The organism is Micromonospora sp. CMU55-4 (assembly GCF_011602315.1).
Lineage (GTDB): Bacteria > Actinomycetota > Actinomycetes > Mycobacteriales > Micromonosporaceae > Micromonospora > Micromonospora chalcea.
The window spans coordinates 227,788-283,415 of record NZ_JAAOLH010000006.1; the positions used below are offsets into that span (position 1 = coordinate 227,788).

57 protein-coding genes (2 of these 57 only partly in view) are annotated in these 55,628 nt (G+C 72.4%); 18 read left to right on the forward strand and 39 right to left on the reverse strand.

From position 1 onward, the window contains the following. The 9 genes in view from HA073_RS13570 to HA073_RS13610 are tightly spaced (at most 60 nt apart) and all read right to left on the reverse strand, a layout consistent with a single transcriptional unit that may run on beyond the window. On the reverse strand, positions 1-391 hold the 5' portion of the coding sequence (locus HA073_RS13570; RefSeq protein ID WP_104113746.1) for an NADPH:quinone oxidoreductase family protein. 584 nt of this gene lie to the left of the window's left edge; the window shows 391 of its 975 coding nt (coding positions 1-391); it begins with the start codon at positions 389-391; the stop codon falls past the left edge of the window. A 12-nt stretch (positions 392-403) separates the two neighbouring features. After that, positions 404-1,192 carry an enoyl-CoA hydratase family protein gene (locus HA073_RS13575; protein WP_166456542.1) on the reverse strand — a complete coding sequence of 263 codons (789 nt, stop codon included), beginning with the start codon at positions 1,190-1,192 and terminating at the stop codon, positions 404-406. After that, complete coding sequence (locus tag HA073_RS13580) at positions 1,189-1,698, reverse strand: MaoC/PaaZ C-terminal domain-containing protein (protein ID WP_043324816.1); 510 nt, start codon at positions 1,696-1,698, stop codon at positions 1,189-1,191. Before HA073_RS13580 ends, HA073_RS13575 begins: the two co-directional genes overlap by 4 nt. Continuing rightward, positions 1,695-2,168 carry a MaoC family dehydratase N-terminal domain-containing protein gene (locus HA073_RS13585; RefSeq protein WP_069090084.1) on the reverse strand — a complete coding sequence of 158 codons (474 nt, stop codon included), beginning with the start codon at positions 2,166-2,168 and terminating at the stop codon, positions 1,695-1,697. The genes HA073_RS13580 and HA073_RS13585 overlap by 4 nt, the downstream gene beginning before the upstream one ends. 60 nt (positions 2,169-2,228) lie before the next feature. Beyond that, a complete protein-coding gene (locus tag HA073_RS13590) occupies positions 2,229-3,026 on the reverse strand; it encodes an SDR family oxidoreductase (protein ID WP_069090083.1) in 798 nt (265 codons plus the stop codon). Further along, entirely contained in the window at positions 3,019-3,894 is an 876-nt protein-coding gene (locus HA073_RS13595; protein ID WP_064446330.1) for an SDR family NAD(P)-dependent oxidoreductase, read from the reverse strand. The genes HA073_RS13590 and HA073_RS13595 overlap by 8 nt, the downstream gene beginning before the upstream one ends. A 2-nt stretch (positions 3,895-3,896) precedes the next feature. After that, the gene (locus HA073_RS13600; RefSeq protein WP_205797289.1) at positions 3,897-4,994 is read right to left on the reverse strand and encodes a nitronate monooxygenase; all 1,098 of its coding nucleotides are present in this window, start codon (positions 4,992-4,994) and stop codon (positions 3,897-3,899) included. Positions 4,995-5,008: 14 nt separating this feature from the next. Next, a complete protein-coding gene (locus tag HA073_RS13605) occupies positions 5,009-5,836 on the reverse strand; it encodes a CoA-transferase subunit beta (protein ID WP_205797172.1) in 828 nt (275 codons plus the stop codon). After that, positions 5,833-6,693: a CoA transferase subunit A gene (locus HA073_RS13610; protein ID WP_166456544.1), complete on the reverse strand. Its 861-nt coding sequence runs from the start codon at positions 6,691-6,693 to the stop codon at positions 5,833-5,835. Before HA073_RS13610 ends, HA073_RS13605 begins: the two co-directional genes overlap by 4 nt. Positions 6,694-6,865: 172 nt before the next feature. On the opposite strand from HA073_RS13610, the gene HA073_RS13615 reads away from it, so the two are divergent. Next, positions 6,866-7,627 (forward strand): enoyl-CoA hydratase/isomerase family protein, encoded by a 762-nt coding sequence (locus tag HA073_RS13615; RefSeq protein WP_166456545.1) that lies wholly within the window; start codon positions 6,866-6,868, stop codon positions 7,625-7,627. Positions 7,628-7,631: 4 nt separating this feature from the next. On the opposite strand, the gene HA073_RS13620 is transcribed toward HA073_RS13615, so the two are convergent. Both HA073_RS13620 and HA073_RS13625 read right to left on the reverse strand, forming a co-directional pair. Beyond that, on the reverse strand, positions 7,632-8,447 hold the full coding sequence (locus HA073_RS13620) for a sugar phosphate isomerase/epimerase (protein ID WP_166456546.1): 816 nt from the start codon (positions 8,445-8,447) through the stop codon (positions 7,632-7,634). Between the two features lie 100 nt (positions 8,448-8,547). Next, on the reverse strand, positions 8,548-9,480 hold the full coding sequence (locus HA073_RS13625) for an SDR family NAD(P)-dependent oxidoreductase (protein ID WP_166456547.1): 933 nt from the start codon (positions 9,478-9,480) through the stop codon (positions 8,548-8,550). 192 nt (positions 9,481-9,672) lie between these two features. Here HA073_RS13625 and HA073_RS13630 point away from each other — a divergent pair, with 192 nt between their 5' ends. Together HA073_RS13630 and HA073_RS13635 are read left to right on the forward strand one after the other, a co-directional pair. Then, complete coding sequence (locus HA073_RS13630; protein ID WP_043324821.1) at positions 9,673-10,260, forward strand: TetR/AcrR family transcriptional regulator; 588 nt, start codon at positions 9,673-9,675, stop codon at positions 10,258-10,260. Between the two features lie 54 nt (positions 10,261-10,314). Beyond that, complete coding sequence (locus tag HA073_RS13635; protein ID WP_166456548.1) at positions 10,315-11,391, forward strand: phosphotransferase family protein; 1,077 nt, start codon at positions 10,315-10,317, stop codon at positions 11,389-11,391. Between the two features lie 86 nt (positions 11,392-11,477). On the opposite strand, the gene HA073_RS13640 is transcribed toward HA073_RS13635, so the two are convergent. Then, positions 11,478-12,698, reverse strand: coding sequence for an acetyl-CoA C-acetyltransferase (locus HA073_RS13640; protein ID WP_166456549.1), 1,221 nt, complete (start codon positions 12,696-12,698; stop codon positions 11,478-11,480). A 131-nt stretch (positions 12,699-12,829) separates the two neighbouring features. Then, positions 12,830-14,434: a FadD3 family acyl-CoA ligase gene (locus tag HA073_RS13645; RefSeq protein WP_223201424.1), complete on the reverse strand. Its 1,605-nt coding sequence runs from the start codon at positions 14,432-14,434 to the stop codon at positions 12,830-12,832. Positions 14,435-14,573: 139 nt separating this feature from the next. Here HA073_RS13645 and HA073_RS13650 point away from each other — a divergent pair, with 139 nt between their 5' ends. Further along, positions 14,574-15,725 carry an acetyl-CoA C-acetyltransferase gene (locus tag HA073_RS13650; protein WP_064446337.1) on the forward strand — a complete coding sequence of 384 codons (1,152 nt, stop codon included), beginning with the start codon at positions 14,574-14,576 and terminating at the stop codon, positions 15,723-15,725. Next, the gene (locus HA073_RS13655; protein ID WP_166456550.1) at positions 15,725-16,531 is read left to right on the forward strand and encodes an SDR family oxidoreductase; all 807 of its coding nucleotides are present in this window, start codon (positions 15,725-15,727) and stop codon (positions 16,529-16,531) included. Before HA073_RS13650 ends, HA073_RS13655 begins: the two co-directional genes overlap by 1 nt. Before the next feature lie 85 nt (positions 16,532-16,616). On the opposite strand, the gene HA073_RS13660 is transcribed toward HA073_RS13655, so the two are convergent. The 3 genes from HA073_RS13660 to HA073_RS13670 are packed head-to-tail and all read right to left on the reverse strand — an operon-like array spanning position 16,617 to position 19,747. Continuing rightward, positions 16,617-17,717 carry an acyl-CoA dehydrogenase family protein gene (locus HA073_RS13660; protein ID WP_166456551.1) on the reverse strand — a complete coding sequence of 367 codons (1,101 nt, stop codon included), beginning with the start codon at positions 17,715-17,717 and terminating at the stop codon, positions 16,617-16,619. A 10-nt stretch (positions 17,718-17,727) separates the two neighbouring features. Next, the gene (locus HA073_RS13665) at positions 17,728-18,888 is read right to left on the reverse strand and encodes an acyl-CoA dehydrogenase family protein (RefSeq protein ID WP_069090076.1); all 1,161 of its coding nucleotides are present in this window, start codon (positions 18,886-18,888) and stop codon (positions 17,728-17,730) included. Between the two features lies 1 nt (position 18,889). Then, positions 18,890-19,747, reverse strand: coding sequence for an SDR family oxidoreductase (locus tag HA073_RS13670; protein ID WP_375336233.1), 858 nt, complete (start codon positions 19,745-19,747; stop codon positions 18,890-18,892). A gap of 121 nt (positions 19,748-19,868) precedes the next feature. Between HA073_RS13670 and HA073_RS13675 the strand changes: the two genes are divergently transcribed. The 4 genes from HA073_RS13675 to HA073_RS13690 are packed head-to-tail and all read left to right on the forward strand — an operon-like array spanning position 19,869 to position 23,310. Next, entirely contained in the window at positions 19,869-21,101 is a 1,233-nt protein-coding gene (locus tag HA073_RS13675; protein WP_082930941.1) for an MFS transporter, read from the forward strand. A gap of 35 nt (positions 21,102-21,136) precedes the next feature. Beyond that, the gene (locus tag HA073_RS13680; protein WP_205797176.1) at positions 21,137-21,955 is read left to right on the forward strand and encodes an SDR family NAD(P)-dependent oxidoreductase; all 819 of its coding nucleotides are present in this window, start codon (positions 21,137-21,139) and stop codon (positions 21,953-21,955) included. Further along, positions 21,948-22,550 carry a nuclear transport factor 2 family protein gene (locus HA073_RS13685; protein WP_166456554.1) on the forward strand — a complete coding sequence of 201 codons (603 nt, stop codon included), beginning with the start codon at positions 21,948-21,950 and terminating at the stop codon, positions 22,548-22,550. Before HA073_RS13680 ends, HA073_RS13685 begins: the two co-directional genes overlap by 8 nt. Continuing rightward, positions 22,543-23,310 carry an SDR family oxidoreductase gene (locus HA073_RS13690; protein WP_166456555.1) on the forward strand — a complete coding sequence of 256 codons (768 nt, stop codon included), beginning with the start codon at positions 22,543-22,545 and terminating at the stop codon, positions 23,308-23,310. Before HA073_RS13685 ends, HA073_RS13690 begins: the two co-directional genes overlap by 8 nt. Before the next feature lie 10 nt (positions 23,311-23,320). Here HA073_RS13690 and HA073_RS13695 read toward each other — a convergent pair whose 3' ends face one another. Both HA073_RS13695 and HA073_RS13700 read right to left on the reverse strand, forming a co-directional pair. Next, positions 23,321-24,130 (reverse strand): SDR family oxidoreductase, encoded by an 810-nt coding sequence (locus tag HA073_RS13695; RefSeq protein WP_140946076.1) that lies wholly within the window; start codon positions 24,128-24,130, stop codon positions 23,321-23,323. Continuing rightward, positions 24,127-24,867 carry a hypothetical protein gene (locus HA073_RS13700; protein ID WP_051611041.1) on the reverse strand — a complete coding sequence of 247 codons (741 nt, stop codon included), beginning with the start codon at positions 24,865-24,867 and terminating at the stop codon, positions 24,127-24,129. Before HA073_RS13700 ends, HA073_RS13695 begins: the two co-directional genes overlap by 4 nt. Positions 24,868-25,078: 211 nt before the next feature. Here HA073_RS13700 and HA073_RS13705 point away from each other — a divergent pair, with 211 nt between their 5' ends. Both HA073_RS13705 and HA073_RS13710 read left to right on the forward strand, forming a co-directional pair. Beyond that, the gene (locus HA073_RS13705; protein WP_166456556.1) at positions 25,079-26,332 is read left to right on the forward strand and encodes a MaoC family dehydratase N-terminal domain-containing protein; all 1,254 of its coding nucleotides are present in this window, start codon (positions 25,079-25,081) and stop codon (positions 26,330-26,332) included. A 10-nt stretch (positions 26,333-26,342) separates the two neighbouring features. Further along, positions 26,343-27,296: a zinc-binding dehydrogenase gene (locus HA073_RS13710; protein WP_166456557.1), complete on the forward strand. Its 954-nt coding sequence runs from the start codon at positions 26,343-26,345 to the stop codon at positions 27,294-27,296. A 5-nt stretch (positions 27,297-27,301) separates the two neighbouring features. On the opposite strand, the gene HA073_RS13715 is transcribed toward HA073_RS13710, so the two are convergent. From HA073_RS13715 to HA073_RS13790, 16 genes are all read right to left on the reverse strand, one after another. Then, on the reverse strand, positions 27,302-27,826 hold the full coding sequence (locus tag HA073_RS13715) for a nitroreductase/quinone reductase family protein (protein ID WP_051611044.1): 525 nt from the start codon (positions 27,824-27,826) through the stop codon (positions 27,302-27,304). After that, positions 27,823-29,292, reverse strand: coding sequence for an MmgE/PrpD family protein (locus tag HA073_RS13720; RefSeq protein ID WP_166456558.1), 1,470 nt, complete (start codon positions 29,290-29,292; stop codon positions 27,823-27,825). The genes HA073_RS13715 and HA073_RS13720 overlap by 4 nt, the downstream gene beginning before the upstream one ends. Positions 29,293-29,295: 3 nt before the next feature. Further along, on the reverse strand, positions 29,296-30,129 hold the full coding sequence (locus tag HA073_RS13725) for an ABC transporter ATP-binding protein (protein WP_166456559.1): 834 nt from the start codon (positions 30,127-30,129) through the stop codon (positions 29,296-29,298). Beyond that, on the reverse strand, positions 30,129-31,187 hold the full coding sequence (locus HA073_RS13730) for an ABC transporter ATP-binding protein (protein ID WP_064446347.1): 1,059 nt from the start codon (positions 31,185-31,187) through the stop codon (positions 30,129-30,131). Before HA073_RS13730 ends, HA073_RS13725 begins: the two co-directional genes overlap by 1 nt. Positions 31,188-31,213: 26 nt before the next feature. Then, a complete protein-coding gene (locus HA073_RS13735; RefSeq protein ID WP_043324834.1) occupies positions 31,214-32,152 on the reverse strand; it encodes an ABC transporter permease in 939 nt (312 codons plus the stop codon). After that, positions 32,149-33,090, reverse strand: a complete 942-nt coding sequence (locus tag HA073_RS13740) for an ABC transporter permease (protein WP_043324835.1) — start codon at positions 33,088-33,090, stop codon at positions 32,149-32,151. Before HA073_RS13740 ends, HA073_RS13735 begins: the two co-directional genes overlap by 4 nt. A 138-nt stretch (positions 33,091-33,228) precedes the next feature. Continuing rightward, complete coding sequence (locus HA073_RS13745; RefSeq protein WP_166456560.1) at positions 33,229-34,806, reverse strand: ABC transporter substrate-binding protein; 1,578 nt, start codon at positions 34,804-34,806, stop codon at positions 33,229-33,231. 128 nt (positions 34,807-34,934) lie between these two features. Then, positions 34,935-36,116, reverse strand: coding sequence for a lipid-transfer protein (locus HA073_RS13750; RefSeq protein ID WP_043324837.1), 1,182 nt, complete (start codon positions 36,114-36,116; stop codon positions 34,935-34,937). Between the two features lies 1 nt (position 36,117). Further along, on the reverse strand, positions 36,118-36,540 hold the full coding sequence (locus HA073_RS13755) for a MaoC/PaaZ C-terminal domain-containing protein (RefSeq protein WP_223201125.1): 423 nt from the start codon (positions 36,538-36,540) through the stop codon (positions 36,118-36,120). Beyond that, positions 36,537-37,664, reverse strand: a complete 1,128-nt coding sequence (locus tag HA073_RS13760; protein ID WP_166456561.1) for an acyl-CoA dehydrogenase family protein — start codon at positions 37,662-37,664, stop codon at positions 36,537-36,539. Before HA073_RS13760 ends, HA073_RS13755 begins: the two co-directional genes overlap by 4 nt. After that, complete coding sequence (locus HA073_RS13765) at positions 37,664-38,689, reverse strand: bifunctional MaoC family dehydratase N-terminal/OB-fold nucleic acid binding domain-containing protein (protein WP_069090069.1); 1,026 nt, start codon at positions 38,687-38,689, stop codon at positions 37,664-37,666. The genes HA073_RS13760 and HA073_RS13765 overlap by 1 nt, the downstream gene beginning before the upstream one ends. Then, positions 38,686-39,870 carry an acyl-CoA dehydrogenase family protein gene (locus tag HA073_RS13770; RefSeq protein ID WP_166456562.1) on the reverse strand — a complete coding sequence of 395 codons (1,185 nt, stop codon included), beginning with the start codon at positions 39,868-39,870 and terminating at the stop codon, positions 38,686-38,688. The genes HA073_RS13765 and HA073_RS13770 overlap by 4 nt, the downstream gene beginning before the upstream one ends. A gap of 58 nt (positions 39,871-39,928) precedes the next feature. Next, positions 39,929-41,626 carry an AMP-binding protein gene (locus HA073_RS13775; protein ID WP_069090067.1) on the reverse strand — a complete coding sequence of 566 codons (1,698 nt, stop codon included), beginning with the start codon at positions 41,624-41,626 and terminating at the stop codon, positions 39,929-39,931. Positions 41,627-41,715: 89 nt separating this feature from the next. Beyond that, positions 41,716-42,864 (reverse strand): CaiB/BaiF CoA-transferase family protein, encoded by a 1,149-nt coding sequence (locus HA073_RS13780; protein ID WP_051611054.1) that lies wholly within the window; start codon positions 42,862-42,864, stop codon positions 41,716-41,718. Continuing rightward, a complete protein-coding gene (locus HA073_RS13785) occupies positions 42,861-44,495 on the reverse strand; it encodes an AMP-binding protein (protein WP_043324841.1) in 1,635 nt (544 codons plus the stop codon). Before HA073_RS13785 ends, HA073_RS13780 begins: the two co-directional genes overlap by 4 nt. Positions 44,496-44,557: 62 nt before the next feature. Then, entirely contained in the window at positions 44,558-46,129 is a 1,572-nt protein-coding gene (locus HA073_RS13790; RefSeq protein WP_166456563.1) for an ABC transporter substrate-binding protein, read from the reverse strand. Between the two features lie 395 nt (positions 46,130-46,524). On the opposite strand from HA073_RS13790, the gene HA073_RS30905 reads away from it, so the two are divergent. From HA073_RS30905 to HA073_RS13820, 6 genes are read left to right on the forward strand one after another with little or no spacing between them, the layout of a single operon-like run. Continuing rightward, positions 46,525-47,172, forward strand: a complete 648-nt coding sequence (locus HA073_RS30905; protein WP_051611058.1) for a PaaI family thioesterase — start codon at positions 46,525-46,527, stop codon at positions 47,170-47,172. After that, positions 47,169-48,044, forward strand: coding sequence for an SDR family NAD(P)-dependent oxidoreductase (locus tag HA073_RS13800; RefSeq protein ID WP_104113345.1), 876 nt, complete (start codon positions 47,169-47,171; stop codon positions 48,042-48,044). Before HA073_RS30905 ends, HA073_RS13800 begins: the two co-directional genes overlap by 4 nt. Beyond that, positions 48,041-49,177, forward strand: coding sequence for a TIGR03617 family F420-dependent LLM class oxidoreductase (locus HA073_RS13805; protein WP_199496108.1), 1,137 nt, complete (start codon positions 48,041-48,043; stop codon positions 49,175-49,177). Before HA073_RS13800 ends, HA073_RS13805 begins: the two co-directional genes overlap by 4 nt. Then, complete coding sequence (locus HA073_RS13810) at positions 49,174-50,064, forward strand: TIGR03619 family F420-dependent LLM class oxidoreductase (protein WP_166456564.1); 891 nt, start codon at positions 49,174-49,176, stop codon at positions 50,062-50,064. Before HA073_RS13805 ends, HA073_RS13810 begins: the two co-directional genes overlap by 4 nt. A 50-nt stretch (positions 50,065-50,114) precedes the next feature. Beyond that, complete coding sequence (locus tag HA073_RS13815; RefSeq protein WP_082930946.1) at positions 50,115-50,633, forward strand: nuclear transport factor 2 family protein; 519 nt, start codon at positions 50,115-50,117, stop codon at positions 50,631-50,633. Between the two features lie 4 nt (positions 50,634-50,637). Continuing rightward, positions 50,638-51,507: a TIGR03619 family F420-dependent LLM class oxidoreductase gene (locus HA073_RS13820; RefSeq protein WP_166456565.1), complete on the forward strand. Its 870-nt coding sequence runs from the start codon at positions 50,638-50,640 to the stop codon at positions 51,505-51,507. Between the two features lie 48 nt (positions 51,508-51,555). On the opposite strand, the gene HA073_RS13825 is transcribed toward HA073_RS13820, so the two are convergent. The 5 genes from HA073_RS13825 to HA073_RS13845 form a co-directional block, all read right to left on the reverse strand. Further along, on the reverse strand, positions 51,556-52,386 hold the full coding sequence (locus HA073_RS13825) for an SDR family NAD(P)-dependent oxidoreductase (protein ID WP_166456566.1): 831 nt from the start codon (positions 52,384-52,386) through the stop codon (positions 51,556-51,558). Further along, entirely contained in the window at positions 52,383-52,859 is a 477-nt protein-coding gene (locus HA073_RS13830) for a nuclear transport factor 2 family protein (protein ID WP_158560012.1), read from the reverse strand. Before HA073_RS13830 ends, HA073_RS13825 begins: the two co-directional genes overlap by 4 nt. Continuing rightward, on the reverse strand, positions 52,856-53,779 hold the full coding sequence (locus HA073_RS13835; protein ID WP_166456567.1) for an NAD(P)-dependent oxidoreductase: 924 nt from the start codon (positions 53,777-53,779) through the stop codon (positions 52,856-52,858). Before HA073_RS13835 ends, HA073_RS13830 begins: the two co-directional genes overlap by 4 nt. Positions 53,780-53,929: 150 nt before the next feature. Continuing rightward, complete coding sequence (locus tag HA073_RS13840; RefSeq protein WP_166456568.1) at positions 53,930-54,112, reverse strand: hypothetical protein; 183 nt, start codon at positions 54,110-54,112, stop codon at positions 53,930-53,932. A gap of 323 nt (positions 54,113-54,435) precedes the next feature. Further along, positions 54,436-55,152: a DUF998 domain-containing protein gene (locus tag HA073_RS13845; protein WP_166456569.1), complete on the reverse strand. Its 717-nt coding sequence runs from the start codon at positions 55,150-55,152 to the stop codon at positions 54,436-54,438. A 117-nt stretch (positions 55,153-55,269) separates the two neighbouring features. On the opposite strand from HA073_RS13845, the gene HA073_RS13850 reads away from it, so the two are divergent. Beyond that, positions 55,270-55,628, forward strand: the 5' portion of a protein-coding gene (locus tag HA073_RS13850; RefSeq protein WP_082930948.1) for a TetR/AcrR family transcriptional regulator. 244 nt of this gene lie beyond the right edge of the window; only the first 359 of its 603 coding nucleotides appear in the window; its start codon is at positions 55,270-55,272; its stop codon lies off the right edge, out of view.

Sequence of the window (55,628 nt, forward strand, 5' to 3'; positions counted from 1 at the left end):
GGTCGACGAGGCCGTGGTAGGACGTGCCGTAGACCACGGGGATCGTGCTCGCCTCGACGAGGTCGACGCCGTCGGGCAACGGGTGGACCATGCGCGCGTCGACGAGCACCTGGGTGGCGTAGCCGCCGATGCCGCAGAAGCCGACGACGCGGGTGCCGACGGGTGGGCCGGTCACCCCGTCGCCGAGCGCCGCGACCGTGCCGGCGACCTCGCAGCCGGGCACGAACGGCAGCTCCGGCTTGGTCTGGTAGGTGCCGGCGACGATGAGGCCGTCGGGGAAGTTCACCCCCGCGCCGGCGACGTCGACGAGCACCTGCCCCGGTCCGGGCTGCGGCTGCGGCCCGTCGGTGACCGTGAGCACCTCGGGACCGCCGAGCTCGCGCACCACCATCGACCGCACGGCTCAGCCCTCGCTGCCCGGGCGCGCCGCCTTGTCGGTGCCGGCGAACTCGTCGCGGATCCGGTCGGCGACCCCGGTGAGGTTGAGCTCGAAGGTGAAGCCCTGCTCGAAGCGGTAGCTGCGGTTGACGTCCCACAGGTCGATGCCGTTGAGCGAGGCCTTGGCGGCGCGGATCACCGTGGGGTCCTTCTCGGCGATGCTGGTCGCGACGGCGAGCGCCGTCGCGCGCAACCGCTCCCGGGGTACGACGCTGTGCACCGAGCCGTACGCGTGCAGCTCCTGGGCGGTGGCGGTGGCCGAGGTGTAGACCATGGCGCGCATCCGGTGCTGGGGCACCATCCGGGACAGGTGGGTGGCCGCGCCGAGGGCGCCGCGGTCCACCTCGGGCAGGCCGAAGGTGGCGTCGTCGGAGGCGACGATGACGTCGGAGTTGCCGACCAGGCCGATGCCGCCACCGAGGCAGAAGCCGTGGACGGCGGTGACGACCGGGACGGGGCACTCGTAGACGGCCTTGAACGCGGCGTAGCAGCCGCGGTTGGCGCCGAGCAGCGCGGTGAAGCCGTCGGTGTGCTGCATCTCCTTGATGTCGACGCCGGCGTTGAAGCCGCGGCCCTCGGCGCGCAGCAGCACGACCCGCACCGACTCGTCGGCGCCGACGGCGTCGAGGGCGGCGGCGAGCGCGAACCAGCCGGCCACCGGCAGCGCGTTGACCGGCGGGTTGTCCACGACGATCTCGGCGATCCCGTCGGCGTGCACGGTCGTCGTCACCGACGGGTGGCTCGTGGGGTTCATCCCTGCTCCTCGGTGGTCTCGGGCCGCTCGCCGGCCTCGACGGCGACGTCGAGGGGCAGCACGAATGTCGCCCACGCGGTGACGGCCTTGTCGCCGCTCTGCCGCCGGCAGGTCAGCTCGACGTCGACGCGGCCCTCACGGCCGTCCTCGCTTTCGAGCACGTAGGTGCGCAGCGGAACGCCGTCGAGGGTGAGGACGTCGCCGGGCCACACCTGGGCCAGGAACCGGATGCGGAAGTCCCGCACGTTGGGGCCGCCGAGCCAGTCGGTGGCGTAGGTGCCGAGCAGGCTGGCCTGCCACATGCCCACCGAGAAAGGGCTCGGGAACCCGGCCGCCTTGGCGAAGACCTCGTCGTGGTGGATCGGGTTCATGTCGCCCGAGGCACCCTGGTAGCGGACGAAGTCGGTGCGGGTCACCGGGCCGTACGTGCGCGCCGGAGGGGTCGCCGGGACGGGCAGGGCGACCTCGGTCGTACGGGGACCGGCGGTGGCCGTCGTGTCGCTCATGCGGACGCTCCGTCCTGTGCCGCGTCCCCGGTGGCCGGCGGGCGGGCCGTCTCGACACCGGTGAGCTTGGCGCGGGCGACGAGACGCCCGGTCTCGTCGTGGAAGTCGGTGTACATCACGGCGAACGTCATCTCCCCGCCGCGACGCCCCACCTTGGTGTAGATCTCGCCGATGCGCGACTGGCAGGTGAGCCGGGTGCCGGCGCGGGGCGGCTCGCCGAAGAAGGTGTACTGCTGCTCGGCGTGCAGGCCGCGCTGCTGGTCGAGCTCGACCGCGGACCACGGGTTGGAGTCCTCGCCCTGCCAGAAGAACGTCGTGGTGAGGAACGTCGGCTGTACGACCGGGTTCTCCTCCCGCAGGTAGTCCGCGTCAGCCGCTCCGGTGGCCAGCGCGAACTCGCGGATCTTGCCGCGTTCGACGTCGAGCCGGAAGGGGGCGCCGGTGACGCCCTGCGCGTCGGGGTTGGCCACGACGTGCTCCTTTCGTTGGTCCGCTGCGAGCCGGCACGGTCGCCGGCGCGCAGCGGGTGGTCACGGGTGCTGGCTCGAGACGGACACGACCTCGCCGGTCATGTACGACGAGTAGTCACTGGCAAGGAAGACGATCACGTTGGCGATCTCCCACGGCGTCGCGGCCCGGCCGAACGCCTCCTGGGCCGAGAGCTGGGCGAGCAGCTCGTCGCTGGTCACCTTGGCCAGATGGGCGTGCATCGCGATGCTCGGGGACACCGCGTTGACCCGGATGCCGTGCTCGGCGACGTCGAGGGCCGCGCAGCGGGTCAGCGCCATGACTCCGGCCTTGGCCGCGGCGTAGTGCGCCTGCCCCTTCTGGGCGCGCCAGCCGATGACGGAGGCGTTGTTGACGATGACCCCCTTGCCGGCCGGGATCATGTGCCGCAGCACCGACCGGGTCGCCTTGAACGTCGAGGTCAGGGTCACCGACAGGACGGAGTCCCACTGTTCGTCGGTCATGTCCTGCACCGCCGCGGTGCCGCCGAGGCCGGCGTTGTTGACGAGCACGTCGATGCCGCCGAACTCGGCGGCGACGGTGTCCATGAGGTGGTCGAGCTGGGCCTGGTCGGTGACGTCGCAGGGCACCGCGAGCGGCCGGGTCCCGGTGAGGCGCTCGATCTCGTCGGCCGACGCGGCGAGGCGGCGCTCGTGACGGTCGCTGACGGCGACACGCGCGCCTTCCTCCGCGGCGCGGCGCGCCGTGGCGAAGCCGATGCCGGTGCCGGCCGCGGCGGTGACGAGCACCGAACGCCCGGAGAGCAGCCCGTGGGCCGGGCCGGCCCAGTCGGCGACGTCGGTGTGACCGGTGTCAGACACGGGCGGCCATCTCCTTCGCGATCTCCTCGACGGTCCAGCGGGCGCCCTTGTCGATCGTCCAGTCGTAGCTCCACGGCGCGCAGCGGCGGATCTCGCCGCCCTTGGCGTAGTACACCTCGCCGGTCACCGGCACGTCGGCGGTGAGCAGCCAGGCGACGAGCGGGGAGACGTTGCCCGGGTGGTAGACGTCGAACACGGCGGGGTCGGCCGGGGCGGCGACCATCTCGCCGATGCCGGGCAGGTCCTGGGTCATCCGGGTACGCGCGACCGGGACGATCGCGTTGACGCGTACGCCGTAGCGGCTGATCTCCTGGGCGAGGATGACGGTGAGGGCGGCGATGCCGGCCTTGCCCGCGCCGTAGTTCGTCTGCCCGACGGCGCCGATGATGCCCGAGGTCGACGAGACGTTGACGATCGAGGCGACCGGCTGGTTGCCGGCCTTGGACTCGGTGCGCCAGTGGTCGGCGAACACCCGGCACGGCGCGAACGTCGCGCGGAGCTGGCCACGGATGACCGCGTCCCAGTCGTCCTCGCTCATGTTGACGAACATCCGGTCCCGCAGGATGCCGGCGTTGTTGACGAGGCCGTCGACGCGTCCGTAGGTGTCGCGGGCGAGCGCGAGCAGCTCGCGGGCGCCCTCGGTGGTGGCGACGTCCGCGGTGCTGGCCACGGCCCGCCCGCCGGCGTTCGTGATCTCGGCGGCGACGGCCTCGACGACAGAGGGGTCGCTGCCGGTGCCGTCGGCGGCGGCGCCGGTGTCGGCGACGACGACCGAGGCGCCTTCGGCGGCGGCGAGCAGGGCGTGCTCACGGCCGAGGCCGCGGCCGGCACCGGTGACGACGACGACGCGTCCCTGCAGTGCTCCCATGACTACTCCTCCTTGTGCCCGGCCGGGGTCGACGCGACCGGCGCGGGCACGCCGAGCCGGTCGAGGGTCCGGGTGGCCTCGTCGATGATGCGGTCGATGAGCTCGGCGACGCTCGGTACGTCGTCGATCAGTCCGACGACCTGGCCGGTGGCCATGACGCCGAGGTCGGTCCTGCCCTCCAGCAGGGCCGACCGGTAGAGCATCGGAGCGTTTGCCGCCATGACGACCTGGCTCCACGTCAGGTCGTGGGCCTTGCGCATGGCCAGGCCCTCGCGGACCATGTCGCCCCACGGCGTGCCGGACAGCTTCTGGAAGGCGAAGGCGTTGCGTACGGCCCGAAGCACCCGGCCGGCGGCGGAGGTGCGCTCCAGCTCGTCGATCGTGCCGGCGCGCAGCACGCGCTGCGGCACACCGTCGACCTGCAGGGTCAGCACGGTGTCGTTGACCGTCTTGGACAGGTAGACGTCCTTCACCGACGGCTGCACCGGCGAGTCGCTGGTGAGCAGGAAGCGGGTGCCCATGGCGACACCCTCGGCGCCGTAGGCGAGCGCGGCGACGAGGCCGCGGCCGTCGAAGAAGCCGCCGGCCCCGATGACCGGGATGTCGACGGCGTCGACGACCTGGGGCAGCAGCAGGCTGGTGGGCACCCCGCCGGTGTGGCCGCCGCCCTCACCACCCTGCACGATGACGGCGTCGGCGCCCCACGCGGCGACCTTCTCGGCGTGGCGGCGCGCGCCGATCGACGGGACGACGACGAGGCCGGCGTCCTTGCACCTGGCGATGAGTTCCTGCTTGGGGGCCAGCGCGAAGGACGCGACCTTGACGCCGGCCGAGATGAGCAGGTCGATGCGCTTGACGACGTCCGGCTGGTCGGCACGGATGTTGACGCCGAACGGCGCGTCCGTGCCGGCCTGGATCTGCTCGACGGCCTCCACGAGCTCGTCGTAGGAGAGCAGGCCGGCCGCGAGGATGCCCAGTCCGCCGGCGTTGGCCGTCGCGGTGGTCAGGCGTACGTCGGAGACGTAGCCCATGCCGGTCTGGACGATCGGGTACCGCACCCCGAACAGGTCGGTCGCCCGGGTACGCAGCGTCGGGTGCATCCCGCGGCCCTGACTCATGCCGGGATCTCGCGGTCGCGCAGCGAGCGGGGGTCGATGACCTCGCGGATGAGGCGCAGCTCCTCGGCGCTCGGCTCGCGGGTGGCCGGGACCTCGCCCTCGACGTGCACGGCACAGCCGGTGGCGGCGTGGAACTCGTCGAGCGTGACGCCGGGGTGCAGGCTGAGCAGCCGCATCGTGCCGTCGGGGCCACCGAAGTCGAGGACCGCGAGGTTGGTGACGACGCGCCGCAGCTCGTGGTGCGCGATCGCGGCCGGGCCGGCGGCCCGGGCGCTGTCGGTGCCGACGCCGGAGATCATGTCGACGGTCCGGACGAAGCTGCGCGTGGAGTGGTTGGGCACCCAGTAGCTGGTCGGGTGGTAGATGCTGTTGCCGGGGGCGCCGCGTACGCCGAGCAGCTGGACCTTGGGCCGGGTGTAGTCGCCGATGGCCGAGATGTTGGTGTTGCCGTGCCCGTCGATCTGGACCGGGATCATCATGACGTGCCGCTTGCCGTGCCAGACGAGGTCGAAGATGGTGCGGAACGGGCTCCAGCCCTCGATGACGACGCCCTCGGTGGCGTGCGGGTCCGCGCCGATCTCCCAGGAGCCGGAGACGAAGTGGGCCTCACCGTCGGTGAGCAGCAGGTCGGGGGCGACGGTGAGCCGGGCGAGGCGGACGCCGATGGCCGGGATCGTGCCGAAGGCGCTGGCGATGGACTCACCGTCGCCGGCGAACGTGTCCGCCACGGCGACCGCGCAGTACTCGGCGCGGGTCACCGGCGCGTCGGCGGTGGTGGCGCTGCCCGTGGGCTGGTCCACGGACTCGGTGGCGGCGCTGCTCATGCGACCTCCTCGGCTCGGGCGGCGACGGCCGCCTGGTAGTCATCTTCGGTACCGGACAGGTACCGCTGCTCGAACTTGGCCCAGGCCTGCGGGTCGCCGGCGGCCTTGACGTACTCGCGCTGGAAGGCCTCGTCGCGCTCGTAGTCGGGGGCGCAGGAGGTGAAGTGCGCGCCGTTCGGGGTCTCGACGACACCGGCGACGAGCTGGCGATTGATCTTGATGGTCGCCGAGTGCCCGGCGGCGCTCAGCTCAGCCGTGGGCACGATCCGCTCGCAGGACATGAAGGCCTGGTCGGCGGCGAGGCAGTAGAGGTCGTCGAAGTACGGGTCGGGCCCGAGGAACTGGCCGTTGCCCTGGGCGTCGGCGCGGTTCATGTGCACGAGGGCCGCGTCGAGGCGCAGCGGCGGCATCGCCACGAGCTGCTCGGTGCCGTACGGGTCCTGGACGAGCTTGAGGTCGGGGTTGTGCTTCAGGACGTCCGACCCGAGCCCGGCGCGGGTCGGCAGGAAGGGCAGGCGGATGCCGGCGGCGTACAGCCCCCACTGGAGCATGCCCTCGTCGTACTCGGCGATCTCGACGGCGCCGTTCTGCCGCGCGGCGCGGAAGTGCGGGTCGAGGGCGATGCTGTCGAGGGAGACGAAACCGAAGACGACCTTCTTGACTCTGCCCGCGGCGCACAGCAGCCCGACGTCCGGCCCGCCGTAGCTGACCACGGTCAGGTCCCTGAGGTCGGAACGCAGGATCTCGCGCACGAGGGCCATGGGCTTGCGCCGCGAGCCCCAGCCCCCGATGCCGATGGTCATCCCGGATTCGAGCCGCGACACGACGTCGCGGGCTGTCAGAGTCTTGTCGGCCATGTGTCCCTCATCGTTGCGTCTGTCGGAGCACTGCCCGAGCGGTGGTGAGCAGCGCGAAGGGCGAGTCGCGTGCCGGGCATCCACGGCCGGGTCGCCATGTAGCAAGCGCTTGGTTGGTACCCTAACAGTCCCAGGGGAAGGGTCAAGACCCTGTGGCGAAGGAGGACGGCAGATGGACACCGTGGTGCGCGAGCGTGTCGACGCGGTGGGAGTCATCAGGATCAATCGGCCGCAGGTACGCAACGCCCTCGATCCCGACACCCTCCTGGCGATGACCGACGCCCTGCTCGGATACGACGCGGACCCGGGCGTACGCGCGGTCGTGCTGACCGGCACCGGCGAGTTGTCCTTCAGCGCGGGGATGGACCTGCGCGCCGCGGCCGAGGGACGCCTGGTCGACGTGGCCCGCAGCCCGCTGACGCTGCTGCGCGGTGGCTACCGCAAGCCGGTCATCGCCGCGGTCAACGGGCCCGCCGTCGGTGGCGGCTTCGAACTCGCCCTCGCCTGCGACCTCGTCGTCGCGGCCGAGCACGCCTACTTCGCGCTGCCCGAGGTGGGGCGCGGCATCGCCGCCACCGAGGGCGGCACCGACCTGCCGCGTCGCGTACCGGTCGCCGTAGCCCTGGAACTCGGGCTGACCGCCGAACCGCTTCCCGCGGCCCGGGCCCACGAGCTGGGCCTGGTCAACGCCGTGGTCCCCGCCGACGAGGTCCTGCCGCGCGCGCTGCAGCTGGGCGCCCGGATCGCGACCCACTCCCCCGCGGCGGTGCGGGCGACCAAGCGGCTCATGCACCTGAGCCTGGACCCCCGCGTGGGCGACCTCGCGGCGGCCAACCGGCTCGCGACACTCGAACTGCTCGCCGGGCCGGACGCCGCCGAGGGTGCGGCCGCGTTCGTCGCCAAGCGGGCGCCGCGATGGGCGGACGCGCCCTGAGCGCTCAGGGACGCGCCGCCGCGATCTGCTCGCGCGTCCACGCGACCGAACGGGTCACCGCCGGCTCGGCGCCCTCGGCCTCGATGGCCGGGCCGATCAACTCGACGTCGATAATGCCGGTGTAGCCGGCCCGCAGCACGTTCGCCAGCAGACCGGCCATCGGCAGGTCGCCGTCCCCGGGCACCCACCGGTTCGGGAAGGTCGAGGTGCCGACCCGGAAGTCGGACACCTGCAGCAACTCGACCTGACCGACCCGGTCGCGGATGAGCTCCGTCAGGCCCCGCTCCTGCCAGCAGCAGTAGAGGTCGAGGCAGATGCCGATGCCGCAGAGGTCGGCCAGGGCGAGGGCGTCGCGCGCGGTGTGGGTGAAGCTGAGGTCGCACTTGACCGGCAGGGTGTTCTCCACACCGAGACGCACCCCGTGTTCGCGGGCGGTGGCCACGACCGGAGCGATCCGCTCCGCGAACCGGTCGGCCGCCTCCTCCCACGTCAGGTGCGCCGAAGGGCCCGAGGTGAGGTAGACCAGGTCGGCCCCGAGCCGACCGGCGTCGACGACGCCGTCCCGCAACGCCGCGACCTGCTGCGCCCAGCCCGGCTCGTCGTCCGGATGGGCGGTGAAGCTGTGCACGAGGTAACCGAGCCGTACGTCGTGCCGGGCGAGCAGGTCGCCGAGCGCCGTCACGCCGAAGGAGACGGCCTTGCTGCGCTGGAGTCCGACGAGGTCGGTACCGGTACGCCGGTACATCGCGATCTCCTCGGGCAGGGCCCAGGACATCGCGGCCATGCCGCTGACGCAGACCGGGTTGGTCGTGGCGGACATCGGGCTCCTGTCGGCTCGGCGGTCGTCCGGAGGGTCGGACGTCGGGTCGGTCTCGGACGTCGGATCGGTCTCGGACGTCGGGTCAGCCTCGGACGTCGGGTCAGTCGAGGTATTCGATGCGCGCCCGGCGCACCCCGAGGGGCGCCAGGTGCGGTCGCAGCCGCGCCGTGACGGCCTCGGCGATGCGCTCCGGGGTCCACGCCGTGTGCCGCAGCACGGGCTCGGCGAGCGCCGGGTGGGTCGTCAGCATGAGTTCGGGACCGTAGGAGCGCAGCACCTGGCCGGTCAGTTCGGCGCTGAGGTCGGAGAGCAGGTAGAGCAGCAGCGGCACGTTGGCCTCGGGCGCGATGCCCGCGTTCTGCCCGCTCGGTACGCCGCGGAACCGCTCGAGCACCTCGGCCATCCGGGTCTGGGCGTTCGGGGAGATCGCGTTGACGCGGATCCCGACGTCGGCGAGTTCGGCCGCCCAGGCGTAGGTGAGCGTGGCGATCGCGGCCTTCGTCGCCCCGTACACGGCCGTCTCGGCACGGCCCATCTGCTCGCCCGAGGTGACGTTGACCAGGACCCCGTGCCCCTGGGCGCGCATCGCCGCGATGGCGGCGTCGCCCCAGGCGACGGCGCCGAGCACGTTGACCTCGAGCATCCGGCGCACAGTGGCCTCGGACTCGGTGCCGGCGCGGGCCATGGCGAAGACGCCGGCGTTGTTGACGAGGCCGTCGAGCCTGCCGTGCTCGGCGAGGCAGTCACGCACGACGTCGTGCGCGCTCGCCCAGTCCGCGACGTCGGCGACCCGGATCGAGCCCCGGCCGTCCGCCGCGGCGATCTGCCCGCTGAGCCGTTCGAGTCCGTCCGCGTCGACGTCGACCGCGACCACGTGGCCTCCGGCCGCGGCGATGCCGCGCGCGTACGCCGCCCCCAGCCCGCCGGCGGCACCGGTGACGAGGACGACACGGCCGGCGAGCAGGCCGGCTGCCCGGTCGGACCGGGCGGCGGACGGATGCCCGGACGGGACGGCGGGACTCGGGTCGGGCATCGGGCAGCCCCTCTCGGCTGATCGGGATCCGCAGCGGGCTCCGGGCACCGAACGAGCGCTTGGTTGGCCGCTACCCTAGGCATTGCCAGCACCCCGGTCAAGGGAGGCTGGCTTTATCATGCTGAAGGCATCGAAGTGATATAAAGCAAGCGCTTGACCAACACATTTGCTCGAGGAACCGGGAGCACCCATATGTCGACGACCCAGGACCGACGCTCGGTCATCCTCGACAACGCCGCCCACCTTTTCGCAGCCAAAGGAATCGATGCCACGACCGTCCGCGAGATCGCCGATTCGGTCGGGATCCTCTCCGGCAGCCTGTACCACCACTTCAAGTCCAAGGACGAGATGGTCAACGCGATCATCTCGGACTACCTGACCGACCTGACCTACCGCTACGGCGAAGTCCTGGCCTCCGAGGAGAAGCCGGCGACCCAGTTGCGCAAGCTCGTCACCAGTTCGCTGGCCAACATCGAGGCCCACCCGCACGCGACCGAGATCTACCAGAACTCGAGCGGCTACCTGCCCAAGATCGAGGGCTACGAGCACATCCGCGAGGCGGCCGCCACGATCCAGCGGGCCTGGATCCAGGTGCTCGAGGCCGGTATCGCCACGGGCGACTTCCGCAACGACATCCCGGTACGCGTGCTGCACGGCATGCTGCGCGACGCGCTGTGGCTCTCGGTCCGCTGGTTCAAGCCGACCCCGTCGTACTCCATGGCGAACTTCGCCGACGACTTCGTCTCGGTGTTCCTCGACGGCATTCTCGCCCGCGACTGAGCGCGGACAAACCAAGCGCTTGCTAGGGTGGTGCCCGGAAGAGGAGGCGCCCCCATGACGGCAGCAGGTCACGCCCGGACAGGTCCGGCCCCGATCGAGCCCACCCGGCACGCCGGGCTCCCGGTGGGCGTCGACGCCTGGCTCGGCCGCGCGGTGCCCGAGCTGCAGGGCAACCTCCGGCACGAGGTCATCGCCGGAGGGCGCTCCAACCTGACCTACCGGACCACCGACGCGGCCGGACACGTCGTCGTGCTGCGCCGTCCACCGCTCGGAAACCAGCCGGCCACCGCGCACGACGTCCTGCGCGAGGCGCGGATCCTGCGCGGTCTGCACGGCCACCTCCCGGTGCCGCGGGTGCTCGCCGTCGAGGAGACGGGCGAGGTGGCCGGCGCCCCTCTCGTCGTACTCGAGCACCTCGACGGCGTGATCCTGCGCAGCCCCGCCGACGTCGAGCGGCTCACCACCGAGGCCGACCGCGCGCTCATCGGCCCCACGCTCGTCGACGCTCTCGTGGCCCTGCACCGACTCGCCCCGGAGGTCATCGGACTGGGCGGCCTGGCCCGCCGCCGTGACTACCTCACCCGGCAACTCGGACGCTGGCACGAGAACTGGCAGCGGAGCAGGATCCGCGACCTGCCCGACCTGCAGACCGCGCACGAGCACCTGGTGGCCGCGGCGCCCGAGCAGGCCCGCTCGGGGATCGTGCACGGCGACTTCCGCCTCGACAACTGCATGCTCGACTCGCGATGGCGGGTCCAGGGCGTACTCGACTGGGAGCTCACCACCGTCGGCGACCCGCTGGCCGACGTCGGCCAACTGCTCGTCTACTGGGCGCAGGCCGGCGACACGGCCCGCGCGCTGCACGACCCGGCCACGGTCCGGCCCGGCTTCTCGACCCGGGACGAACTGCTCTCCCGGTACTGCCTCGCCACCGGCACCGACCCGGGGCGGATCGACTACTTCGTCGCCTACAACTGGTGGAAGACCGCGTGCATCCTCGAGGGCGTGTACACCAGGGTCACGCAGGGCGCGATGAGCGGCGGCGACCGCACCGCGGCCTCGTTCGCCGAGCAGGCGGCCGCCGTCGCCGGCCGGGCGGCGGCCCTCGCCGCGGCGCTGCCCCGGCACTGATCCGCGCCCGGCCGTACCCACTCGGCGTGGTGGCATGAGCCGGCTGTCGACGTCCCCGGTTCGACCGGGGACGTCGACACACCCGCCTAGGAGAGCCGCTCGATGACCATCGCCATGCCCTGGCCACCGGCCGTGCACATGGTCTCGAGGCCGAACTGGCCGTCCCGCGCCCGCAGCCCGTTGATGAGCGTCGTCGTCATCCGCGCTCCGGTCTGACCGAACGGGTGGCCCAGGGCGATCGCGCCGCCGTGCACGTTGACCTGCTCGGGGTTGGCCTTGAGGTCCGAGATGGAGGGGACGACCTGAGCGGCGAACGCCTCGTTGAGCTCGACGAGATCGATGTCGGCCATCGAGAGCCCGGCCAGCGCGAGGGCCCGCCTCGACGCCTCGACCGGGCCGAGACCCATGATCTCCGGCGAGATCGCCGAGACACCGGTGGACAGGATCCGGGCCAGCGGCGTGACGCCGAGTTCGGCGGCCTTGCGGCTGGACATGATGATGAGGGCGGCCGCGCCGTCGTTGAGCGGGCAGCAGTTGCCCGCGGTCACCGTACCGTCGGGCCGGAAGGCCGGTTTGAGGCCGGACAGCGACTCGGCCGTCACTCCGGCGCGAGGGCTGTCGTCGGTGGCCACGACGGTGCCGTCGGCGAGGGTCACCGGCGTGATGTCGGTGGCGAAGAAGCCCGACTCGATCGCGGCCTGGGCCCGCTGCTGGCTCGTGGCGGCCCACTCGTCCTGCTCGGCGCGGCTCACACCGCGGTGGCTCGCGACGTTCTCCGCGGTCTCGCCCATCGCGATGTAGACGTCGGGCAGTTCATTCGCGTCGCGTGGGTCGGTCCACGGGCCGGCGCCACCCCGTCCGCGGGTGGCGGTGCGCTCCCCCGCCGCGGCGAAGATCGGGTTCTTCGTGTCCGGCATGCCGTCGGACTTGCCGGCGGCGAAGCGCGAGACGGCCTCGACCCCGGCGGAGACGAGCACGTCGGCCTCACCGGAGCGGATGGCGTGCAGCGCCATCCGGGTCGTCTGCAGGCTCGACGCGCAGTACCGCTGCACCGTCGTCCCGGGAACCCGGTCGAGCCCGAGTTCGACAGCGACGACGCGCGCGAGGCCCCAGCCCTGCTCGCCGGCCGGCTGCGCGCAGCCGAGCATGAGGTCGTCGATCTGGGCCGGGTCGAGCGCCGGCACCTGGGCCAGGGCCGCCTGGACCATCTGGGTGGCCAGGTCGTCGGCCCGCATCGAGGCCAACGACCCCTTGAAGGCACGGCCGATCGGCGAGCGCGCCGCGGCGACGATGACTGCGTCCTGCATTGGTGTCCTCCGGTTCTCGGGCTGGCGCCCGTGACGGCGGTGCCGTCGGTGTCAGGTCTGGTCGGGGCGTCGGGCCTGCCGGCGAGCAGGGCACCGGGGCCGGTGCGCCCGCACGAAGCGCAACGCCGGGCTCACCCGGTGAGCTTGAACTTCTGGATCTTTCCGCTCGCGGTTCGTGGCAGCGCCGCAACGACGGTGAAGCTGCGCGGGCGCTTGAAGTTGGCCAGCCGCTCCCGGCACCACGCCTCGAGCTCGTCGGCGAGCGCCGACTCGTCACCGGTCCAGGCGGGAACGGTCTGCACGAAGGCGCTGCCGACTTCGCCCATCCGCGCGTCGGGGACCCCGACGACCGCGACGTCGAAGACGGCGGGATGTTCGGACAGCACCCGCTCGACCTCGGCGGGGTAGACGTTGAAGCCCCCGACCATGTAGACGTCCTTGATCCGGTCGGTGATGCGCAGGTAGCCGTCCTCGTCGACCCAGCCGACGTCACCGGTGTGCAGCCAGCCGTCCTCGTCGATGGCCTGCGCCGTGGCGTCCGGGTCCTCGAAGTAGCCCGCCATCACGTTGTAGCCGCGCACGAGGATCTCGCCCGACTCGCCGGCCGGCAGCGGCTGTCCGTCGAGACCGGCGATCCGCAACTCGGTGCCCGGGATCGCCCGCCCGCAGCTGGTCGAGATCCGTTCGAGGCCGGCGTCGGGCGGGCAAACGGTAGCGGTGCCGCACGTCTCGGTCAGGCCGTAGGCGGTGATGACGTCGCGGAAGCCGAGTTCCTCGCGCATCCGGCGCAGCAGCGGCACTGGCACGATCGTGGCGCCGGTGACGGCCAGGCGTACCGAGCTGAGGTCGTACCTGCCGAGGTCGGGGTGTTCGAGCAGGGACGTGTAGACGGTGGGCGCGCCGGGGAAGACCGTGACCCGTTCCTGCTCGATGAGACGCAGCACGGTCTCGACGGCGAACACGGCGACCGGGATGATCGTGGCGCGTGTGAGGAGGCAGGCCAGGATGCCGGCCCGCCAGCCGAAGCTGTGGAAGAACGGGTTGACCATGAGATAGCGGTCGCCTCGCCGCAGCCCGACGAGTCGGGCCCACTCCCGGTCGACGCGAAGGTTCGAGGCGTGCGAGACCATCGCGCCCTTGGGGTAGCCGGTGGTGCCGGAGGTGAACAGGATGTCGGACACGTCCTCCGGGGCGAGGGCGGCGATCCGTTCGTCCACGACTCCGGGGTCGACCTGGTCGGCCAGCGCGGTGAAGCCCGCCAGGGACCACACGCCGTGATCGGTCTGCTCGCGGCCGGTGGCGGACAGGTCGACGACGGTACGCACCGAGGGCAACAGTGGCACGGGGCGGCCGACCGCCGGTGACGGCCCGTCGCCGCGCAGCGCGGCCAGGTAGTGGGTGTCCAGGAAGGCGTCGTCCAGGACGACCATCGTGGCCCGGACCTTGGCGATGACGGACCGTGCCTCCGCACCACGGAAGCGGGTGTTGACGGGGCACAGCACGCCGCCCGCGGCCAGCACGCCGAGGGCGCTGACGACCCAGTCGGCGCTGTTCGGGGCCCAGACGACGACGCGGTCCCCCGGCTCGAGACCGTGCGCGACAGCGGCCCGCGCGAACCGGTTGACGGCCGCGTCGAGCTCGGCGAAGGTCATCCGCACGTCCCCGTCGACGAGGGCCTCCAGCTCGGCGGCGTCCTGCGCGGCCTGCCGCAGCAGGGCGGGGATCGTGGTCAACACGTCACTCACGCACATCTCCTCACGCGGAGCCGGTCACTTGTCGGAAACGAAGCACAGACTACCAACCAAGCGCTTGCTAGACTAGCGGCAGCGACGCCGGCGGCACCGACCGGTGAGGCATCTGAAGGAAGGGAACCCGGTGGCAGAGGCATACATCGTGGACGCCGTCCGCACCCCCGTCACGCGACGCGGTGGCGCGCTCGCCAAGATCCACTCCGCCGACCTGGGAGCCGCCGCGCTCACCAGCCTCATGAGTTCCTCGGGGATCGACCCCGGCGCCGTCGAGGACGTCGTGTTCGGCTGTGTCGACACCATCGGCCCACAGGCCGGTGACATCGCCCGCACCGCATGGCTCGCCGCCGGCCTCCCGCAGCACGTACCCGGCGTCACAGTGGACCGGCAGTGCGGCTCGAGCCAGCAGGCGGTGCACTTCGCGGCCCAGGCCGTCATGGCCGGAGTCAACGACGTCGTCGTCGCCGGGGGCGTGCAGAACATGAGCGCCATCCCCATCTCGGCCGCGATGCTCACCGGTCAGCAGTACGGCTTCGACGACCCCTTCTCCGGGTCGATCGGCTGGCGCGAGCGCTACGGCGACGAGCAGATCTCGCAGTTCCGCTCGGCCGAGATGATCGCCGAGAAGTGGGGCGTCAGCCGGGAGGACATGGAGCGCTTCGCCCTGCGTAGCCACGAGCGGGCCCTGCGGGCCATCGCCGAGGGCCGCTTCGGCCGCGAGATCCGCGCCGTCGGCGACGTCGACACCGACACCTGTCCGCGCGCCGACACGAGCCTGGAGAAGATGGCCGCCCTCGACCCGCTGACCCCCGGCGGCCGGGTCACCGCCGCCGTGGCGAGCCAGATCTGCGACGGCGCGGCGGCCCTGCTCGTCATGAGCGAGCAGGCCGTGGCCGAGCACGGCGTGACCCCGCGCGCCCGGATCCACCACCTGTCGGTACGCGCCGACGACCCGGTGCTGATGCTCACCGCCCCGATCCCCGCCACCGCCCACGCGCTCGAACGCACCGGAATGTCGATCGACGACATCGACCTGTTCGAGATCAACGAGGCGTTCGCCTCGGTCGTGCTCGCCTGGCTCCAGGAGACGGGGGCCGACCCGGAGCGGGTCAACGTCAACGGCGGCGCGATCGCCCTGGGCCACCCGCTCGGCGCCACCGGCGCCCGGCTGATGACCACCCTCCTGCACGAGCTCGAACGCACCGGCGGCCGCTACGGCCTGCAGGTGATGTGCGAGGGCGGCGGCCAGGCCAACGTCACGATCATCGAGAGGCTCTGATGACCCACTCCCCCGCGACGCCCGGCGGCGTCGACCTGACCGGCCAGGTCGCCGTCGTCACCGGAGGCACCCGTGGCATCGGCGCCGAGATCACCCGCGCCTTCCTCCGGGCCGGGGCGCGGGTGCTCGTGTGCGGCCGCAGCGAGCCCGAGGAACTGCCCGGGATCGACGGACGCACGCCCGTCTTCGTCCAGTCGGACGTACGCGACCCGGAGCAGGCCAAGGCCCTCGTCGCCGCGGCGGTGGACCGGTTCGGCCGGCTCGACATCCTGGTCAACAACGCCGGTGGCGCACCGAGCGCCGACACCGCGACGGTGTCCCCCCGCTTCGTCTCGGCGGTCGTCACGCTCAACCTGCTCGCCCCGTTCTACGTCGCCCAGCAGGCCAACGAGGTCATGCAGCGTCAGGGCAGCGGGACGATCATCAACATCGGCTCGGTCGCCGGAGCCAACCCGGCCCCGGACACCGCCGCGTACGCCGCGGCCAAGGCGGGCCTGACGATGCTGACCCGGTGCCTCGGGCTCGACTTCGCGCCCGCCGTACGGGTCAACCAGGTGACTGTGGGTCTCGTGCAGACCGAGCTGTCGCATCTCTACTACGGCGACGAGGCGGGGCAGGACCGCGTGGCGCGGACCATCCCCATGCGGCGGATGGCCACCCCGGCCGACATCGCCGCGGCCTGCCTGTTGCTCGTCTCGCCGCTGTCCGCCTACGTCACCGGCACGGAGATCGTCGTCGACGGTGGTGGGGAGATCCCGTCGCGGCACCTGGCCGCCCAGCCGCCCGGCGCCGGTCCGCTCGGCTGAGCGCGCGGGGCATGTACGGCGGAGGGGCCGCACCGGTTCGGTGCGGCCCCTCCGCTCCTGCCTGCCGTGGAGTTCGGCGCCTCGCTCAGAGGCCGGCGAGCGCCACCACCTCGGCGCGGACCGCCGCCGCAGAGCCGGCCAGCAGCTGGGCCGACTTGCCGCGCTTGAAGAACAGGTGTGCGTGGTGCTCGAAGGTGAACCCGATGCCGCCGTGCAACTGGATCGCCTCGGCCGCGACGGTCATCAGCGTGTCGGTGCACACGAGCTTGGCCAGCGCCGCGTCGTGCGAGCGGGTGGCGGCCCCGGTGCGCAACGTCGTGACGAGGTGGTCGGCGGTGGCCCGCGCCCCGGCGACCGCGACGGCGAGGTCGGCGCAGCGGTGCTTGAGGGCCTGGAACGACCCGATCGGGCGGCCGAACTGCTCCCGCACCTTGAGGTAGTCGACGGTGAGGTCGAGGCAGGCGCGGGCGGCGGCCGCCGACTCCAGCGCGAGCATCGCGCGTACGTGGTCCAGCAGCACCCGGGCACCGTCGCCGCCGGGGGCGTCGACCCGGGTGGCGGCGGCCTCGCGCAGGCGCACGGTGCTCAGCCGACGGGTCTGGTCGAGCGTCATGTGCGTCCGCACGTCCACCCCGTCGGCGGCCCGGTCCACCGCGTAGACGCCGAGCTCACCGCCCTCGTTGCGGGCGGTGACGAGAACGACCCGGGCGGCTTCGGCCCCGGCGACGAGGGTCTTCGTCCCGGTCAGCGCCCACTCGTCCCCGGCGCCGGTGGCCCGGGTGGCGGTCTGCCCGAGATCCCAGCCCGCGCCGTCCTCGGCGAGCGCGACGGCCAGGGTCAGCTGCTCGTCCACGACGCGTGCCAGCAGGGGCTCGGCGCTCCGGCCGAGGGCGCGGGCGGCGAGGATCGCGGTGAGGCTCGTCGCGAGCGCGCCCGGCACGAGCCGGGCCCCGAGCTCCTCGATGACGGCGGTCGCGGCGGGCACGTCCAGGCCGAGGCCGCCGAGGTGCTCCGGTACGACGAGGCCGAGCAGGCCCAGCTCGGCCGTGAGCAACTCGTGCAGCAGCGGGTCGTAGCCCCGCTCCCCGACCATGACCTCGTGGGTTCGGCGCAGGTCGGCCTGCCCGTCGAGCACCTCGGCCACGGAGGCACGGATCTCGGCGAGGTCCTCGGGCGTTCCGGTCATCGTCCTCACCTCATCGGGGCAGGCCGAGCAGGCGCTCGGCGATGATGTTGCGCTGGATCTCGTTGGAGCCGCCGTAGATCGTGTTGGCGCGGCTGAAGAGGAAGTGCGTCTGGGCGTCGTCCAGCTCGTACCCGGGCCCGGTGAGCAGCGCCCCGGCCCCCTCGACGTCGACCGCGAGCTCACCCAGCGAGCGGTTCCACGTGGCCCACTGGAGCTTGGAGATCGACGCCTCCAGACCGGACAGCCCCTCACCGGCGGACGCGAGCAGCCGCACCGCCGAGTGCCGCATCACCTCGAGCCCGATGTATGCGTCCACGAGGCGGTCACGCAGCGCCGGCTCCTGCCAGGCGCCGTTGGAGCGGGCCCGGGCGATGACGGCGTCGAGGCGCCGGCGGAAGCCGATCTGCTGGCCGAGGGTGGACACGCCCCGCTCGAAGCCCAGCGTGCCCATGGCGACCTTCCAGCCCTCGCCCTCGGCGCCGACACGGTGCTCGACGGCGGCGACGGCCTCGTCGAAGAAGACCTCGTTGAACTCGCTCGTGCCGGTCAGCTGGGTGATCGGGCGCACCGTCACGCCGGGCTGATTCATCGGCACCAGCAGGTACGACAGGCCCGCGTGGCGGGTCGAGCCGGGATCGGTGCGGCACAGCACGAAGCACCAGTCGGCCAGGTGCGCCAGCGAGGTCCACACCTTTTGCCCGGTGATGACGTAGTGGTCGCCCCGGCGTTCGGCGCGGGTGCGCACCCCGGCGAGGTCCGAGCCCGCGCCGGGCTCGGAGTAGCCCTGGCACCAGATGTCCTCGCCGCTGGTGATGCGGGGCAGGAAGCGGGCCTTCTGCTCCGGCGTGCCGAACGCGAGCAGGGTCGGGCCGAGCAGTTGCTCGGACATGTGCCCGAGCCGGCCGGGCGCGCCGGCGCGGGCGTACTCCTCGTGGAAGATGACCTGCTGGGCGAGGGTCGCCGGGCGACCGCCGTACTCGGTGGGCCAGGAGAGGCCGATCCAGCCGGCCCGGCCCAGGTGGCGCTCCCACTCGCGGCGCAGCTCGTGCGCCTCGTGCTCGCGTCCCTCGCCGCCGGTGCCGACCGCCTCGGCGAACGGCCCGGTCAGGGCCTCCTGGAGCCAGCCGCGGATCTCGGCCCGGAACTGCTCGTCGCTCACCGGCGCACCCATGTCAGGCACCGTAGACGGGGGTCGGCGGCTCGGAGCGGGCGATGAGGTCGGCGACCACGTCGGTGAGCTCCTCCGGTTCCCATCGGCCGCCCTTGTCGGCGGCCGGCCCGTGGCGCCAGCCGTCGGCGAGCGAGACCTCGCCGCCGGCGACCTCGAAGACGGCGCCGCTGACGGCCCGCGCAGCGTCGGAGCCGAGCCAGACCACGAGCGGGGAGACGTTTGCCGGGTCCATCGCGTCGAAGCCCGTCGCGGGGGCGGCCATCGCCTCGGCGAAGACGGCCTCGGTCATCGGGGTACGGGCCGAGGGGGCGATCGCGTTGACGACGATGCCGTACCGGGCCCACTCGGCGGCCGCGATCTGGGTCAGCGCGGCGATCCCGGCCTTGGCGGCGCCGTAGTTGCCCTGTCCGACGCTGCCCATGAGCCCCGCGCCGGAGGACGTGTTGACCACGCGCGCGGCGACCGGGCGGCCGGCCTTGGCCTCGTCCCGCCAGTAGGCGGCGGCGTGGCGCATCGGGACGAAGTGTCCCTTGAGGTCGACCCGCAGAACCAGGTCCCACTCCTGCTCGCTCATGTTGACAAGCATCCGGTCGCGGTTGATGCCGGCGTTGTTGACGAGGGTGTGCAGCCCGCCGAAGGTCTCGACCGTCTCGCGCACGAGGCGCTCACCGTAGGCCCAGTCGCTGACGTCGCCGGTGCTGACGACCGCGCGGCCGCCCAGGGCGCGGATCTCGTCGACGACGGCCTGGGCCGCCGCCCGGCTGCTGTCGATGTCGTTGACGACGACGTTTGCGCCCTGCCGGGCGAATTCGAGGGCGTGGACCCGGCCCAGCCCCTGTCCGGCACCGGTCACGATCACCGTTCGTCCTGCGCAGAAGCCGCTCACGGCACGCCCTTTCACTCGAGGTACGGGAAGAAAACCACACCCGGCACTAGCTATGCAAGCAAGCGCTTGGTAGGGTCCCGGAAACGATAGAAGGATGGCGAAAGACGTGAAAATGTTCTCGGCCCTGCAATTCCGAGACTTCCGCTTCGTACTCCTGACCCTGGTGTTGTCCCAGGCCGGCTACTGGGGCTGCAACATCGCCTTCCAGTCGGTGCTGATCGAGAGCGACGCCACCCCGGCGACGATGGGTGCGCTCTTCTTCTGTCTGCTCGTGCCGTTCACGCTCTTCTCCATCCCGGCCGGCGTGCTGGCCGACGCGGTCGACCGGCGGCGGCTGCAGATCGGCGTGCTCCTGGCGACCACCGTCCTGGCCGGGGTCTGCGCGGCGACGATCGCGGCCAGCATCGTCGCCCTGCCCGTGATGCTCGGGCTCGCCTTCCTCGCCGGCACCGGAATCAGCTTCCTGTCCCCCGTGACCCAGGCACTCGTGGCAAACACCGTCCCGGCCGAGGCGCTCGGCCATGCCGTCCCGATCCAGGCGGCCGGGCTCAACCTCGCCCGCTCGATCGGCCCCGCGGTCGCCGGGCTGATCCTCGTGGCCTGGGGACCGCTGGGCACGTTCGTGATGTACGCGACGCTCACTCTCGCCGCGGCCGCCGCCGCGGTAGCGGTCCGCACCCGGCGCATCCCGCCGGCCGTCCGGGTGGCCCGGGAGAGCCTGACCACCCAGGTACGCGCCGGGATCCGGCACGCCCGCGAGCGTCCCCCGGCCGCGCTCTGCCTCGTCATCGTCGCGGTGAACGCGTTCTTCGGGTGCGCCTTCACCACTCAGCTCCCCGTCCGGGCGGCCGCGACCACTGACAACCCGGACCCGGTCTTCCCCGTGCTCGTGGCGCTGACCGGGCTGGGCTCGCTCCTCGGGATCCTCGTCGTGGCCCGCCTCTCCGAGCGCATCGCCACCGTGTGGCACGCCGCTGTCACCCTCGTTCTGCTCGGCCTGAGCAACGCCCTGCTCGGCGCCGCCACGACGGTGCCCGTGCTCGCGGCGGCCGCGCTGCTGTGCGGCACGTTCAGCATCGGCGCCATGGTGACCCTGCAGACGGTGGTCCAGAAGGTCGTCGACGACGCGCAGCGCGGCCGGGTGATGAGCCTCTACTTCCTCGGCTGGGGTGGCATGCCGTTCGGCGCCCTCCTGCTCGGCGGGCTGAGCACGTGGCTCGGCTCCACGACCGCGTTCCTGCTGTACGCCGCCGCATGCCTGGCCACGGCCGCCACCGTGCTCCTGTGGTTGCGCCGCGGACGCGCCGACCCCCTCCCCGCGACCTGACCTCCCCCGGCCCTCCCACCTCCTCAGGAGTTGTCGTGACCGACCAGTCCTCCCCGACCGTGCCCACGGCGCCACTGCCCGTGCCCGCCGACTTCGTCCACCGCGCCGGCGTCGCGCTCGTCACCGGCGGCACCGGCGGCCTCGGCCGGGTCATCGCCCGCGAGCTGGCGCGCCGAGGGTCGGCGGTGGCGATCACCTACCGCAGCGACGCCGACGCCGCCCGGCAGGTGCTCGACGAACTGCCGCCCGTCGCGTCCGGCACGCACTCGGCGCACCACCTCGATCTCACCGACGCCGAGGCCACCGCCGCGCTCGTGGCGCAGCTCACCGGACGCGGACCGCTGCACACGGTCGTGCACGCGGCCGGGCCGCACGTACCCATGCGGCACCTGTCCACAGTGCGCCCCGAGCAGTTCGCCACGCAGGTCGCAAACGACACGACCGCCTTCTTCACGCTGGTCTCGGCCTGTCTCCCGGCCCTGCGGCAGAGCCGTGGCAACGTCGTGGCGATCACGACCGCGGCGACGACGCGCTATCCCGCCCGGGACGGCCTGTCCGCCGCGCCGAAGGCGGCGGTCGAGGCGCTCGTACGGGCCTTCGCCAACGAGGAGGGCCGCTTCGGCATCCGGTTCAACTGCGTCGGGCCGGGCATGCTCACCGACGGGATGGCCGAGCGGCTGATCTCCTCGGGGGACCTCGACGAGCGCGCCCTGGCCGTCGCCCGGTCCTCGACTCCACTGCGGCGGTTCGGCAGTGCCCTCGACATCGCCGAGGCCGCCTGCTTCCTGGCCAGCGACCGGGCCGGCTTCATCTCCGGGCAGAAGCTCGACGTCGACGGAGGCTTCGGTGTCTGAACCGTCGCGGCCCTTCCCGGCCGGCCCGGTCGAGCTGGACGCGCTGCTCGCCGAGCGGGCCGTCGGACGGGCCCTGCTGCGCTATGCACGCGGGATCGACCGGATGGACCGGGACCTGGCCGCGAGCGCCTTCCACCCGGACGCCCGGATCACCCTCGGCGGGACCACCGCCGACCGGGACACGATGGTGGACACGGTCTTCGCGCTCGTGGCGCGGCGCACCATGACGATGCACTACCTGACGAACATCCTGGTCGAACTCGACCCGGCCGACCCGGACCGCGCCCGGGCCGAGACGTACGGCATCGCGTTCCAGCGCAGCACGTCCGAACCGCCACGCGGCAACATCATCAGCGGGTTCCGCTACGTCGACCTGGTCACCCGGCGCGCGGGCGAGTGGCGCGTGCAGGAACGCCGCACCGTCTCCGAGTGGCAGCGGGTCGACGACCTCGCCGGCCAGTGGCCGATCCCCGAAGCGGCACTGCGGGGAGCCCGCGACGCCTCCGACCCGATCAGCAGCCCGTGGCCGCCCGGCGGCCCGGCTGCGGAGGCCGGGCCGGACCCGGCCCGCGAGCCCGGGCGCCCCTGTGGGTGACCCGCGGCCGGGGGTCGGCGCCGGCGCGCCGCGGCTCGGCTTCCGTACGGGCGACGTCGTCGTCGTGACCGGGGCCGGCAGCGGGATCGGCGCGGCGACCGCGGCAGCAGCCGCCGCCCAGGGACTCGTGGTGTCCGCCTGGGACCTCGACGCCGCCGCACTCGCGGCGGTGAGCGCCGCCGTCCGCGCGACGGGCGGGGTGGTCGACCCGCACGTGGTCGACGTCGCCGACGAGGCGGCCGTGCGCGCGGCCCTGTCCGGGACCCGCTCGGCGTACGGGCCGGTGCGCCACCTCGTCAACAACGCCGGCCCGTCCTCGGCGACCGAACTCGACTTCGACCACGCCGTACGGCTGTGTGTCGGCAGCGTACGGTCGGTGACCCGGGCCTGGCTCGAACAGGCCCCGCCCGGGGCGACCCTCGTGAACACCGCCTCGGTCGCCGGCACCGTCGTGGGCACCGCCTCCGACTGGTACAGCGCGGCGAAGGCAGCGATCGTCGGCTACACCCGGCACCTGGCCGCGCACCGGGCCGACGTCGTACGGGCCAACGCGGTCGCACCCGGCATGGTGGACACCCCGAGGTTGCGGGGCTTCGCCGAGTCCCCGACGGGGCAGTCCGTGCTGGCCCGGGTGCCGAGCCACCGGATGGCCACACCGGACGAGATCGCCTGGCCGATCCTCTTCCTGCTCTCGCCGCTGGCCTCGTACGTCAACGGGGCGGTGCTCGTCGTCGACGGCGGGTGGACCGTCACGCAGTGAACGCGGCCGGTCAGCTCGGGTCGGGGCCCGGGCCGCCGAGCATCGCCCGCATTCCGCCCTGGTTGCCGGCGACGAGGGCGGCCCGGTCCGGGCCGGAGCGCCGCGCGGCGACCTCGGCCTGCTGGCGCACCACGTGCACCGGGCCGGCGCCCAGGGCCGCCAGCCCCTCGGCGGCGACGTCGGCCGGGTCGGCCGCGCCGGTCAGGTCGAGGCCGGCGCGCGCCATGGCGGGGGTGGCAGTGAGCCCGAGCACCAGGTGCAGCACGTCGACACCGACCTGCCGCAGCTCGAGCCAGAGGCCCTCGGTGAAGATCCGGGTGAAGGCCTTGGCGGCGGCGTAGACGCCGATGTCGGCGTGGCCGAGGTAGCCGGCCGAGGAGCCGACGACGAGGATGCCGCCGCGGCCGCGTGCGGCGAGCCGGGCGCCGAGCTCCCGGCAGAGTTCGAGCGGGCGGGTGACGTTGAGATCGATGACGGCCTGGATCCGGGCGAGGTTCGCCTCGACGAAGCGGCTGCGGTAGGTGTTCGCGCCCGCGTTGAGGACGAGCAGGCCGAGGTCGAGGTCGGCGACGGCCTCGACGATCCGGGCGGTCGCGTCCGCGTCGAGCAGGTCCAGGGCGAGCACGCGGCACGGGACCCCGTGCGCCCGGACCCGGTCGGCGGTCTCCCCGAGCGGCGCGGGCTTGCGGGCGACGAGCACGATGCCCAGGCCGGCCCGGGCCAGCTGCTCGGCGAACGCGGCGCCGACCCCCTCGGAACCGCCGACGACCAGGGCCCAGGGCCCGTAGCGCTCGAACAGTCCGGCGGTGGCCTCGCTCATGCCACGCGGTCCGTCGCCGTGGCGGGCTCGTCGAACCAGTCCCACTCCCAGGGTGTGATGGTGGCCAGGGGCCCGGTGAACAGCGGGGTGGCCGTGCCGGCGAGCGCCGTGGGCGGGGCCGCCGGCGGGTCCGCGGCCAGGGCCCGCGCGAACTCGACCGGGTCGGCTTCGAGGTAGGTGAGCCGGATCCGCACGACGGGTCCGTCGGGGCGGCTGCGGCTCGGGGCGCTGCGGAAGGTCCACACGCCCGCGACGCCGTCGCGCGCGAGCAGGTCGGGCACCTGCGTCTCGTGCTCGAACCGGGACAGGTCGGCCACGTCCGGGCGCTGGGACGTCTCGACCCGGCTCACCTCGACGTACACCCCGCGGTGGGGCCGGAACGGCAGCGCGGCGAGGGTGACCAGGGCCCGGGGGGCGACGTGGCCCTGGACGGGCCGGAACATCCGGGTCATCGGCCGTTCGGTCCAGGCCAGCTCCGGACGCCGGCCCTGGTGGATCGCCCGGTCGCCGAGGTCCGTCCACTCGGCGACCGCGTCCGCGGCCGGCTCGGCGAACCAGTACATCGCCATGTACTGGCTGCCGGCGAGGGCGGGATCGGGGTAGCTGCCGAGCCGCTCGCACGCGGGCGTACGCACCCAGCGGTCGCCGTGCACGACGCCGGGCAGGGCGAGGTTCTCGGGGCGGTGGTCGAGCTGATGCCAGGCGTTGTAGTCGCGATGGCGGGCGGGGTCGGTCACCTTCGGAAACGAGAAGAAGGCTCGGGTGGCTGTCGCTGGGGTGCTGGGGAGCATCTCGGCCCTCTTCGCGGGTCGGGGCGCTGGTGACGCACGATCGGTCCGGTGTCGCCGCCGGGGCGCGGCCGGTGTTTCGAGCCTTGACCCTAGGGCAGCGCCGGTCATATGGTCAAGCAAGCGCTTGGTTGACACCGTTGTCCGCAAGAGGAGCCCCATGACCGGCAGTGACGCGGATTTCCGCGCCCGACTCGACGCTCTGATCGGCCTCACCGACCCGCCACGCCGGGCCAAGGACGCGATCACCGAAGCGGCCATCCGCGTCTGGTGCGACGCCGTCGGCGACGAGAACCCCGCGTACCAGGACCCCCGGTGGGCCGCCCGCTCCGTCTGGGGCGGCATCGTGGCCCCGGCGACCTCGCTGAACATGTGGACCCTGCCGGGCAACAGGCGCGCTCACCGCCACGCCGAGAGCCTCGACCGGGTCAACGAGGTCCTCGCCACGCGCGGGTTCACCTCGGTGGCCGCGGTGCAGACGGAGCACACCTACGTACGCCCGCTGCGCCCCGGCGACCACCTGGAGCAGTTCCCCTCCATCGGCGCGGTCTCCCCCGAGAAGTCCACCCGGCTCGGCCGGGGCCACTTCGTCGACCTCGTCAGCGACTACCGCACCGTCGAGGGCGAGCCGGTCGGGCGCGTCGTCCTGCGGATGCTCCGCTGGAACCCGGCGACCCGGACCGAGGGCCCGGCGAGGTCAGGGGACCGCCTCGCCCGCCCGGTACGCCCGGCCGCCGCCCCGGTCGACCTGCCGCCGGCCGGCACCACCGGCACCCTGACCGCGCACCTGCAACCCGGCTACGCCGCCGCCCCCCTCGACGAGCGCCCCTACCTCGTCGGTAGCGCCGACCTCGCCGACGGGACCCGCTTCACCGGAGACGTCGCGTACCTGCGCCCCGACCTCGTGCACGACGGCATGCCGGTCGTCGTGGCGCACCGGCGCACCCGCGACGGTGCGATCCTGCCGGTGCTCACCGCCCCCCGGCCGCAACGCCGCACGAGCACCCGCACCGGGGCCGAGGTGAGCATCGGGCAACGCCTCGCGCCCTGGCCGATCCCCGTCACCCAGCTGTCCATCGCGGCGCTGGCGACCGCGACCTTCGACTTCAACGACGTGCACCTCGACCGCGACGCGGCCCTGGAACGGGGCGCCCGCGACGTCTACATGAACATCCTCGGCTCCAGCGCGCTGGTCAACTGCTACCTCACCGACTGGGCCGGACCGGAGGCTCGCGTCGTCGACTTCCGCACCCGCCTCGCCGCGCAGAACCACCCCGGCGACACCTGCACGCTCGACGGCGTCGTCACCGGCCTGCAGCCGGCGGACGGGGGCACGCACGTCACCGTCGACGTCCGCGGCACCAACAGCCTCGGCGACCACGTCATCGCCTCCGCCACCATCGCCCTGCCCTGAGAGGAATCGCGTGCTCGCCAGCTACGTCGTCGACTCCGGCTCCCCCGACAGCCTGCGCCTCGGCCAACTCGACGCCCCGGCGCCCGGCCCCGGTCACGTGCTCGTGCGGGTCCAGGCGTCCAGCCTGGACCGGGTCGACACCTACATCCGTCGCGGCACCCACGGGATGGCGGTCACCGGCCCGACCATCCTCGGCCGGGACGTCGCCGGCACCGTCGTGCGGACCGGTCCGGGCGTCACCGGCTTCACCGCCGGCGACGCGGTCGTCGGGTTGACCACCGGCGCCCACGCCGAGTACGCCGTCGTCCCGGCCACGCACTGCTTCCCGCGACCGGCCGCGCTCGACGCCGTCCACGCCGCGGCGGTGCCCACCGCCGGACGCACCGCCTACGACGCGGTCGTCAACCTCGCCGGCGTACGCCCCGGCGACCGGGTCCTCGTCGTCGCCGCCGCGGGCGCGGTCGGCACCTTCGCCGTCCAGTACGCCCACCACCTGGGCGCGCGCGTCTTCGGCACCAGCGCCCCGGCGAAGGCCGACGCGGTACGCGCCCTCGGCGCGCTCGACGTCGTGGACCACTACCGCCCCGACGTCGTCGAGTCCCTGCGTGCCGCGCTGCCCGGCGGCGAGGTGGACGTCATCGTCGAGTCGGTCGGCGGCACCCTCTGGTCCGACGTGCTCAAGGTCCTCGCCCCCGGCGGCCGGCTGGTCACCTGCGGCGTCACCGCCGACAGCCACGCCCACCTGCACCTGGGTCGCCTCATGGTCAGGGGCTGGACGCTGCGCGGCATCGGCCGGCCCGGGCCCGAGGCGGTGGCCGGCCAGCTACGCGAGGCGCTCACCCTCTCGGCCGTGACCGCCGCCCCCGCGATCGCCGCGACGTACCCGCTCGAGCAGGCCACTGTCGCGCACGACCGGCTGGAGGCGTCCGAGTTCGTCGGGCGGATCGTCCTCACCACCGGCTGAGCCGCTCAGGCGAGCGGCTCCCCCGAGACGGCGGTCAGGACGACGAGCGGGATCTGCCGCCCGAAGCCGGCGGCCCGTTCGGCGTAGCGTCCCACGTTCGGCTTGCGCGCCACGACGTGCGCGAACAGCTCCGGGTCGCGCTCGCCGTCGGTCACCCGCGCCCGCACCGGGACCGTCCTGCGCCGCAGGACGATCCAGCACAGTTCGTGGTGACGCGCGTTGACCACCCAGGCGGGGTCCTTGGGGCCGCCGCCCTTGGAGCCGACGACCACCAGATCCTTCCCGTACGGCACGTAGGGCAGCGCCGCGTCGCGCAGTTCCCCGGAGCGACGGCCCACAGTCGTCAGCAGCAGCGTCGGGTGGTACGGGAACCTGCCCGCCAGCGCGTACTGCAACGACACGAGCGAGAACCCGGTCCGTCGCACGAGGAACCGGTCGAACGCCATCCCGCGCGGCCCGCGGATGACGATCAGCCACGACCGGCCGTACGAGGCGAACGACCTCGTCTCCGCGCCGATCCGTCGGCTCACCGCGCACGCGCCAGCAGCGGCGACAGCGTCTCGGCGACGTCGGCGACGTCGTCGATGCCCCGGACCACCTCGACGAGCCGCTCCTGCGTGTCCGCGTCGAGGATCCCGTCGCAGAACGAGGCCAGCTTGCCGGTCACGAAGTCCCAGTCCGCCCGCGTCGTGTCGTCCCACGGGTCGCCCTGGGCGAAGTCCGACTCGACCACGTACTCCCGGCCGCCGGCCCGGATCGTCAGCGCGCCCCGCGTCCGGCGGATCTGGCCGCCCGGGTGTTCCCTGAGGTCGGCCTCCCACTCCGCGTCGAGCACCGGGTCGGGCGCCGTCGTGATCCGGCGCGCCAGGTCCCACACCGCCGGGTCGGCCAGCCGCTCGGGGCCGTACCACTGCGGTCCCGGCGCGTGCCCGAGCAGCGCCAGCGCCGCGGCGTACGGCATGTTGAAGGCGCCGTCCAGCGGCGCGACGGCGGTGTCCGGGATCCGCGGGGCCGGCTCCCGGAACTGCAACGTCCGGTAGGCCGCCGGGCTCAGCCGGATCTCCATGGACTCGATCTGCGACACCGGCACCCCGTGGGTGCCCGGGAACGCGCGGATCGCGTCGAGCGCCGCGTGGGTGAAACGGCACGTCGGGTACGGCTTGAGCGACGTCTCGGTGATCCACCACTTCGACCCCAGGCCGGCGACCATCTCGTGCCGCTCGCCGCCGAGGAAGCCCATCGCCTCGATGAAGCCCGGGGTGCGGTCCAGCACGTCCAGGTCGCCGGTGTAGCCCTCCTCGGCCAGCGCCGCGCCGAGCATCCCGGCGTGCGCGATCGCGCCGTACGGGCCGTACTTGAACGCGTTGAACGAGCGCCGCTCGGCCATGTAGGAGTTCTTCGCCGGCGGGGCCAGCCAGGCGACCAGGCCGAGCGCGTGGGTCAGCCGCTCCGGCTCCCAGCCGCCGACGACAGCGCACGCCGCGGCCGCGCCCATCGAGGCGTACCCGTGCGACGACAGCGGCGACCAGCGGAACTGGCCGTCCTCGAAGGCCATGAGCGAGGTCGACAGGTTCAGCCGCGCGTTGATCTCGAACGCGATGATGCTCGCGCGCAGCAGGCTCGCCCCGTCGGCGTGCAGCCGCTCGGCCTCCGCCAGACCGGCCGCGACGCCGAACACCGCGAAGTGCGCCGAGTTGAAGAACGTGTCGTCGGCGTCCAGCGCGTTCATCATGTCCGCGTTGGCGTGCGCGGCGTTGATCGCCGCGACCCGCTGCTCCAGCCCGAACACGGTCGCCTCGGCCGGGCCGCCGAACCGGGCGGCGACCCGCTGGACCATGCGGCTGCGCCGCAACCGCACCGCCGCCAGCCCGCAGACGAGCGAGTCGAGCAGGACGAGCCGGCCGTAGTCGCGTACCGACTCGGGGATCTCCTCGTCGCGGGTCGTCGCGAACCGCGCCAGCAGTTGCGTCCGGGTCGGTTCCGTCGTTCCGGTCACCGTTCAGCCCACCCTTCCGGGCGCGAGGAGCCGGTTGCCCTGCGCGTCGCGCGGCAGCGGCACGGGGATCGCCGCGAGCAGCTTCTTCGTGTACTCCTGCCGCGGGTTGGCGAAGATCTGGTCCGTCGTGTCCGTCTCCACCACCTCACCTGCGGCCATCACCATGACCCGGTCGGCGATGACCTCGACGAGGGCCAGGTCGTGACAGACGAACAGGTACGCCAGACCCAGCTCCTCCTGCAGGTCCCGGAGCAGGTTGAGCACCTGCGCCCGCACCGACACGTCGAGCGCCGCGACCGGCTCGTCGCACACGATGAGGCTCGGCTTCATCGTCAGCGCCCGGGCGATCGCGACCCGCTGCAACTGCCCGCCGGACAGCTCGGCCGGGTACCGCTCCAGGTAGCGCGAGCCGATGCCGACCTTGTCGAGCAGCTCGACGGCTTCCTTCTCCCGCGTGGCCCGGTCCTTGTCGGTGTGCACGAGGAGAGGCTCGGCGACCGCGTCCCTGATCGTCATCCGCGGGTCGAGCGAGCTGTACGGATCCTGGAAGATCATCTGCATCCGCTGGCGCAGCGCGCGCAGTTGCTTCGGCTTCGTGGCCAGTACGTCGATCCCGTCGAAGGTCACCGAGCCGGAGTCCGGCTCGATGAGGCGCAGCACCATGCGCCCGACCGTGGACTTGCCCGCGCCGGACTCGCCGACGACGGCGAGGCACTCGCCGCGCTCCAGGGTGAAGCTCACCCCCTTGACCGCGTTCAACCATTTCGTACGCCGGCCGAGCCAGTCCCGGCCGGCGCTGAACGACTTCGTGAGGTTCTCGACTTCGAGCAGGCTCATCAGACCGTCACTCCATCCAGAGAGAGCTCCGCGGCCCGCACGCACCGCGCATGGTGCTCGGCGGCGCCGTCGAGACGGACCAGGCCGGGGTGGGCCACGTCGCACCGGCCCGGCACGGCGAACTCGCACCGGCTGCTGAACCGGCACCCGTGCGGCCAGGCGCCCGGCGCCGGGATGCCACCGGGGATCGCGCGCAACCGCCGGTCGGTGCTCAGGCCCGGCTTCGGGATCGAGCCGATCAGGCCGGACGTGTAGGGGTGCCGCGGGTGGAAGAACAACTGCTCCGAGGGCGCGTTCTCGGCCACCTCGCCGGCGTACATGACCACGACGTCCCGGCACAGCTCGGCCACCACCGCGAGGTCGTGGCTGACGAACAGCAGCGCCACCCCGGTCTGCTCCTGCAGGTCGCGCAGCAGTTCGAGGATCCGTTCCTGCACCGTCACGTCGAGCGCCGTCGTCGGCTCGTCGGCGATGAGCAGGCGCGGGTTGCACGCCATGACCATCGCGATCATGACGCGCTGGCACATGCCGCCGGAGAACGCGTGCGGGTAGTCGTCGATCCGCTGCGCCGCCCGCGGGATCTGCACCATGTCGAGCATCTCGACGGCACGGGCCCGGGCTTGCTTGCGGTTCATGCCCAGGTGCTTGCGCACCGACTCGGCGATCTGGTCCCCGACCGTGTACGCCGGGTTGAGGCTGCGGATCGGCTGCTGGAAGATCATGCCCATGCCCGGGCCGCGCAGGTCCCGCCACTGCTTCTGGGTGCCCGCGGTGAGATCCACGCCGTCGAAGACGATCCGGCCCGAGGCGATCCGTCCTCCGGTCGCCCCGGTCAGGCCCATCACCGCGATGGAGGTCACCGTCTTGCCCGACCCGGACTCGCCGACCAGGGCCATCGAACCGCCCGGCTTGAGCGAGAACGAGACGTCCTGGACGGTCGTCTGCCAGCCGCCCGAGGGCGAGGGGAACTCGACGCTCAGGTTCTCCACGCGCAGCAGGTCCGCCGTTCCGCCGGTGGCGTCGGTCCTGGTGCCGGCGGGCGCCGTTTCACGTGCCATGTCAGCTCCTGGTGGTTGCCGGACGGTCAGTTGCCCGAGCGGGTGCGCACGAGGGCGCGACGGACGCCGTCACCGACGTAGGTGAAGGCGAGGACGGCGAGGAAGATCATCACGCCGGGCGGCCACACGAGGTACGGCGCGAGGCGCATGTTCGACGAGGCCGTCGAGAGCATCGAGCCCCAGCTGGCCGCGGGGGCCTGGACGCCCAGCCCGAGGAAGCTCAGGCTCGCCTCGGCCGCGACGGCGGTACCAAGCGACACCGAGATGACGAGGATGATCGGCGGCAGCACGTTGGGCAGCACATGCCGCACCGCGATCCGCAGGGTGCTGCAGCCCAGGGCGATCGAGGCCTCGATGTAGGTCTCGTGCCGCACGTCCATCGTGCCGGCGCGGGCCACCCGGAAGAAGCGCGGGGCCATGACCAGGCCGATGGCGAGCATCGCGTTGGTGATGCCGGCGCCGAGGACCGCGACGATGGTGATGGCCAGCACGAGCGACGGGGCGCTCATCAGCGCGTCCATGATGCGGGTCAGGATCGCGTCGACCCAGCCGCCGCGGTAGCCCGCGATCATGCCGAGCGGCAGACCGAGGACGAGCGCGACGGCCGCGGCCTGCAGCGCCGCCCACAGCGAGACCCGCGCGCCGAAGATGAGCCGGCTCAGCACGTCCCGGCCGTAGTCGTCGGTCCCCAGCCAGTGCTCGGCGTTCGGCGGCCGGAGCCGCAGCAACAGGTTCTGCACGTCGGGGTCGTACGGTGCCAGGGCCGGGGCGAAGATCGCGATGAAGGTCAGCACGAGCAGGAAGACGCCGGCCGCGATCGTCGCGGGGCGGCGCACGATGCTCTTGAGGATGCCGGGGGCGGCGACCGGCTCCGGTTCGCCCGTGCCGATGGCCGCCGCCGGCACCTCGGCGAGGCCCGAGTCGTTCCCCGGCGCCGGAGCCGAGGGGGTCTGGTTGGCGCTCATGACCGCACCTTCGGGTTGAAGTAGCCGTAGGAGATGTCGACGATGAGGTTGACGAGCACGACGACAGTCGTGCTGAACAGGACGAAGCCGAGCAGCACCGGGATGTCACGGCCCTGCACCGCCTCGATCGCGGTACGACCGAGGCCCGGCATGTTGTAGATCATCTCGATGGTCACCGACCCGGCGAGGACCTCCGCGACGCGGAAGCCGAGGACGGTGACGACGGGGATGCACGCGTTCTTCAGGGAGTGCTTGAACACCACGCTGGATCGCGACAGTCCCTTGGCCTCGGCGTTGAGGACGTAGTCGGACTTCATGACCTGCCCGAGCGCCGAGCGGAGTTGCAGGGTCACCTCGGCCGCGGGTAGCAGGCCGAGGGCGATGCCCGGCAGGACGAGGTGCGACAGCCACGGCCAGAAGCCGTCGGCCAGCGGCTGGTAGCCGAACGCCGGAAACATCTGCAGGCCCACCGCGAAGACCGAGGCGAGCACGAGGCCGAACCAGAAGCCCGGGATGGCGATCGCGATCGAGGCGAGCCCGTTGACGAACCGGTCGACGATGCCGCCGGAGCGCAGCGTGGCCACGAGGGCGAGGGTGGCCCCGAGCACGACGGCGAAGATCATCGCGACGAGCACCAGCGACATCGTCGTGGCCATTCGCCGCGTCAGCAGCTCGATGACTGTCTGATCGGACAGGAAGGACGTGCCGAGGTCGCCGCGCAGGACGTCGCCGACCCACATGGCGTAGCGCACCAGGACCGGAGCGTTGAGGTTGAGTTCCTCGCGGATCGCCTCGACACGTTCCGGGGTCGGCTCGTCGCCGGCCAGGACGACGGCCGGGTCGCCCGGAGCGAGTTCGATCAGGGCGAAGACGAGCAGCGGGACGACGAACAGCAGGGGTATTGCCGCGAGCAAGCGCCTGCTGGCGTAGCGGATCATGTCCTACCTCGACTCTGAGCGTGTGCCTGGGACTGCGCCTCGCACGGCCTGGTGCCGGCAAGGCCGGTGGTGTCGCCGCCGGCCCCCGCCGCAGCGGGTGGTCCGGCGGCGACGCCACCGGTGGTCAGGAGCGACCGGTTACTTCTTGACGGCGATGTGGCGCAGGTCCCAGATGCCGATGTTCGACATCGGGATGTTGTCGGTGCCGACGATGTTCGCCTTCGAGACGTTCGCGTTGGTCTGGTTGCACAGCGGCACGAACCAGGCCTGCTCGAGCGTCGTCTTCCAGATGTCCTGGTACAGCGGGGCCCGCTTGTCCATCGGCAGCGTGGGGTTGGCGGCCTCGGCCGCCTTGTCCGCGATGAGCGAGGGGTCCGCGGCGAGCTTGTACGTGTTCAGCATGTAGGTGTTCACCGTCGCCGCCGGGTCGGCCTTCGGGCTCCACGACGTGCCGACCATCAGCTCGAAGTCGCCGGCGATGAAGCGCGGCTCGTTCTCGGTGTTGGGCACGGGGTTGAGCGTCGCGTCGACGCCGGCGGCCCGCAGGGACGCCTGCACGACGTTTGCCGGCTGCTCGGCGTTCGTGCCCGCGGCGAAGGTGACCGACACCTTGGCGCCGCCGGCCTGCTGCACGAGGGCCTTGGCCTTGTCCACGCTGAACTCGTACGGGTAGGTGTAGCTCGGGATGCGGCTCGGGTCCGTCTCCGGCACGACCTGGCGGGTCGGCGTGCAGTAGCCGCTGAAGAGCGCGCTGATCGCCTCCGGGTCGACCGCGTGGGCGATCGCCTGGCGGACCTCCGGCTTGACGAGGTCGCCCTTGTTGGCGCGCAGGTAGATGCCGACGACGTTCTTGAACTTCACCTGGTGCTGCTGGAGACCGCTGCCCGGGGTGACGATCTTCTCCACCGTGGCGATCTCGCCGGCCGAGCTGAGCGGGGCCAGGTCGACCTGGCCGCTCTGCAGGCCGTTGAGGCGGGCGGCGGCGTCGGGCACGCGCTGCAGCTCGATGCCGCCGAGACGGCCGACGTTCGGGTCCCAGTAGTTGTCGGCCCGCTTGAGGACGAGCTTCTCCTGGGGGACGAGCTGGGTGGCGATGTACGGGCCGGACCCGGCGGTACCGGGATTGTTCTTGATGTCGGCGCCGTCCTTGATCGCCTTCGGGCTGACCATCATGCCGGCCGTGCCGGTGAAGGACGCGGGCAGCTGGACGCCCTTGCCCTTGACCAGCTTGAGGCGCGCGGTCGTCGCGTCGACGACCTCGACCGACTCGATGTCGGCGAGGTCGCTCTTGAGGGTCGAGCCCTCGAGCGTCTTGCCGCGCTCGATGTTGACCTTGACGGCCTCGGCGTCGAACGGCGTGCCGTCGTGGAACTTCACGTCGTCCCGGAGCTTGAGTTCCAGGACGCTGCCGTCCTCGACGAAGTTCCACTCCTTGGCCAGGCCCGGCACGATCTTGTCGTCCTTGTCCAGCATGGTCAGCCGGTCCCAGACGAGGAACAGGTAGCCCCACGCGCCGTAGCTCGTCTGCAGGGCCGGGTCGAGGTCGCGCAACGGACCCGCCGACGCGAACTTGAGCACTGCCGACGTGTCGATCTCGCCCTGCGCGGCGCTGCTGCCGCTGCCGGAGTTGTCCGGCGAGCTGCAGCCGGCCAGGGCGAGAGCCCCGATGCTGATCAACGCGACCACACGTTTGCGGGCCGTTATGGTGACGCCCATTCTCATCCTTCCTAAACACGAGCCGAGTCGTTCCGGCTGATCAGAGGTGGTGTTGTCCCTTCCGGCCGCTGCCGGGTGGGATCCGTGGGTCGCTGACGGCCTTCGGAGCTGTGGTGGTGGCCGGCGTCTCAGCCCTCCGCGGAGAGGATCAGTGCACTGGTGGGAACGCCGACGCCCGCCGTCACCAGGACGTTGCGGACGCCGTCGGGCTGGTTGGTCGAGGTGCCCCGGACGAGGCGGACGCCCTCCGCGACACCGTTCGTGCCGTGCAGGTAGGCCTCGCCGATCTGGCCGCCGTGGGTGTTCGTCGGCAGCGAGCCGGTGACCTCCAGGTTGCCGTCGGCGATGAAGTCCTTGGCCTCACCGCGACCGCAGAAGCCGTACTCCTCGAGCTGGTTGAGCACGTACGGCGTGAAGTGGTCGTAGAGGATCGCCGCGTCCATGTCGGCGGGACCGAGCCCCGACTGGGCCCACAACTGCCGGGCGCAGAGCTCGACCTCGGGGATCCGGGTCAGGTCCTCGCGGTAGTAGCTGACCATCTGGTACTGGTCCGGTCCCAGGCCCTGGGCCGCGCCCCGGATGTAGACCGGGGTGACGGGCAGGTCCTTGGCGCGTTCGGCGCTGACGACGACCATCGCCTGGCCGCCGTCGGTCTCCTGGCAGCAGTCGAACAGGTGCAGCGGCTCGGCGATCCAGCGCGAGGCCTGGTGCTCCTCGAGCGTGAGCGGCTTGCCGTAGAACCACGCCCTGGGGTTGTTCGCGGCGTGCTTGCGGGCGAGCACCGCCACCCGGCCGTAGTCCTCGCTGGTCGCGCCGTACGTGTGCATGTAGCGGCGGGCGAACATCGCGGTGTGCTGGGCCGGGGTGAGCAGGCCGTACGGGTTGACCCAGGAGCGGTACTCGTTGTCCGAGGTGGCCTGGGTCTTCGCCGGCGGAGGTCCCTGCCCGAAGCGGACGCCGGAGCGCTCGTTGAAGGCGCGGTACGCCACGACGACGTCGGCGATCCCGCTCGCGACGGCCATGGCGGCCTGCTGGACCGGGGCGCAGGCACCGCCGCCGCCGTAGGGGATCCGGGAGAAGAACTTCAGCTCCGGGATGCCCAGGCTGCGGGCGACCATGTTCTCCGGGTTGGTCTCCATGGTGAAGGTCGTCATGCCGTCGACGTCGGCTGGGCTCAGGCCCGCGTCGGCCAGGGCGGCCGAGACGGCCTCGACGGCCAGCTGCAGCTCGCTGCGGCCGGAGTTCTTCGAGAACTCCGTCGCGCCGATGCCGACGACAGCGGTGCGACCCGACAGGAAGGTGGACGTCACGTCACTGCTCCGATCCGCGGGGCAGGCGCACTGTCACCTCGGAGACGACGTGCCCGCCCTTGCTGTTCATGCCACGCACCGCGACGCGCACGGTGTCCTCCTCGACGCCGACGACCTCACCGGTCAGCCGCATCACGTCACCCGGGAAGTTCGGCACCCCGAGGCGGGTGCTCAGGCGCACCATGCGCGCGGCGGGGCCGGCCCAGTCGGTGACGTAGCGGCCGACGAGCCCGTTGGTGTGGTTGATGCTCATGTACGTGTCGGGGGTGCCGCGACGCTGGGCCTGGGCCGGGTCGTGGTGCACGTCCTCGTAGTCGCGGGTCGCGAGCGCGCCGGCGACGATGACGGTCCGGGTCAGCGGGATCTCCAGCTCCGGCAGCGTGTCGCCGGGGCTCACCTGCTCGATGGTGATCTGCGTGCTCACAGCTGCTCCCCCTCGCCCACGAGGTCCGCGAGCTGCTGCAGGTGCCAGGCTCCGGAGCCGGCGGTGTTGGCAAGCTGCGTGGTCCAGAGCATGTAACGGTGGATCGGATAGGTGACGTCGGCGCCCATGCCGCCGTGCACGTGCTGCACGGTGCGCGCGACGCGGTCGCCCGCCTCGGCGGCCCAGTACTTCGCGACGTGCACCGCCGCCCGGGACGGCCGCCCGGTCGTCTCGCGCCAGAGCGCGTTGAGGTAGGTGACCTCCATCGCCTCGGTGTCGATGTGGCAGTCGGCGAGCTGGTGGGCGACGGCCTGGAAGGTCGCGATCGGCACACCGAACTGCTCACGGCCCGAGGTGTAGTCGGCGGCCTGGCGTACGGCGGCCTGGCTGACGCCGCTCTGCAGAGCCGCCACCGCGGTCCAGACCTGGCGCAGCAACCAGTCGAACCGGTCGTCCTCGGGGCCCTCGGCGAGCAGCGCCGCGGCGGCGTCCTCGAAGTGAACGTCGGAGGCGAGTCCACGGTCGGTGCGCTCGAACGTGTCCCGGCGTACCCCGGGTCCGGCGGTCGGCACGAGGTACAGCCCGACCGCGCCCGCCTCGTCGGTGGCCGGGACGACGATCGCGTCGGCGAGGTGCGCCGAGCGGACGCCGACGGCGGTGCCGCTCAGGGTGACCCCGTCACCGCCGGGCTCGGCGCCGGACCGCGCGCGGACGCGGGCGCCGTACGGCCGGGCGTCGGTCAGGTCGTCGACGGCCACGGTGAGGACCGCGTCTCCGGCGGCCACGCGAGGCAGCCACTCGGCCTGTTGCTTGGCGTTGCCGTAGCGCAGCAGCGGCAGGACGCCGCCGACGAGGGTCTCCCACAGCGGGACGGTGCCGAGCGTGCGGCCCTGTTCGACGAAGACCCCGGCGATCTCCCACAGGCCCAGCCCGGCGCCGCCGTGCTCCTCGGGCACGGGCAGCCCGAGGATGCCGGACTCGGCCAGGTCGCGGTACAGGACGCGGTCGAAGCGGTCCGGCCCGGCCTCGATGTCGAAGAGCCGCTGCGGGTCGCCGTTGCGCGAGAACACGTCGCGCGCCAGGTCGTTGACCGTGACCTGTTCCTCGGCGAGCTGGAAGTCCATCAGTTCCCTTCCTCTTCTGTGGGCTCCGATGCGGAGGTCGCGGCCCGGAAACGCGGCAGCGTGAGGTTCTCGTCGTAGTCGAGCCAGTCGACCTGCACGGGCATGCCGATCTCGACCTCGCCGGCGTCCCCGACGAAGTCGGCGACCAGACGGGTGCCCTCTTCGAGGTCGACGAGCACGACGGTGAGCGGGTAGTCGTACCCGGGCGCCTTCGGGTGGTGGCTGACGACGTAGCTGTGCACGGTGCCCCGGCCGCTCGCCTCCACCTCGTGCCACGCGTACGAGTGGCAGGAGGGGCAGATCGGGCCGGGCGGGTGGCGCAGCGTGCCGCAGTCGGTGCAGGCCTGGATGACGAGGCGACGCTGCGCGGCGGCGGCGAACCAGAACGCGTTGTCGCGCAGGATGAACGGCTTGTGCCGCAGCGCCGGGTCGGCGGCGGCCGGCGCCGCGGGCTTGGCGCCGGACGGGTCGAAGCGCAGGATGCGGAAGCGCTGGCGGGCCACGACCTCGTCGTTCTGGTCGGTGTAGGTGCGCAGCGTCGTGATGAAGTGGCCGGTGCCCAGGCCGGTGGTCTTGCGCGGGGAGACGTCCTCGATGACAGTGGTCATCTTGATCTCGTCGCCCAGGCGCAGCTCGCGCACGTACTCGTGCTCGTCGTTCGTCGCGACGACCCCGACGAAGCCGGCGTCGGCGAGCAGCGCGAGCAGCCGGGCCATCGGGGTGTCCGGCGCGGCGCCCGCGGCGGCGGCCGTGTGGGCCTTGTAGCCGACCATGAGCCAGGTGGACAGCATCGGCGGCGGGGCGACGACGCCCTCGCGGCCGGTGTCCCGGGCGGCCCGGTCGTCGACGTAGACGGGGTTCTCGTCGCCCATCGCCTCGACGAAGTGCCGGATCATCGCCTGGTTGACGGCGTCCTGGGCGTAGCGGGTGGGCGTGGCCTCGAGGCCGACGAACTCGCGCAGACGGGCGAGGAAGGCGTCCTGGTCGGTGGCTTCGGAGGCGGGGGCCTGCGTCGTGGTGCTCATGCGGAACGCCCCTTCCTCGGCATGCCGAGACCGGCGACCGCGATCATGTCGCGCAGCACCTCGTTGGTGCCGCCGCCGAAGGTGTTGATGTAGGAGCCGCGGGTGTACGCCTCCAGCTGTCCGCCGAGGACGGCGTCCGGCGCGCCGGCGCGCCGGGTCGCGCGGGGACCGACGACGGAGACGAGGTTGCGGCAGACCCGGTCGTGGGTCTCCGTGCCGTAGACCTTGGCGACCGACGCGGCGGCGGGCGCCGGGTTCTGGCCCTCCCCCACGACGGCGATCTTCCAGTTGAGCAGGCGCATCGCGGTCAGCTCGGCGTAGTCGCGGGACAGTTCCGTGCGCACCCACGGCTTGTCCAGGACGCGGTTGCCGTCGGTGTCGGGCTCGGCGGCCCAGGCGGCGACGTCGGTCCACAGCTGCTCGGTGCGCCCGCCCATCGCGGCCAGGCCCACCCGCTCGTGACCGAGCTGGCCGGTGATGAGGCGCCAGCCGCCGTTGACCTCGCCGACGAGGGCTTCGGGGCCGACGCGTACGTCCTCGTAGTAGGAGGCGTTGGTGTGGGTGATGCCGCTGGTGGCGATCGGCGTGCAGCTGAAGCCCGGGTCCGACGTCGGCACGATGAGGATGGTGATGCCCTTGTGCTTCGGGGCGGCGGGGTCGGTGCGCACGGCCATCCAGACGAAGTCGGCCTGGCTGACACCGCTGGTGAACACCTTCTGGCCGTTGATGACCCAGCCACCGTCGGGCGTCGCCTCGGCCCGGGCGCTCAGCGAGGCGAGGTCGGTGCCGGAGCCCGGCTCGCTGTAGCCGATGGCGAAGATGACGTCGCCGGTCAGCATGCCCGGCAGGTAGGCGCGCTTCTGCTCCTCGGTGCCGTAGCGCATCAGCATCGGGCCGATGTTGTTGATGGTGACGAAGGGGAACGGCGCCTGGGCGCGGTTGATCTCGTCGAAGAGGATGTACTGGTCGATCGCCGGGCGGCCCTGGCCGCCGTACTCCGTGGGCCAGCCGAGTCCGAGCAGGCCGTCCTTGCCGATCTGACGGATGATCTCGCGGTAGGCCGGGCGGTCCTCGTTGGTGCCGCCGAGCGCCTCGCGGACCTCGGGCGTGAGCAGGCGCGCGAAGTAGGCTCGCAGCTCCCTGCTCAGCTCTCGCTGCTCGGGCGTGTACTCCAGGTACATGGATGTTCCTCATTCTCGGGGCGTGGGCGCCAGTCGGTGTGCCGGGCGGGCCGGCAGGTCAGGGGGCCGGCAGGAGCGCGGCACGTCCGTTGTCGGCGAACTGCTTCTCGAGGTCCCGGACGTCCGCCTCGGTCAGCGGGCGGTACGCGGTGGACGCGCCGTCGCGGACCCAGACGGGGTCGGTCGTGACCCAGGCGGTACGGCGCAGGATCTGCTTGGCGACCTTGCCGTTGCCGGTGCTGGGGATCTGGTCGACGATCCGCACGAAGCGGGGCCGCCACTTGGTGCCGAGGTCGGCCTGCTCGTCGAGGAAGGCGGTGAACGCCTCGGGGTCGAAGGTGGCGCCGCTGCGCAGCTGGATCACGCACATGACCTGGTCGCCGGTACGCGGGTCGGGCACGGCGAAGACGGGGGCGACCGCCACCCGGTCCCAGCGCTCGATGATCCGCTCGGCGGGGCCGGCCGCGAAGTTCTCGCTGTCGACGCGGATCCAGTCCGAGGAGCGGCCGGCGAAGTAGAAGTAGCCGTCGGCGTCGCGGTAGGCCAGGTCCCCGGACCAGAAGTCCTCGCCGCGGACCCGCTCGGCGGCGGCCTCGGGGTTCTTGTAGTAGCCCTCGAACTTCGCCGCCATGCCGACGCCGACGAGCTGGCCGATGGCCTCGTCGGCGTTGAGCAGCCGCCCGGTCCCGTCGAGCCGGGCCGGCGGGCACTCCAGCCCGGTCTCCTCGTTCATGACCTTGATCTCGGCGCCGGCGACGGCCACACCGAGCGCCTCGGCGGGCGTCTCGGGGGTGCGGTTGATCCGCATGACGCCCTCGCTGGAGCCGTAGCCCTCGGAGATGACGACACCGAAGCGCTCGGCGAAGCGGGCGATGTCGGCGGCCGAGGCCTCGGTTCCGACGGCGCGCCGCAGCGTGCTCGTCGCGTCGCGGGGGTCGACCGGCCGGGCCAGGATGTAGGCCAGTGCCCGGCCGACGTAGTTGAAGTAGGTGACGCCGTGCTCGTGCACGTCGCGTACGAAGCCGGACGCGGAGAACCTGCGGACCATGCAGATCGTCGCGCCGCAGACCATGGCGGGGCCGAGGTTGAGCATGACGGCGTTGCCGTGGAACAGCGGCATCGCCAGGTAGCTGACCGAGTCGCGGGTCAGCTCGGTGCGGGCCAGCAGCGCCTCGGAGACCGCGGCGAGGCGCCCGTGGGAGCAGATGACCGCCTTGGGGGCGCCGGTCGAGCCGGAGGAGAACATGAGCAGCAGGTTGGCGCGCGGGTCGACCTCGTCGGTGGGTACCGGCGCGCCGGCGTGCCGGGCCAGCCAGGCGGCGTACTCCGGGGAGTCGATGTTGCGCACCTGCCCGGCGGGGATGCCCAGGTCGAGCCCGTCGACGAGGCCGGCGAGGCGGTCCTCGGTGAGGAGCAGGTCGGTGTCGGTGTGCCGCACGTCGTGGGCCAGCTCGGCGCCACGCCGGGTCGGGTTGATCCCGACCACTGTGGCGCCGGCCAGCGCGGCGGCACAGATCCAGTACACGTAGTCGGGGGTGTTCTCCAGGAGCAGCCCGATGTGCAGTGGCCTGCCGTCGGGCCGGGGCACGTCGTCCAGTGCCGCGGCCCGGTCGGCGGCCTCCTGCACGATCCGGCCCCAGGTGATGGTGCGGCCTTCGAAGAGCAGGCCGGGGTGGTCGTCGCCCGTGCGTGCCCGCACGATGTCGGCGAAGACGGCGGGTCCCGAGTTTCGGGCCACCGGGGCCTGAGTCGTCATTGACGTTTGCTCCGTCTCGTCCGTCGTCAAATGCGAATCACCAAACAAGCAAGCGCTTGGTCGAAGCGTAGAGTGAGGCTTGCCGCAGGTCAAGGCCTTGACAACGCTTCCCATGGGCTGCTCGCGGCGAGCGCCGAGCGCACCCGGTCGGTGTCCTCACCACGCCGGCGCGGGGCCCGTGGGACCCCCGCGGGTGTACGCGAGAAACGGGGCGTCGGGGCCGGCTGGGCGACCCCCTCGACCTCGACGACGGCGCCCCGGGCCCGCATCTGCGGGTGCTCGGCCGACTCGGCGATGTCCAGCACCGGATGCACGCACGCGTCGACGCCCTCGAAGACGCCGGTCCACTCCCGCCGGGTGCGGCCGGCGAAGACCGACGCGATCCGCTCGGCCCAGCCGGCCCACCCCGACTCGTCGAACTGCGCCGGCCCGTCCTCCGGATCGAGGCCGAGGGTACGCAGGAACGTGCGGTAGAACTTCGCCTCGATGGCCGCCACGGACATGAACCTGTCGTCGGCGGTGCGGTACACCCGGTAGAAGTGCGCCCCGCCGTCGAGGTAGTTCGTGCCACGGGTGAGGTTCCAGGCGCCCCGCGCGAGCATCGAGTGGATGACGACGGTGAGCAGCGCGCTGCCCTCGAGCATCGAGGCGTCCACGACCTGCCCACGCCCGGAGGAGACACGCTCCTGCAGTGCGGCCAGCACGCCGAAGGCCAGCATCATGCCGCCGCCGGCGAAGTCGGCCAGATACATCGGCGGCACGACGGGGCCGGTGTCGGGCAGGCCGATCGTGTCGAGCACCCCGGAGACGGCGATGTAGTTGAGGTCGTGCCCGGCGGCCGCGGCGAGAGGGCCGTCCTGGCCCCAGCCGGTCATCCGCGCCACGACCAGGCGCGGGTACCGCTCGGTGAGTTCGGCCGGGGCCAGGCCGAGACGTTCGAGCACCCCGGGCCGGAACGGGTCGAGCAGCACGTCCGCGTCGGCGAGCAGCCGGTGCACGAGCGCCCGGTCGGCCTCGGACTTCAGGTCGAGCGTGACTGTCGTACGGCCCCTGTCGATCGCGTTGACCTGCGCGCGCTCCCGCCGGTCGGGCTCGCCGGGCGGGTCCACCCGGACCACCTGGGCACCCATGTCGGCGAGCATCATCGTCGCGAACGGCACCGGCCCCTGCCCACCGAGTTCGAGCAGCCGCAGGCCGGCCAGCGGCCCTTCGAACCGCTGGCCGGGGACGCCGCTCACGCCTGTTCCCGGGTGCCGGCCGGCACCGGGAGGCCGGTCACGGCACGGGGGTCGGTGCTCCACGTCCGCGCGGTCACGCCCTCCTCGCGCAGGACGCGCTTGAGGACCCGACCGACGGCGTTCTTGGGCAGTTCGGTGCGGACCTCGATGTGTGAGGGCACGGCGTACCGCGGGATGCGCGGGTGCAGCCACTCGAAGAGCTCCGCGGGGTCGATCTGGGCGCCGGGCGCGGGCACGACAGTCACCTTGAGGTCGTCCTCGGCCAGCGGGGAGGGGACGGCGTGGACGGCGACCTCCCCGACGGCCGGGTGGGTCGCGACGACGCCCTCGATCTCGAAGCTGGAGATGTTCTCGCCGCCGCGGCGCAGGTAGTCCTTGCCCCGGTCGACGAAGTAGAGGTAGCCGTCCTCGTCGAGACGACCGTAGTCACCGCAGTGGAACCACAGGCCCCGGAAGACCTCCAGCGTCTTCTCCGGCTCACGCCAGTAGCCGTTGAACATGATCGCCGGACGGTTGGGACGGGCGACGATCTCGCCGACCTCGCCGACGGGCAGCGGGTTGTCGTGCTCGTCAACGATGCGTACCTCGAAGGAGTCGTTGATCTTGCCGGCGCTCCCGGCCCGGTAGCCCCCGGGTGGGGTGAGGGTGATCAGGCAGGCCTCGGTCAGGCCGTAGGCGCCCGAGCCGACCCGTTCGACGCCGAAGCGCTCCGTCCAGCGAGCGGCGAGCTCGGCGGTGACCGGCGAGCCGGACACGACGCGCAGCCGGCCGAAGGCCTCGCGGGTGGCCTCGGAGTCGGGAGCGCCGGCGATCATCGGCAGCATCGAGCCCATGAGCGCGGCCATCGTCGCGCGGCTACGCAGGATCTCGTTCCAGAAGCCCCGGACCGAGAAGCGCGACGCGAGGTCGATGGCCGAGCCGAGCTGGAGCGAACCCATCACGTGCCCGACGGCGGCCATGTGGAACAGCGGCATCGCCGTCCAGAGGACGTCGTCGGCGCGGCGTTCGAGGTTCTCGTGCATCTGGCGGGCCATGTTCGCCACGTAGCCGTGGCTGACCATGCACGCCTTGGACGGCCCGGTCGTGCCGGCCGTGTAGATGAGGTGGCTGGTGGCGTACGCGTCGAGGTCCGGGGTGGTCGTCACCGCCGAGCCCTCAGCGACGGCGGCGTCGAAGTCCACGACCTCGGTGGCCCAGGCGGGCGCCGGGCCCGAGGCGGGCCGGATGGGGGCGCCGACGAGGACCGGCACCCGTAGCTCCGTGCCGATGAGGGCGTCGTCCAGGACGGGCACGAACTCGTCCTCGACGATCATCGCGACCGGGTCGGCGTCGAGCACCTGGTGGGCCAGTACGGCGCCGCGGTTGCTCGTGTTGAGCGGGACGACGAAACCGCCGCGAAGCGTCGTCGCCCACCAGGAGAGCAGGGCCAGGCGGCCGTTGCGGGCGAGGACGACGACCCGGTCGCCGGGCGCGACGCGGTCGGCGAGGAACCCGGCGAGGCGACGCGACGCGGCGTCGAGCTCGGCCACTGTGAACGGGGCGCCGGCGAGGGTGAGGGTCAGGTCCGGCTGCTCGTCGAGCAGGCGGGACAGGGCGGGCAGGAGCGGGGTGGCTGCGGTGGGACGGTTCACTGGCTCTGGCTACCTTTCTTCGGGTCGGCCGCGCGCGGTGGCGGACGGCGGGGACCTGACGCTCAGCCCTTCGTCATCGCGACGGTCCGCAGGTCGAACAGGCCGAGGTTGGTCCACGGCAGCTGCTCGGCCCCGACGACCTTCGGGGAGGCGATGGTGGCGCTGGTGAGGTTGCAGATCGGGATGAACCACGCCTCGCTGAACAGCCGCTCCCACAGCTGGTGGTACTGCTTGGCGCGCTCCTCGACGCTGGAGCGGGGGTCGGCGGCCTTGGCCGCGATCGGGCCGATGACCTCCGGGTCGGTGGCGAGCTTGTAGTTGCCGATCAGGTAGTTGTCCACAGTGCCCGCCGGGTCGAGACGCGGGTTGAACGTGTTGGACACCTCGAGCTCGAAGTCGCCGGCGATGAAGCGGGCCTCGGTCTCGGAGTTCGGCGTCGGGTTGAGCTTCGCGTCGATGCCGGCCTGGGCCATGGCGGCCTGGATGGCGGTGGCGGGCTGCTCGGTGTTGGTGCCGGCGGAGAAGCTGATCGACACCTTCGCCCCGCCGACCTCGGAGATCAGCGCCTTGGCCTTGGCCAGGTCGAACTCGTACGGGTAGGTCGCCGCCGGGTCCTCCCACGGGCTGTCCGGGTAGATGCTGCGGGTGGGCGTGCAGGTGTCGGCGAAGAGCGCGCGGATGGCGGCCGGGTCGACCGAGCGCGCGATTGCCTCACGGACCCGCTTGTCCTTGAGGTCGCCCATGTTGGCGCGCAGCAGGATGCCGAGGACGTTGCGGAACGGGCGGGTGGTCACCTTGAGCTGGCCGTCCTCGCCGAGCTGGCGGGCCTGGGTGATCTCGTTGGCCGAGGAGACGAAGCTGAGGTCGGTCTGACCGCTGATGACGCCGTTGAGCCGGGTGGCGCCCTCGGGGACCCGGGTGATCTCCATGCCGGCGAGGCGCCCGGCGTTGGGGTCCCAGTAGGTGCCCTCGGCGCGCTTGACGACGTACTTCTCGTTCGGGATGAACTCGGTGACGACGTACGGGCCCGAGCCGGCCTTGCCGGGGGCGCGCTTGAGGTCGACGCCGTCGGCGATCGCCTTGGGCGAGACCATCATCCCGGCGGCGGTGGCCAGGGCCGAGGGGAGCACGGCGCCGGTGCCCGGCTTGAGGTTGAGGCGCACGGTGTGCGCGTCGACGACCGTGACGCCGGTGATGCTGGCGAGGTCCTGCTTGATGGTGCTCGTGGGCAGCGTCTGGCCGCGCTCGATGTTGACCTTGACGGCGTTGGCGTCGAAGGGCGTCCCGTCGTGGAACTTGACGTCGTCGCGCAGGGCGAGTTCGAGGTGGGAGCCGTCCTGGGCGTAGGTCCACTTCTTGGCCAGGCCGGGGACGACCTGGTCGGTGGAGTCGACCATGGTGAGCCGGTCGTAGATCAGCGTGAGGTAGGGGTAGCCGCCGGGGGCCGGCTGCGCCGGGTCGAGGTTCTGGAACGGCGACGAGGCGCTCACCCGCAGGACGGCGTCGGGGTCGATCTCACCCGTGGTGGCACCGGGGTCGCCGGTTCCGGTGGCGGAGCAGGCTCCGACGACGAGGGTGGCGGCGAGCAGGCTCGCGGCGACGGCGAGGCGTCGGCGGCGCGGGAGGCGAGACACAATGGTCCTTTCCTGACCTTCGGCCCGAGAGCGGGAGCGGCTCCGCGGGTCACCCGGCGGGTTCCCGGGGGCGGCCGGGCCGTTCGGCGGCGGCCGTGCGGGCGCGATGGTCATGGAGGTGATGGATGGCGGCGCTGGTGTGGAGCGCCTGTCCGGAGCTGATCGGCATCCGCGCCCGAGACTGGCGGTGTTGCGGCCGTTCGCGATCCAAACAAGCGCTCGATTGGGAACCGTAGGTGGCAGCGTGCGGGCACGTCAATAGGCGATCGGCAGCATGATCGACAAGGGGCGGCGCGTAGCGGGCAACCGTTGCCAGCACGCGATCAGGTCGCTAAGGTGCGCATCAAGCAAGCGCTTGGTTGCTTGATGTCCGGCCGGCCAAAGGAGTCCGCACGGTGGAAGCCCCCCTCGCCACGGCACAGCCCCGCGACACCGGCATCGACGCGGTCGCCTCGGCCACCCGCCGGCTCATCGACGCGATCACGCGCGCGGGCGGCGCCGTCGACCCCGACGCCGACGCGATAGTGGCCGACCTCGACGCGCTCACCGCCCGGATCGACGCCCACGCCCCGGACCTCGCCGAGCGGATCGCGACGATGTGGCGCCAGCCCGGCCCGGGCCGCTTCGACCCCGCTGGCGGCACCGAGAACCCGCTGTCGCCGCCGGTGTCTCTCTGGGTCGAGCCGGACGGTTCCTTACGCGGGGAGGTCACCCTGAGGCTTGCCTTCCAAGGGCCACCCGGGCACGTGCACGGCGGCACCTCGGCCATGCTGATGGACCACGCCCTCGGCATCGCCAACGCCCGCGCCGGATACGCCGCGGTGACCGTCGGGCTCGACATCTCGTTCCGCGCGGCCATCCCGATCGGCTCGACGATCACGATCCTGGCCCGGCACGACGGGCGCGACGGACGCAAGGTGCGCAGCTCCGGCGAACTGCGCGTCGGGGACCTGACGTGCGTCACGGCCACCGGCACCTTCGTCCTCATGGACGACCCGTCCACGCGGGAGAAGTTCCGCCGAGCGTCGCGGGAGCAGGCATGAGCACCGATCCCCATCCGAGCAGCGCCGCACCCGGCCCGCTCGCCGGCCGCGGCGCGCTCGTCATCGGCGGGGGCGGCGGCTTCGGCCGCGCCATCGCCGCCGCGCTGGCCGCCGACGGCGCCGCCGTGACGATCATGGGACGGACCGAGGCGACGCTGCGGGCGGCGGCCGGGACGATCGCCGCAGCCGCCCCCGGAGCACCACCGGTACGGATCAGCGCCGGCGACTCCACCCACGAACAGGACGTGGCAGCAGCGGTACGCGCCGCCGACGAGACCCCGCTGGCCGCGGTCGTCACCACAGTCGGCGGCGGCACCTTCCGTCCCCTGCTCGCCCTCGACGCCGAGACCCTCGAACACGACTTCCGGCGCAACGTCACCACGGCGCTGCACGCCATCCGGTACGGCGGGCAGGCCCTGGCCGCGCGCGGCGGGGGTGCGATCGTGTGCACCTCGTCGAGCGCGGGCGGGCACTCCTTCCCGTTCATGCCGTCGTACTCGGTGAGCAAGGCCGCGCTCGAAGCGCTCGTCCGGGTCGCCGCCGACGAACTCGGCCACCTCGCGGTACGGGTCAACGTGGTACGCCCCGGCATCGTCGCCACCGACGGCGAGAACCCGGGCCGGCTGCTGGCCGACCCCGAACTGGCCGCCGCGACGGTCGCCGAGAAGCCCCTGTCGCGGATCGGGCGCGCCGAGGACGTCGCCGCCGCGGTCCGCTTCCTCTGCGGTCCCGGCTCCTCCTGGATCACCGGCGCGTGCCTGCCCGTCGAAGGCGGGGCACACCTGCGGCGCGCGCCCCGGCTGGAGAAGCTCGCCCGGATCGTCAACGGCGACGAGGTCGTCGACGCCACCCTGGCGGGCCGCATCCCATGACGGCGCCACAGACACCCGCCACCCGGATGGAGCTGACCACGACGCTGCCGCCGACGACGGCGCTGCGCGAGGTGCCCGCGGTCGTGGCGCGCATCGAACGGCTCGGCTTCGACACCGTGCACATCCCCGAGACGACGCACGACTCCCTGGCGGTCGCGCTGCTCGCGGCCGAGCACACCAGCCGGATCACCGTACGCACCAGCATGACGCTGGCCTTCCCCCGCAGCCCGATGGTGACCGCGTACGCCGCGTGGGACCTCGCGCGGTTCTCCGAGGGCCGCTTCCAGCTCGGTCTGGCCACCCAGGTGCGCGGCAACATCGTCGGGCGCTTCTCGGTGCCGTGGGAGCGGCCGGTGGAGAACCTGCGCGACTACCTCGCCTCGATCCGGGCGATCTTCGCCGCGTTCAGCACCGGTGAGCCCCTGGAGCACGAGGGCAGCCACTACCGCTTCACCCGGCTGCAGCCGTACTTCAACCCCGGCCCGCTGCCGACCGCGGCCCCGGCGCTGTACACCGGCGGGGTCAACCGGCGCGTCTGCGAGGTGGCCGGCGAGCTCGCCGACGGCTTCGTCACCCACGCCACCAACTCGCACCCGAGTCACCTGCGCACGGTCGTGCTCCCCGCGCTGCGCGCCGGGGCCGAACGGGCCGGACGCGCCGGGATCCCGCGGGTCGTCGTGGTGTCCAAGTCGATCACCGGTCCGACGCCGGCCGCGCTCGCCGCGAGCCGCGACTCCGCCCGCCAGGAGCTGGCGTTCCTCTTCTCCACTCCCGCCTACCGCACCACCCTGGACCGGCTCGGCCTGGGCCGGGTCGGCGAACGACTCGCCGCGATGGCCGCCTCCGGGCGCTGGACCGGACTCGCCACCGTCCTCGACGACGAGACCCTGGCCGCCCTCATCCCGCACGGCACCTACGCCGAGCTGCCGGACGTGCTCGGGCAGGCGTACGGCGGCATCGCCGACGGGCTCGGGCTCGGGCTGCCGCTCGACCCGGACGACGACGAGGACTTCGGCGCGTTGCTCGAACGCCTCCGGCTCATCCCGACCAGTGCCGCGGCCACCATCCCGCCCGCGAACGCCGGCCCCACAAGCGCGACGCGCGGCGTCGCCGGATCGGAGACCCTGTCATGACCGCACGCATCGGGCTGCTCACCCCGGTCGTCGTCCAGCATCCGCGCACCGCGGCCGCCTGGGAACGGGACGTCCTGTCCGGCCCCGACGTCGGCGGCGCGCTGCTGGCCGTCGCCCGCGCCGCCGACGACCTGGGCTACCACCACCTGACCTGCAGCGAGCACGTCGCCGTGCCCGCCCCGATCGCCGCCGAGCGGGGCGCGACGTACTTCGACCCCGTGGCCACGCTGTCGTTCCTCGCCTCGGCGACGCGCCGCGTCCGGCTCGCGACGAACGTCGTCGTCATCGGCTACCACCATCCGCTCGCCCTCGCCAAGACCTACGGCACCCTCGACCTGCTCAGCGGCGGCCGCGTCGTCCTCGGGATCGGGGTCGGCAGCCTCGAAGAGGAGTTCGACCTGCTCGGCGCCGAGTTCGCCGGGCGCGGCGCGATCGCCGACGAGGCGATCACCGCCCTGCGCGCGGCGTGGGGCAGGGCCGTGCCGCACCACGAGGGGCCCCGGTTCACGTTCACCGACTTCGTCGTCGAACCGCACGCGCCGCGCACCACGGTGCCGATGTGGATCGGCGGGCGCACCCGCCGCTCGCTGCGCCGCGCCGTGACGTACGGCACCGGATGGGCACCGTTCGGCCTCGGACCGCGGGAGCTGACCCGCATCTGGGAATCCGTGGAACGCCCGGACGGCTTCGACCTCGTGCTGCAGATCCCGCCGCTGGACCCGCTCGGCGACCCGGACGGCTCCCGCGCGCACCTGCGCACGGCCGACACCGTCGGGGCGACCGCTGTCAACGCGAGCCTCGTGGCCACCTCGGCCGCCCACCACCTCGAGCAGATGGCAGCGCTGCGCGAGCTCGCCCCGGAACGCTTCGAGACGAACCCGGCCTGACCGGCCGCCGACCGGTTCATCCGACGAGACCCGATCGAAAGGAACCCACCATGAGCGACTCGCAGCCCGACCGGCTCGCCCTGCTCGAGGCTCGCCTCGAACAGGCCGAACGGCGCCTCGCCGCAGCCGAGGACCAGCTCGCCCTCTGGCGGATCGTGGCCAGCTACGGCCCCGCCGTGGACAGCGGCTCGGCCGAGATCACCGCCCAGTTGTGGACCGAGGAGGGCGTGTACGACACCTTCCCGGTCGTGCTCAACGGCCGGGACGCGCTGCGCGGCATGGTCAACGGTGAGCGGCACCAGGCCCTGATCAACAACGGCGCCGCCCACCTCATGGGGCTGCCGCACATCGTCGTCGACGGCGACCGGGCCGTCGTGACGAACTACTCGCAGCTCGTGCTCAGCGCCCCCGACCAGAACGGTTACCGGATCTGGCGTACCGGCTCCAACCGGTGGGAGTTCACCCGCACTGACGAGGGCTGGAAGGTGACCCACCGCTGGAACCGCCAGCTCGACGGCACCGACGAGGGCCGCGATCTCCTCGCCCGCGCCGTCGAATCCGAGGCCTGAGGCCGTGCGCATCGGCCTCAGTTCCCCGGTCCTGGCCGACTCCGGGCCCCGGCCCCCGTGGGAGGCCGAGGCCGGGGTCGCCGAGTTGCGCACCGTCTTCACCACCGCCGACCGGCTCGGGTACGAGTTCTTCACCTGCCCGGAGCACGTCAGCGTGTCACCGGGGCTGGCCCGGGGTGAACGCTTCTACGACCCGGTCGCGACGTTCTCGTACCTCGCGGCGATCACCGAGCGGATCCGCTTCCTGCCGTACGTGCTCGTGCTCGGGCTGCACCATCCGCTCGAGTTGGCCAAGCGGTACGGCACCCTCGACCACCTCAGCGGCGGGCGGGTCGTCCTCGGCGTCGGCGTCGGCAACCTGGAGGAGGAGTTCGCGCTGCTCGGGCGTCCGTTCGCCGACCGTGGCCCACGGGCCGACGACGCCCTGCGGGCGCTGCGGGCGTCCCTGTCGGTACAGCTCGCGACCTACCACGGGGAGTACTACCACTTCACCGAGCAGGTGATCAGCCCGCACGCGGTTCAGCAGAAGGTCCCGATCTGGGTCGGTGGCCACAGCAGGCGTGCCCTGCGGCGCGCTGTCACCCTGGGCGACGGATGGGCGCCGGCCCCCGTCACGTATCGCGGGCCGGACCTGGAGACGCTGCCGCGGATGCTCGCCGAGCACGACCTGCCGGAGGGGTTCGACGTCGTCATCACGCCTCCGGCCCGCCTCGACCCGACCGGCGCCCCCGAGGCCGCGCTGGACCTCGTCGGCCGGATCGGCGAGGCGGGCGCCACCGTGGTCAACCTCGTCGTCCGGCACCGTGACCTGGCCGAGTACCTCGACCAGCTCGCCGCGGCAGCGGAGCTCTTCGGTCTCGACCGCCGCGACTGAGCACTGCCGTGGACGCCGGGACCCGGCGACGAGCCCCGGCGTCCACGGTCAGGCCTCGTTGGGCATGTTCGACCAGCCCTTGCGGTCGGTCCGCGCGTACCAGCCCGAGGCCGCCAGGGTTCCTCCGTCCACGGGGATCGTGTGCCCGGTGACGAAGCGAGCGTCGTCGCTGGCGAGGAACTCGACCACGGCGGCATAGTCGTCGGGCTCGCCGAAGCGGCCGACGGGGATCCACGTACGGATCAGCTCCGGGTCGCGTCCGCGCAGCATCGCCGCGGCCGGTGTCTGGGGCGTGTCGGCGAGGTCGGGCGCGATCGCGTTGACCCGTACCCCGTGACCGGCGACCTCGACGGCGAGGCTCCTGGTGAAGGCGCTGACCCCGGCGTTGTAGGCGGAGTACGGGGCGCACGCCGGGATGCCCCGGAAGGCCTCGACTGTCGAGTTGTTGACGATGGCGCCATGGCCCCGATCGACCATGCCGGGCAGCAGCGCATGCGTCATCGCGAGCACGTGCCACAGGTTGATCTCGTAGAGCGCCTGCCACTGCTGCGGGGTCGAGTGCAGGAAGGTCTTGGCGGCCGGGCGGAAGTCGCCGACGTTGTTGACGAGCACGTCGACCCGCCCCGAGTCGACGGCCGCAGCGGCGGCGACCGCGGCGGCGACACCGTCGGCGGTGCGTACGTCGGCGAGGACGACCTCGACCTCGCCGCCGGCACTCCGGATGTCGGCGGCGGTGCCGGCCGCCGCCTCCCCGTCGATGTCGACGAGGACGACGTGGGCGCCAGCGGCGGCGAGACGGCGGGAGATGCCGCCGCCGATCCCGAGGGCGCCGCCGGTGACGACAGCGATCCGGCCCTCGAGCCTGCGGGTGGCGCTCATCTGCCGGTTCCTTCCTCGTCGGCCCGGGTCACGGAGACGCGGTGGCGTTCGATCCAGTTGACGGTCACCGCGCGACGGGTGAAGGCCCATCCTTCGCCGGTACGCGCGTACTCGTCGTCGTAGTGCAGGAACCAGACCACGTCCGAGGGCCCGTCGCGACCGGGGACCAGGTGGTGGGCCGTGCCGCGAACCCGGCCACGGGCCCCGGTCGGCGTCGGCAGGTAGCGCGCCCCGGCCACGACGTGAGTCGTCGCCAGGGTGCCGGCGAGCGCCCCTAACGCGGCCACGACAGCGGCGCGGCCGACGTGGGGCACGTGCGGGCCGAGGTGCGCCGGCGGCTCGGGAACCACCAGGACGCCGTCCGGGACGAACAGCGCGCCGATCGCTGCCGCGTCGCGGTCGTCGGCCGCTGCGGCGTACGTCTCGGAGAGCGCGCGCAGCGCGGTGAGGTCGGCCGCGCCGAGGCCGGTCACGCCGCGCGAGCGGTCGCCGCGCGCACGACCTGGACGAGCTCGGCGACGGCGCGCTCGCAGTCGCCGCGGGTGTAGCCGAGCAGCGCGGTCTCGGCCGAATCCGGCTCATAGGCGAGGACGTTTCCGCGACCCTGGACGATCATCGAGTCGGGCATGAAGGGGTGCGGCTCGTCGCGCTCGGCGATGGTGCGGTTGCCCCCGGCCGCGTCGACCAGCAGCTGGAAGAACTGCGTGAACGTCAGGTTGGCGTCACCGACGAGGTAGGCCGCGCCCGCCGCGCCACGGTCGAGCGCGCCGCCGATCGCCTCGGCCAGGGACCGGGCCGACATGTAGTTCGTGCCGCCGGCCGGCGCGTGGTCGGGGATCTGCGGCTCGTTGCCGGCCGCCCAGGACACCATGCGGCGGTAGCGCTTTGCCGTGACGCCGGGGATGGCACCGATGATCGAGGGCGGGTTGAGAGTGCAGACAGTGAAGGAGTCGTCAGCCAGCGCCCGGGCACCCTCGTCGGCGTCGCGGCGGGCGGCGACGTAGGCGCTGGAGTCGGCCAGGTCGGGTCGCAGGTGGTGGTAGTAGCTGCCGACCTGGACGAAACGGGAGACGCCCGCGCTCTTGGCGAGGGCGGCGAAGGCCGGCACCCCCTCGCTCTGGGTCTCCTTCCAGAACGTGGCCTCGTCTGCGTCCCGGGGCAGGTGGCGTACGTCCTGCCCGGCGGCGAAGACGACCGCGTCGAAGGGGGCCAGGTCCTGGCGGGTGAAGGTCTGGCGGGTGTAGTCCCCGCGGAGGACGGGCAGGCCGGCGACGGGTGAGTCCGCGTCGACCGTCCCTCGGGCGGCGACGGTGACGTTGTCTCCCCGGTCGCGCAGGTGAAGGGCGGTGTGGACCCCGATCATGCCGGTTCCACCGACCACGAGTACCTCCATCGCGAGGTCTCCTTGCGTAGTGAGGCGGCTCCCCCGGCGTGCGTCTGGGAGCCGGCATGACTTCCGTATCAACCAACCAAGCGATTGGTAGGTTAGCACGAGCAGGCGCCCGCCGCGCCAGGCGTCGCCGCGCCGACATCGACCTGCGACTCAGCCGCCCGCGACTTCCTCGACATCGATGCCGCCATCAGCGGCCGGTACACCCTCGACCAGCTCTGCGACCTCGCGCACGCCGCCGACGACGGATTCGACCGGAGCGTGTTCGCCGCGATGCTTCGCCACGTCGACCGCTTCGACGACGAAGACTTCACCGACTACGGTCTGGCATCGCATGAGGTCGCCGACATGCGGGCTCGCGTCTCTGCATGGCGGACCGCCCTGCTCCGAGAAGTCGAATAGGCTCGATCACCCTGCTCTGCTGCCCCCGTCTTCTTGGCCTGTTCGACTCACGGCACGTCCGGGTCAGGGTGCTCGGTCCGACAGCGGCTCGCGGCAGCGTCATCGATCAGGCATCTGTCGAGCAACCAGTCAATGGCCCGGCGGGTTGCCCGAGCCTGGTGGAAGGCATGCCAGACCGTCAGCAGGTGCATGATGTCCACTCCCGTTGCCGTGGTCGCCGGCGACCACGGCAGGTGCTCTTCCCTCTCGGCCGCGAACTAGAGCGCGGCAGTGTCCCGGTAGCTGCGGCGACAGATGGACACCCCTGCGGAGATGAGGCCGATGAGGATCGGGTAGACGGCGCAGCGCTCGACGAGGCCGACCAAGACGTTGGCCCCTGAGCCGGCGACGGCGAGGAAAGCCGCCGTGGAGACGAGTCCGAAGGCGCCGAGCATGACCATGGCCTTCCCGGGCTTCCTGCCGATGCGGAGGTCTCGGTACATGCGCCCGAGCACGATGATCAGAATGTTGCCGCCGACGATGGCGGCCATGGCGCCCAAACCGTGGAAGTCGACAGTGCCCTGCCGGTCGGCTTCGCCGTCGCCGGGGAAGAGCGCCAGCACGACGCCGCCGGCACCGACCAGGGTGGCCATGCCGAGCAGGACCCCCCGGCGCCAGCCTCGCAGGCCGTTGAGCAGGGCGACACCGATGAACACCAGGACTCCGAAGAGGAAGAAGCCGGTGTTCATGACCCACCAGAGGGGCGAATACATGTACTGGCCGAACGCGGTCAACGGGCCGTGGACTCCGAGGTCGCTGATGTAGTGGTAGGTGTAGCTGTAGGGCGGGCTCCGCCAGGCCGCGGCGGCGACGAACTCGAGCAGCAGAAAGATCGCTGCTGCGGCGGCGAGCGCTGCCCCGGCGGGCTGGCGCTGGCCGCTCCGGTACGCCGCAGAGACGGTTGCCTTCGGCGTTGCCTTCACCAGTTGTGTCATGGCCGGGAGCCCTTCGGCGAGGTCGGCAGGGGCAGAGGAGCCTGGTATCACTACGGAAGTGTAGTGATACCAGTTTTGGTGTCAATACCATCATGGTCAGAGTTGTACGATGACGGCATGGCAAGGGAGCCGAATCGAACTGGGCGGCGCGAGCGCAAGAAGGCCATGACCAGGGCCGCGATCCTGCGAGCTGCGCAGGAGCTGTTCCTCGAGCGCGGCTTCGACGCGGTGAGCGTGCGGGAGATCGCCGACCAGGCGGACGTCTCCCCCACCACTGTCTTCGCCCACTTCCCCCAGAAGGAGGCACTCCTCTTCCACGAGGAAGACGCGCAACGCGAGCGACTCGTCGCCGCCGTGCGCGAGCGGCCGGCCGGCCTCTCGATCTCGGAAGCGCTGAAGGCCCACTACCGCTCCGAATTCGTCGCCATGTGGTCCGGCGAGGAAGCGCCGCTCCGCCGCCGGGTCATGTCGCTGAT

Bases quoted from the DNA above. Each gene is read 5' to 3' on its own strand.
- HA073_RS13575 (WP_166456542.1), bottom strand. From the start codon at position 1,192: ATGAACCCCACGAGCCACCCGTCGGTGACGACGACCGTGCACGCCGAC.
- HA073_RS13580 (WP_043324816.1), bottom strand. From the start codon at position 1,698: ATGAGCGACACGACGGCCACCGCCGGTCCCCGTACGACCGAGGTCGCC.
- HA073_RS13595 (WP_064446330.1), bottom strand. From the start codon at position 3,894: ATGGGAGCACTGCAGGGACGCGTCGTCGTCGTCACCGGTGCCGGCCGC.
- HA073_RS13600 (WP_205797289.1), bottom strand. From the start codon at position 4,994: ATGCACCCGACGCTGCGTACCCGGGCGACCGACCTGTTCGGGGTGCGG.
- HA073_RS13605 (WP_205797172.1), bottom strand. From the start codon at position 5,836: ATGAGCAGCGCCGCCACCGAGTCCGTGGACCAGCCCACGGGCAGCGCC.
- HA073_RS13610 (WP_166456544.1), bottom strand. From the start codon at position 6,693: ATGGCCGACAAGACTCTGACAGCCCGCGACGTCGTGTCGCGGCTCGAA.
- HA073_RS13615 (WP_166456545.1), top strand. From the start codon at position 6,866: ATGGACACCGTGGTGCGCGAGCGTGTCGACGCGGTGGGAGTCATCAGG.
- HA073_RS13620 (WP_166456546.1), bottom strand. From the start codon at position 8,447: ATGTCCGCCACGACCAACCCGGTCTGCGTCAGCGGCATGGCCGCGATG.
- HA073_RS13625 (WP_166456547.1), bottom strand. From the start codon at position 9,480: ATGCCCGACCCGAGTCCCGCCGTCCCGTCCGGGCATCCGTCCGCCGCC.
- HA073_RS13630 (WP_043324821.1), top strand. From the start codon at position 9,673: ATGTCGACGACCCAGGACCGACGCTCGGTCATCCTCGACAACGCCGCC.
- HA073_RS13635 (WP_166456548.1), top strand. From the start codon at position 10,315: ATGACGGCAGCAGGTCACGCCCGGACAGGTCCGGCCCCGATCGAGCCC.
- HA073_RS13640 (WP_166456549.1), bottom strand. From the start codon at position 12,698: ATGCAGGACGCAGTCATCGTCGCCGCGGCGCGCTCGCCGATCGGCCGT.
- HA073_RS13655 (WP_166456550.1), top strand. From the start codon at position 15,725: ATGACCCACTCCCCCGCGACGCCCGGCGGCGTCGACCTGACCGGCCAG.
- HA073_RS13660 (WP_166456551.1), bottom strand. From the start codon at position 17,717: ATGACCGGAACGCCCGAGGACCTCGCCGAGATCCGTGCCTCCGTGGCC.
- HA073_RS13665 (WP_069090076.1), bottom strand. From the start codon at position 18,888: ATGGGTGCGCCGGTGAGCGACGAGCAGTTCCGGGCCGAGATCCGCGGC.
- HA073_RS13675 (WP_082930941.1), top strand. From the start codon at position 19,869: ATGGCGAAAGACGTGAAAATGTTCTCGGCCCTGCAATTCCGAGACTTC.
- HA073_RS13695 (WP_140946076.1), bottom strand. From the start codon at position 24,130: ATGAGCGAGGCCACCGCCGGACTGTTCGAGCGCTACGGGCCCTGGGCC.
- HA073_RS13705 (WP_166456556.1), top strand. From the start codon at position 25,079: ATGACCGGCAGTGACGCGGATTTCCGCGCCCGACTCGACGCTCTGATC.
- HA073_RS13725 (WP_166456559.1), bottom strand. From the start codon at position 30,129: ATGAGCCTGCTCGAAGTCGAGAACCTCACGAAGTCGTTCAGCGCCGGC.
- HA073_RS13730 (WP_064446347.1), bottom strand. From the start codon at position 31,187: ATGGCACGTGAAACGGCGCCCGCCGGCACCAGGACCGACGCCACCGGC.
- HA073_RS13735 (WP_043324834.1), bottom strand. From the start codon at position 32,152: ATGAGCGCCAACCAGACCCCCTCGGCTCCGGCGCCGGGGAACGACTCG.
- HA073_RS13740 (WP_043324835.1), bottom strand. From the start codon at position 33,090: ATGATCCGCTACGCCAGCAGGCGCTTGCTCGCGGCAATACCCCTGCTG.
- HA073_RS13745 (WP_166456560.1), bottom strand. From the start codon at position 34,806: ATGGGCGTCACCATAACGGCCCGCAAACGTGTGGTCGCGTTGATCAGC.
- HA073_RS13760 (WP_166456561.1), bottom strand. From the start codon at position 37,664: ATGGACTTCCAGCTCGCCGAGGAACAGGTCACGGTCAACGACCTGGCG.
- HA073_RS13765 (WP_069090069.1), bottom strand. From the start codon at position 38,689: ATGAGCACCACGACGCAGGCCCCCGCCTCCGAAGCCACCGACCAGGAC.
- HA073_RS13770 (WP_166456562.1), bottom strand. From the start codon at position 39,870: ATGTACCTGGAGTACACGCCCGAGCAGCGAGAGCTGAGCAGGGAGCTG.
- HA073_RS13775 (WP_069090067.1), bottom strand. From the start codon at position 41,626: ATGACGACTCAGGCCCCGGTGGCCCGAAACTCGGGACCCGCCGTCTTC.
- HA073_RS13800 (WP_104113345.1), top strand. From the start codon at position 47,169: ATGAGCACCGATCCCCATCCGAGCAGCGCCGCACCCGGCCCGCTCGCC.
- HA073_RS13805 (WP_199496108.1), top strand. From the start codon at position 48,041: ATGACGGCGCCACAGACACCCGCCACCCGGATGGAGCTGACCACGACG.
- HA073_RS13810 (WP_166456564.1), top strand. From the start codon at position 49,174: ATGACCGCACGCATCGGGCTGCTCACCCCGGTCGTCGTCCAGCATCCG.
- HA073_RS13815 (WP_082930946.1), top strand. From the start codon at position 50,115: ATGAGCGACTCGCAGCCCGACCGGCTCGCCCTGCTCGAGGCTCGCCTC.
- HA073_RS13825 (WP_166456566.1), bottom strand. From the start codon at position 52,386: ATGAGCGCCACCCGCAGGCTCGAGGGCCGGATCGCTGTCGTCACCGGC.
- HA073_RS13835 (WP_166456567.1), bottom strand. From the start codon at position 53,779: ATGGAGGTACTCGTGGTCGGTGGAACCGGCATGATCGGGGTCCACACC.
- HA073_RS13840 (WP_166456568.1), bottom strand. From the start codon at position 54,112: ATGCGATGCCAGACCGTAGTCGGTGAAGTCTTCGTCGTCGAAGCGGTC.
- HA073_RS13845 (WP_166456569.1), bottom strand. From the start codon at position 55,152: ATGACACAACTGGTGAAGGCAACGCCGAAGGCAACCGTCTCTGCGGCG.